The organism is Luteipulveratus flavus, assembly GCF_029439465.1.
GTDB lineage: Bacteria > Actinomycetota > Actinomycetes > Actinomycetales > Dermatophilaceae > Luteipulveratus > Luteipulveratus flavus.
In genome coordinates this window covers 1-55,820 of sequence record NZ_JAROAV010000055.1, presented here as the reverse complement: position 1 = coordinate 55,820, position 55,820 = coordinate 1, and the positions used below count along the sequence as shown (strand labels likewise).

Below are 55,820 nucleotides of genomic sequence, written 5' to 3'. Positions count from 1 at the left end.
GTACGCGTGGTCGCGGCCGTCGATGCCGAGAACGGACGCTCGTGGCCGGCGCTCGCCGAGGTCGACCCGTAGCTCGGCGCGTCCGCGGGGGACGACGTGGCCGCCGGTCACCTTCTCGATGGACGCGGCCGACGGGATGTCGGCGCCGGTCCCGTCCGTGGGCTGCGCGCGCTGGCCCGGGAAGAGCGCTGCCTTCGGGTCACCGGGCAGGTTGCCCGCGATGAACCCCGCGCCGTCCTGGATCATGCGCGAGCCCGAGCCGTCGAACCGCAGGAGCGCCTGCGAAGCGCCCATGTCGCGGGTGATGGTCTCGCGCGGCGACGCGTCCTGGGTGAACAGGATGGTCGCGCCGGCCGACACGACGAGGGTGGGCAGACCCACCAGCAGGGCGACCAGGAGTGTCCGGCCCCAGTGGCGGCGGGCGTCGCGGCGGGCGAGCCGGACCATCAGCCGCCAGCTGCTCCACCACGACATCCGACCGGTCGACGTGAGCTCCCCCGAGCTGTCCACGTCAGGCTCCTGCCGTCAGGAGGGACTCGGGCGAGGCCGGGTCACCGGTGGTGTCGACGACCTTGCCGTCGCGCAGGAACACCACCCGGTCGGCCCACGCGGCGTGCCGGGCCTCGTGGGTGACGAGCAGACCGGCGGCGCCGTCGTCGCAGCGCTCGCGCAGCACGCGCAGCACGGCCTCGCCGGTGGTCGAGTCGAGCGCGCCGGTCGGCTCGTCGGCCAGGACCAGGCGACGCTCGCCGACGAGCGCGCGGGCGATCGCCGCACGCTGCTGCTGACCGCCCGACATCTCCTCGGGGAAACGACTGGCAAGATCGCGAATTCCCACGGACTCCAACGCATCTGACGCCTGCCGACGCGCCGTACGAGCGGACACGCCGTCCAGCTCCAGCGGCAGGGCGACGTTCTCCACCGCCGTCAGCGACGGGATGAGGTTGAGGTCCTGGAAGACGAAACCGAGACGTCTGCGCCGCAGTGCCGCGAGCTCGCGCGGTGAGAGGGAGGCGAGGTCCTGACCCTCGACGAGGACCTGGCCCTGGTCCGGCAGGTCGAGCGCTCCGGCGACGTTGAGGAGTGTCGACTTGCCGGACCCGCTCGGTCCCATGACGGCGACGAGCTCGCCCGGTGCGACGCTCAGGCTGACGCCGTCGAGCGCGATCACCCGGGCCTCGCCCTCGCCGTGGACCCGGGTCACGTCGGCGAGCTGCAGCATGGGCGCGGTCATCGCGTGGCCTCCGCATCCGTCGTACGGCGGTGGCCGGCCGTGCTGCTGGCGTCCGGCCGGGTCGGTCGGACCCGTGCCAGGCGGGACTCGATGTGGTCCAGCCAGCGGATCTCGGCCTCGGCCTGGAAGACCAGGCTCTCCAGCACGAGGCTCCAGGCGAGGTCCTCGGTGGCGTCGACCTTCAGCCGGGTGAGGTCGCGCAGGTGCCGCATGGTCGCCGTGCGCTGGGTCTGGACGACGGACGGTACGTCGACGCCCGGCAGCGTGACCGCGAGCGCGAGCTTGATGGCGAGCTCGTCCCGCGGCGTCTGGCCGCGGTCGACTGGGGCCGACCACCAGCGCTGCACCTCCGCGCGCCCGGCGGTGGTGAGGCGGTACTCGATCCGACCCTCCTCGTCCGCCGCACCGGACGCCTCGACGAAGCCGTCGCGCTCCAGCCGGGACAGGGTCGTGTAGACCTGCCCGACGTTGAGCGGCCAGGTGCCGCCGGTGCGTGACTCGAACTCCTGGCGCAGCTGCGCGCCGTACATGGGGCTGCTCGCGAGTAGTGCGAGCAGCGAATGTTTGACAGACATGCGGACCCCCGTGGCCTGCGTGAATACTCGGTATGCCCGGACTGGGCAGGATATGTATACCGAGTATCACCCGGCCCGGTCAAGCACTCGCCCCTCCGGCAAAAGCTGGTCGACTGCACAGGTATGCCTGTGCCGGCGACCAGCTTTCGCCGGAGGATGCAGCGCAGCTCGCCCCCGTTGGCAAAGGGTGGTGGGTTACACACGCATGCGTGTGCTGGTGACCACCTTTTGCCGGGGGGTTGGCCGGGGTCAGAGGGTGAGCAGGACCTTGCCGATGTGGGAGGACCCCTGCAGCAGCCGGTGCGCGTCGGCGGCCTGCGCCAGCGGCATCCGGGCGTGGACGATCGGACGCACCCGCCCCGCCTCGATCAGCGGCCAGACGTGCTCGCGTACGGCGGCCACGATGGTCGCCTTCTCCGGGCGCGGCCGGGCGCGCAGTGACGTGGCGATCACGGCGGCACGCTTGCCGAGCAGGGCGGCGATGTCGAGCTCACCCTTCGTGCCGCCCTGCATGCCGATGATGACGAGCCGGCCGCTGGTGGCGAGGGCGTCGACGTTGCGGCCAAGGTACTTCGCCCCCATCACGTCGAGGATGACGTTCGCGCCGGATCCGTCTGTGGCAGAACGGATCTCGTCGACGAAGTCCTGCTCCTTGTAGTTGATCAGGATGTCGGCGCCGAGCTTCGCGCACGCGTCCAGCTTCTCCTGCGTACCGGCCGTCACCGCGACCCGTGCGCCGACGGCGTGAGCGAGCTGGATCGCCATCGTGCCGATGCCGCTGGAGCCGCCGTGCACGAGGAAGACCTCCTCGGGCTGGAGGTTCGCGGTGAGGAACACGTTGGACCACACGGTCGAGGTGACCTCCGGCAGCGCGGCGGCGTCCACCAGGTCGACGCCCTCGGGCACGGGCAGCAGCTGCCCGACGGGTACGGCGACCTGCTCGGCGTACCCGCCGCCGGCCAGCAGCGCGCACACCCGGTCGCCGACCGACCAGCCCTCGACGCCGTCACCGATCCGGCTGATCGTCCCGCTGACCTCCAGGCCCGGCAGCTCGGACTCGCCCTTCGGGGGCGGGTAGAACCCCTGGCGCTGCATCAGGTCGGCGCGGTTGACGCCGGCGGCGGCGACATCGACGAGCACCTCGCCCTCGCGCAGCTCGGGGGCGGGTACCTCGGCGAGGGTCAGTACGTCCTCGTCGCCGAACGTCGGAAGCGTGATCGCCTGCACCCGACCGACGCTAACGCTCCTCGTCGAGGGCAGCGAGGTCGGCCGGTTCGTCGACGTCGGCGGTGACGGCCGCGGGTAGGGCCAGCTCGGTCACGACGAGCGCGTCCAGCAGCCGGCGCATCGGGGCGTTCGCCGTGGGGCTGGGGAGTGCGACCCGTACGGCGTCGGTGCGGTACGCCGCGAGCAGCGGCTGGCGGCGTCCCGCCGGGTCAGCCGCGGCGACGGCTTCGACGGTCGGATTGCGGTCGAGAGTGGCGACGAGCTCCGAGACGGCCCGACCCGCGTACGGCATGTCCCCGGCGACGAGGGCGAAGGAGGCGGTGCCGATGAGGGGAAGTGCCGCCTCGACCGCGGCGAGAGGCCCTGCGAACAATGGCGATTCGCGTGTCCACGCGGCATCGCGGACCGTACGCCGCTGCTCGCCGACGGCGACCACTGGCCAGTCCGGAGGCAGGTCGGCGAGCAGATGGTCGAGCACGGTCGAACCCCGGAACGGCGCGCGCGTCTTGTCGCTGCCGAACCGACTCGATCGGCCCCCGCACAGCACGACCACGGTGACGTCCATGGGTTCCACGCTAGAGGAGTGGGCGGGCCTCGGCTCGGTGTGTCTTGCCGAGCGCTCCAGTGCTCGGTAAGACACACCGTCTCGCCTCAGCGGTCGCGGCGGTCGTCCACATCCGGGCGGTTCGGGGAGCGTCGTCCACAGGGTCGTTCGGGAGCACGACAGCCGCGCGGGGCGGTGCCACGTTCTACGCCATGACCACACAGCCGGTACCTCACCGCCGAGGACGGGAGACGCGGGCTCAGCGCGAGGTGGTCGTCGCGGGTTGGCGAGCCGCGCAGGGTGGAGTCGTGTCCCGGCGGCAGCTGCGAGAGAGCGGAGTCGACCGGTTCGGTGTCCGCAACGAGGGCGCTGCAGGTCGGTGGCCTCATCGGGCGACACACGGTGGCAGTCGGCGAGGTGACGGCCCGCGGTCGTCTGTGGACCGCCTTGATCGAGACCGGCAGTGCGAGCGTGCTCGACGGCGCCGCTTCGCTGGTCGCGGCCGGCCTCACAGGGTTCTCGCTGCGCACCATCGACGTCTCCGTCCCGCCGGGCCGGCGACCGCCTCGTCCGGTCGGTGTGACCGTCCATCAGCTGCGCGACGTCGGGTCCGTCGTCGACCGCGCGCCGCCCCGGTCATCCGTTGTCGTCGGGCTGGCCGACGGTCGGTCGGCCATCGTCGCCGGCGCCCGAGGACGGGTGCCCGGCACACCGGGTGGCCTGCTCCCGCGGGTGGAGACGGCACGAGCCGCCGTACGGGCAGCCCTGTGGGCGCGGAGCGACCGTGAGGCCGCGCTGGTCCTGGCGATGGTGGTGCAGCAACGACTGGTCGATCCGGCGGCGTTGTCGGCGCAGTGGGCGGTGCTCCGTCGCGGTCGTCGGTCCCGGCTGATCGATGTGGTCGTCCAGGACATCTGCAACGGTGCCCGGGCGCTGAGCGAGCTCGACTTCGCGGCGGAGTGCCGTCGGCGCGGCCTGCCGCGCCCCAGCCGGCAGAGCGTGCGCCGACTGCCGGGTCGGACGGCCTACCTGGACGTGGAGTTCGAGCAGTACGGCTTCGCGGTCGAGATCGACGGCGCGCACCACGGCGGGGCGGAGCGGACGACTTCGGACGCGTTGCGCCAGAACGACGTCGTCATCGCCGGCACCCAGGTGCTGCGCATCCCGGTCCTCGGCTACCGCTTGCGGCGTGATGAATTCATGGACCAGGTGGAGCAATGTCTCGTCGCGCGTGGTTGGCGGCGTTCGGTGTGTCTTACCGAGCGCTCCAGTGCTCGGTAAGCCATGCCGAAGGAGGCCCTGGGGCCGGCCGCCCGGCGCGGGACCTCAGCGGTGGCCGAGGCGGCGCGACAGGTCAGCTGCCGCGCGGCGTACGGCGTCGACGACCTCCTCCCGCTCGGCCGGCGCGACGCGCTCGTACGGGTAGGTCACGGCGATGCCTGCGGCCGGGAGCCCGTTGTGGTCGAGCGCCGCCGCTCCGACGGATGCCAGCCCGGGTGTCACGGAGTCCTGCTCGATCGCGTACCCGCGCGTGCGGACCTGGGACAGCTCCGAGCGCAGCGCCGTGAGCGACGTCGGGCCCCGGCCGTGCCGCTGGACGAAGTCGTCGCGCGAGGCGAAGAGCGCCCGTACCTGCTGCGGGGGTAGCACCGCGAGGATCGCTAGCCCGGACGCGGTGAGCTGCGCAGGCAGGCGTACGCCGACGTCGGTGACCAGCGACGGCCGGCCCTGGGCACGCTCCTCGATCACGTACAGGACATCTCGGCCGTGCAGCACGACGAGGTGGGCGTTGTGAGTGGTCCGGTCGACGAGCCGGGAGAGCACCGGCCGCGAGATCCGTTGCAGCGGAGCCTGCCGGGAGTACGCGGACCCGAGCTCGAACGCCGCGACCCCGAGGCCCCAGCGCTGGTCGTCGCCGAGATGGCTCACGAAGCCGGCGTCCCGCAGGACGTTCAGCAGGTGGTACGTCGAGGAGCGGGCCAGGCCGAGGTCGCGGGCGATCGCGGCCGCCGGCATCGGCTCGGCGTGCCGGGCGAGCAGCTGCAGGACGGCCAGCGCTTGCGCGGCGGCGGGTGCGTTGCTCATCGTGCGTTCTCCGCGGAGTCAGGGTCGAGACGATGGTGCCAGGCCACCACGTCCCATGATGACCTCCGACGGCCGCCGTGTCTCGCATCCGAGACAGGCGGATCGCTCCGGTGGTCGCGAGCGGATGCCGGTCGGCGGTGCAATGGGAGGCATGACCAGCCCCGTACCCGCCGAGGTCGCTGTCGGCACCGGCCCGCTCTCGTTCGAGGACGTCGTCGCCGTCGCCCGCCACGACGCCCCGGTGCGCCTGTCCGACGAGGCGCTGACCGCCGTACGTCGGTCGCGCGCCGTCATCGAGGACCTCGCCTCCGACCCGATCCCGCACTACGGCGTCTCGACCGGGTTCGGTGCGCTCGCGACCAAGCACATCCCGCTGGAGCTGCGCGCCCAGCTGCAGCGCAGCCTGGTCCGCTCACACGCCGCGGGCTCCGGCCCGGAGGTCGAGCGCGAGGTCGTGCGCGCGACCATGCTGCTGCGCCTGTCGACCCTGGCGACCGGCCACACCGGCGTCCGCGAGGAGACCGCCCAGGCGTACGCGCAGCTGCTCAACGCCGGCCTCACGCCGGTGGTGCACGAGTACGGCTCGCTCGGCTGCTCCGGTGACCTCGCCCCGCTGGCCCACTGCGCGCTCGCGGTGATGGGCGAGGGCCAGGTCCGCGACCGCGACGGCAAACTGCGTGATACCGCAGAGGCTTTGCAGGACAACGACATCCAGCCGGTCCAGCTGGCCGAGAAGGAGGGCCTTGCCCTCATCAACGGCACCGACGGGATGCTCGGCCAGCTCGTCCTCGCCATCACCGACCTCCGTCGGCTGCTCAAGACGGCCGACATCACGGCGGCCATGTCGGTCGAGGGCTTGCTCGGTACGGACGACGTCTTCGCGGCCGACCTGCACGAGATCCGTCCGCACCCGGGTCAGGCACTGAGTGCGGCCAACCTACGAAAGGTCATGGCGGACAGCCAGATTCGTGAGTCGCACCGCGACCCCGAGGCGTGCACCCGAGTCCAGGACGCGTACTCGCTGCGCTGCTCGCCGCAGGTGGCCGGCGGCGCGCGCGACACCGTCGAGCACGCCGCGCAGGTCGCCGGCCGTGAGCTGGCCGCCGCGATCGACAACCCGGTCGTGACCCGTGACGGTCGCGTCGAGTCGAACGGCAACTTCCACGGCGCGCCCGTCGCGTACGTGCTCGACTTCCTGGCGATCGTCGCGGCGGACGTGGCGAGCATCAGCGAGCGGCGAACGGACCGGTTCCTCGACGCGGCGCGCAACCACGGGCTGCACCCGTTCCTCGCCGACGACCCGGGCGTCGACTCCGGTCACATGATCGCGCAGTACACCCAGGCGGCCATCGTCTCGGAGATGAAGCGGCTCGCCGCCCCCGCCTCCGTGGACTCCATCCCCTCCAGCGCGATGCAGGAGGACCACGTCTCGATGGGCTGGTCGGCGGCCCGCAAGCTGCGGCGCTCGGTCGACGGCCTGACCCGCGTCCTCGCGGTCGAGCTGCTCACCGCCGCCCGGGCGCTGGACCTGCGCGCACCGCTCACGCCCGCCCCGGCGACGGCCGCCGTCGTCGCGGCGCTGCGGGAGACGACCGAGGGTCCGGGCACCGACCGGTTCCTCGCGCCCGAGATCGAGAACGCCGTGCAGCTCGTGGCCACCGGCGCCGCGCTCGCCGCGGCCGAGACCGTGACGGGTCCGCTGCAATGAGCACGCCGGGCCGGGTCCGCGTCGGCGTGTACGCCGTGTGCGTCCGCGACGACCGGCTGCTGCTGGTCCACCAGGTCTCGCCCGGGCCGGCGCAGGACCGGTGGACCCTGCCCGGCGGCGGGCTGGACTACGGGGAGAGCCCGGCAGACGGCGTACGCCGCGAGGTCCGCGAGGAGACCGGCTGCGAGGTCTCCGTCGGGCGGATCCTCGGTGTGGACGACGCCGTCCAGCCGGGCTGGGACGGCGTCGAGCGGCACGGTATCCGGCTGATGTTCCACGCCACCCTCGAAGGCGAGCCCGTCTCGCCGGACGACGGCGAGATCGACGAGGTCGGTTGGTTCCCGATCGACGCGCTGCCCGAGAACGCCACGGTCTGGGCCGCCCAGGTCCACGACCTTCTCGACACCACGACTGCGACCGCCTTGCGCGGCTGAGCACGGAGGAGACTGACATGGAAGGTGCACGGCCCGTACGGGCGAACCGCGGGACGCAGCTGACGGCACGGTCCTGGACCACCGAGGCCCCGCTGCGGATGCTGCAGAACAACCTCGACCCCGAGGTGGCCGAGCGGCCGGACGACCTGGTCGTGTACGGCGGCACCGGCCGGGCGGCGCGCGACTGGAAGTCGTTCGACGCGATGGTCCGCACGCTCACCACGCTCAAGCCGGACGAGACGATGCTGGTGCAGTCCGGCCGTCCCGTCGGCGTCATGCAGACGCACGAGTGGGCGCCGCGCGTCCTCATCGCGAACTCGAATCTTGTGGGTGACTGGGCGAACTGGCCGGAGTTCCGCCGCCTGGAGCAGCTCGGCCTGACGATGTACGGGCAGATGACCGCCGGCTCGTGGATCTACATCGGCACCCAGGGCATCGTCCAGGGCACGTACGAGACGTTCGCCGCGGTGGCCGAGAAGCGGTTCAACGGAACGCTCGCCGGGACACTGACCCTCACCGGCGGCTGCGGCGGCATGGGCGGTGCGCAGCCGCTGGCCGTCACGCTGAACGGCGGTGCCTGCCTCATCGTGGACGTCGACGAGTCCCGGCTGCGGCGTCGCGTCGAGCACCGCTACCTCGACGAGGTCGCCGACTCGCTCGACGACGCGATCGACAAGGCGGTCGCGGCCAAGAACGAGAAGCGCGGCTGGTCGGTCGGCGTCGTCGGCAACGCGGCCGAGATCTTCCCCGAGCTGCTGCGCCGCGGCGTCCCGATCGACATCGTCACCGACCAGACGTCCGCGCACGACCCGCTGTCGTACCTGCCCGAGGGCATCGAGCTCGGCGACTGGCACGAGTACGCCGACAAGAAGCCCGAGGAGTTCACCGACCGGGCGCGGGCGTCGATGGCCAAGCACGTGCAGGCGATGGTGGAGTTCCAGGACGCCGGCGCCGAGGTGTTCGACTACGGCAACTCGATCCGTGACGAGGCCCGCCAGGGTGGGTACGACCGGGCGTTCGCGTTCCCCGGGTTCGTGCCGGCGTACATCCGGCCGCTGTTCTGCGAGGGCAAGGGCCCGTTCCGCTGGGCGGCGCTCTCGGGCGACCCGAAGGACATCGCCGTCACCGACAAGGCGGTGCTCGACCTGTTCCCGGACAACGAGCGCCTGCACACCTGGATCAAGGGCGCCCAGGAGCGGATCGCGTTCCAGGGCCTGCCGGCGCGCATCTGCTGGCTCGGCCAGGGGGAGCGCGACAAGGCCGGTCTGGCGTTCAACGACCTCGTCCGGTCGGGCGAGATCTCGGCGCCGATCGTGATCGGCCGCGACCACCTGGACACCGGTTCGGTCGCCTCGCCGTACCGCGAGACCGAGGCGATGGCCGACGGCTCGGACGCGATCGCCGACTGGCCGCTGCTGAATGCGCTGGTCAACACCAGCTCCGGCGCGTCGTGGGTGTCGATCCACCACGGCGGCGGCGTCGGCATCGGCCGGTCCATCCACGCGGGCCAGGTGTCGCTGGCCGACGGTACGGACCTCGCCGCGGAGAAGCTCGCTCGCGTGCTGACCAACGACCCCGCGATGGGCGTGATCCGCCACGTCGACGCCGGGTACGACATCGCCGAGCAGACCGCCGAGGCCCAGGACATCCGCATCCCCATGCGCGAGGTCTGAGCCGAACCCTCCCTGGTTGAGCCGCGACTTCGCTGGTTGAGCCGCGACTTCGCTGGTTGAGCCGCGCCCTCGCTGGTTGGGCCGGGCCGGAGCGCTAGCGAAGGGCCGTGTCGAAACCTGGTGCCGTACGGGGAGACTCTCCCTGACGGTCGCGTGGTTTCGACACGAGCTCGGCTGGCGCCTCGCTCGGCTCAACCAGCGGTTGGCCCAGCCGGCGGTTGGCTCAGCCGGCGGGGTCGGTGACGTCGGCGACCCGGGCGTCCAGGACGCGTACGACGTCGTCGGCCTCCGCTGTCACGGCCACCCCGTGCGCGCCCGCGCCCAGCGAGACCGTCCGGCCGCTCATGGTCACGTCGGCGACCACCGGCCACGCGGTCGTCGAGCCGAAGGGCGTGATGGTGCCCCGCTCGTACCCGGTCGCCTCCCGCGCGGTGTCGGCGTCGGGCATCGACAGCCGGTTCACGCCGAGGACCGATCGCAGCTTGGGCCAGGAGATCTGCCGGTCGCCGGGCACGAGCACCAGCACGTACTCACCCTCCGCGCGGCGTACGACCAGCGTCTTGATGATGTCGCGCGGCTCGACGCCACGCGCTGCGGCCGCTTCCTCCAGCGACCCGACCCGCCCGTGCCGGGTGATCGTGTGCTCGATGCCCGACTCGCTCAGCGCGGCCGCGGCCCGTTCCTCGCCGGATGCCGTCATGCCCGTCAGCGTAGACCGGCGCCCCTGTCTCGGATCCGAGACGTCAGGACCGCAGGACGCCGCGATCCGCAGGCCGGATGCGGTGTGATGGACCGGTGAGTGCGCTGACCGAGTTCGACCGGATGTGGGCCGAGATCCTGCCCGTGGGACGTGACGGCGGGACGGGCGGCTACCGACGGTTCGCCTGGACCCGCGACGACCACACCCTGCGCGAGTGGTTCGCCGGCGAGTGCGCGCAGCGCGGTCTGGACCTCACCGAGGACCGCATGGGCAACCAGTGGGCCTGGTGGGGCGACCCCGACGCGGCGCCCGGTGTCGTCATCGGCTCGCACCTGGACTCGGTGCCCGACGGCGGGGCGTACGACGGCCCGCTCGGCGTCGTGAGCGCGCTCGCCGTGATCGACGCGTTGCGGGCCGACGGTTTCGCGCCCACCGTGCCGCTCGGGGTCGTCAACTTCGTCGACGAGGAGGGCGCCCGGTTCGGTGTCGCGTGTGCCGGTTCGCGGGTCATCACCGGCGCCATGACCGCCGACCGGGCGCTGGGTCTGAAGGACGCCGACGGCCGCACCATGGCAGAGGCGCTGGAGACCGCCGGACGACGTACCGACATCGGCCGCGACGACGAGACCCTGCGCCGCATCGGCACGTTCGTCGAGCTGCACGTCGAGCAGGGACGCGCGCTCGCCGACCTGGATCCCGCCACGTCGGCCGTCGCGGTCGGGACGGACATCTGGCCGCACGGGCGGTGGCGGATCGACTTCGCCGGTGAGGCCAACCACGCGGGCACCACTCGCCTCGAGGACCGCCACGACGCCATGCTCGGGTACGCGCAGACCGTCCTGGCCGCGAGAACCGTTGCGCAGCAGCGTGGTTGCGTCGCCACGATGGGCAAGGTCGTCGTCGACCCGAACGGCGTCAACGCGATCCCGTCCCGCGTGACCGGCTGGCTGGACGCGCGTGGTCCGGTCGACAACGACGTACGCCGGGCCGTGGCCGACGTGACCGAGGCGGCGGAGCAGCACGGCGGCACGGTCGCCGAGGAGTCGTGGACGGGCACGACGACCTTCGACCCGGCTCTCGCGCAACGGATGCGGGACCTACTGGGTGGCGGTGCGCCCATGCTCGGCACCGGAGCCGGCCACGACGCCGGCATCCTCGCCAACGCCGGCATCTCGACCGGGATGCTGTACGTCCGCAACCCCACCGGTGTGTCCCACTCGCCCGAGGAGTTCGCCGAGGCAGCCGACTGTCACGCGGGGGTGGAGGCGCTCGCGACCGTCGTCCGAGGGCTCGCGTCATGACGACGTACTGGGCCGAGAACGGCCTGCTGCCAACGGGCATCGCATCGTCGGTCCGTCTCGAGATCGAGGGCGGACGGTTCGCCGCGGTCACTCCGGAGCAGCCGCAGGGCGACGCGCAACGACTGCCCGGCGTCGTCGTCCCCGGCCTAGCCAACTGCCACAGCCACGCGTTCCACCGAGCCCTGCGCGGACGAACCCACCACGGCGGCGGCACGTTCTGGACCTGGCGCGAGGGCATGTACTCCGTTGCCGCACAGCTCGATCCGGACTCCTACCTCGCCCTCGCCCGCGCCACGTACGCCGAGATGGCTCTCGCGGGAGTCACATCGGTGGGGGAGTTCCACTACGTCCACCACCAGCCGGACGGGACGCCGTACGACGACCCCAACGCCATGGGTGAGGCGCTGCGGCAGGCCGCGCGCGAGGCCGGTGTCCGGCTGACGCTCCTCGACACGTGCTACCTCGCCGGCGGGCTCGGCGCCGGCGACCACGACCCCCTGAGCAGCCGGCAGCTCCGCTTCGGGGACGGCGACGCGGACGTCTGGGCGTCACGAGTCTCGGCCCTGACCGCTGACGCGAGCACCGTGATCGGCGCCGCGATCCACTCCGTGCGGGCCGTGCCACGCGATCAGATTCCCACCGTGGTGGAGGCGGCACGGGGCCGCCCGCTGCACGTGCACCTGTCCGAGCAGCCCGCCGAGAACGACGCCTGCCTGGTCACGTACGGCCGTACGCCCACCGCTCTGCTCGGCGCGGCGGGTGCCCTCGGCCCGATGACGACGGCCGTGCACGCGACGCACCTGACCGGTGACGACGTCGCGATGCTCGGCCGCACCGGTACGACCGCGTGCTTCTGCCCGACCACGGAACGGGACCTCGCCGACGGGATCGGTCCAGCCCGGCGCCTGGCCGACGCGGGCGCCCCACTCAGCCTCGGCTCGGACCAGCACGCGGTCATCGACCTCTTCGAGGAGGCGCGGGCACTGGAGATGCACGAGCGGCTCGTCACCCGGCAGCGAGGCAGGTTCACGCCGAACGAGCTGCTGCGGGCGGCGACCGGGCACGGCTCGATCGGGTGGGCGGACACGGGGGTGATCGAGGTCGGTGCACGGGCGGATCTCGTGGCGATCCGGCTGGACTCGGTACGGACGGCCGGATCCGCCGCGGACCAGGTGCTGCTGAGCGCGACCGCCGCCGACGTCGACACGGTCATCCGGGACGGCGAGGTCGTCGTCGAGGGCGGCCAGCACCGGCTCGGTGACGTCGGCCGCCTGCTCACCGACGCGATCGACCCCCTCTGGAGGAACGCATGACCGCCACACTCGTCACCGGGATCGGCGAGCTCGTCACCAACGACCCGGCCCACGACGGACCGCTCGGGCTGGTCCACGACGCCGCGCTCGTCGCCACCGACGGTCGCGTCAGCTGGGTCGGTCGGTCGCAGGACGCACCCGACGCCGACCGCCGCGTCGACCTCGAGGGCCGTGCTGTCGTCCCCGGGTTCGTCGACAGCCACTCGCACCTGGTCTTCGCGGGTGACCGGTCGGCCGAGTTCGCCGCGCGCATGACCGGTGAGCCGTACGACGGCGGCGGCATCGCGGTCTCCGTCGAGGCGACCAGGGCCGCGAGCGACGACGAGCTGCGGGTGCTCCTGGCGAGGCGGGTCGCCGAGATGCGCGCCCAGGGCACCACCACGATCGAGATCAAGAGCGGGTACGGCCTCGACGTCACCCACGAGGAACGCGCACTCCGGCTGGCGCGCGAGCTCACCGACGAGACCACGTTCCTCGGTGCGCACGTGGTGCCGCCGGAGGCCCGGGACGACCGGGCCGCGTACGTCGACCTCGTCGTCGGCGACATGCTCACCGCCTGCGCACCGCACGCCCGGTGGATCGACGTGTTCTGCGAGCCGCACAGCGCCCACGCGTTCACCGAGGAGGAGTCGCGGCGGGTGCTCCGGGCCGGCCTGGACGCGGGCCTGCTCGCCCGAGTCCACGGCAACCAGCTCGGCCCGGGGCCCGGCGTCGGACTCGCCGTCGAGCTCGGTGCCGCGTCCGTCGACCACTGCACGTACCTGTCGGACGACGACGTCGATGCGCTCTGCGGGAGCGACACCGTGGCGACGCTGCTGCCGGGCGTGGAGTTCTCGACGCGCTCGCCGTACCCCGACGCGCGCCGGCTGCTCGACGCCGGCGTCACCGTCGCGCTGGCCAGCGACTGCAACCCCGGCACGTGCTACTCCAGCTCGATCCCGCTCGCGATCGCGCTGGCGGTGCGCGAGATGGGGATGACGCCGGCCGAGGCGCTGCAGGCCGCGACGCTCGGCAGTGCCCGGTCCCTGCGCCGGGACGACGTCGGTCACCTGCGGGTGGGCGCCCGGGCCGACCTGACGGTCCTGGACGCGCCGTCGTACCTGCACATCCCGTACCGCGTCGGCGTCCCCCTCGCCCGCGCCCTGGACCTCTGAGAACCCGGCCGCCCGCCCTGCTCCCGGCAGAAGTTGACGGGTTGCACAGGCATGCGTGTGCCGGCCGCCAGCTTTTGCCGGTGGTGGTGGGGGCGGCGAGGGGACGTCAGACCGTGGGCTGACGCCGGGGCACGCGCCTCTGCCTACGCTGCTGGGGTGAACGTGGACAGCCGGTACGACGTGCTCCGGCGGCGCCCTCGGCTGCTGGACGGGATCATCGTCGGCGGCCTGCTGCTGACGACCTCGCTCGTCCTGGCCGTCTGGTCGTGGTGGCTCACCCTGCTCAGCGCGGCCATCGTCGTCCCGCTGTGGTGGCGCAGGACCCATCCGGTCGCCGCTGCCGGGGCGATGGCCGTCTTCTGCGTCCTTCAGCTCGCGACGCACGAGAGCGTCCTGCCGGCCGACATCGCCCCGCTGCTCGCCATCTACGCGACGGCGGCGTACGGCGTGACGCGACGGCGGCGTCTGATCGGACTGGCGCTCGGCGTCGCAGGCGCCCTGATCGGCGGGCTGCGCTGGGGCCTGCTGGGGTCGGTGGCGACCTGGGAGGACTACGCCCTGCGCGTCGTGATCTGCACGGTCGCCCTGGGCATGAGTGCGGTCGGCGCGTGGATCCTCGGCGACCTCCTGCGGTCCCGGCGGGCGGTGCTCAGCCGGCTCCAGGAGCAGAACGCCGCGCTCGAGCGCGACCAGGAGCAGCGGGCCGCGCTCGCCGCGCAGGACGAACGCTCACGGATCGCCCGCGAGATGCACGACGTCGTCGCGCACTCCCTGTCCGTGGTCGTCGTGCAGGCGGACGGGGGCGCGTACGCCGCACGGTCCGGCTCGCGCGAGGCGACGACCGCGCTGGAGGCCGCCACGACCACGCTGGAGACCATCGCGGCCACGGCGCGTGAGGCGCTCGCCGAGACGCGCCGGCTCGTCGGGGTGCTTCGAGCGCCGGACGCCGGGCTGGAGCTGGCGCCGCAGGCCGGGCTCGACGCGATCGCCGACGTCGTCGAGCGGACGACGGCGGCCGGCGTCCCCACCACGCTCGAGTCGACCGGCGAGCGGGCGCCGGTCCCGCGCGACGCCGAGCTGGCGGCGTACCGCGTGGTGCAGGAGTCGCTGACCAACGTCATGAAGCACGCCGGCCCGGGCGCAACCGCCCACGTGCGGCTCGACCACACCCCGGACGGCCTCATCGTCGCCGTGACCGACGACGGCCTCGGTGCGGCGGTGGCGCACGACGGTGCCGGCCACGGCATCCTGGGCATGCGCGAGCGCGTCACCGTGTACGGCGGCACCCTCCACGCAGGCCCACGCCGCGGGCCCGGGTTCGCTGTCACCGCAACCATTCCCGTGTCGTCGGACGTGCCGGCGCCCACCACCACAGGAGCAGCCTCATGACCGACGGCGACATCGGCGTCTTCCTCGTCGACGACCAGGCGCTCGTCCGCGCGGGCTTCCGGATGGTCCTCGAGGCGGAGCCCGGTACGGCCGTCCTCGGCGAGGCCGCGGACGGGCAGGCCGCGGTCGACAGCCTGACGCTGATGCGAGCCGACGTCGTGCTGATGGACGTCCGGATGCCGCGGCTGGACGGCGTCGAGGCGACCCGGCGGATCTGCGCGCGGCCGGACGCGCCCGCCGTCCTCGTCCTGACCACCTTCGACCTCGATGAGTACGCCTTCGCCGCGCTGAAGGCGGGTGCGGCCGGGTTCCTCCTGAAGGACGCGGGGCCGGCGGACCTGCTCGCGGCGATCCGGACGGTGCACGCGGGCGACGCCGTCGTCGCGCCGTCCACCACTCGGCGGCTGATCGACCAGTTCTCCGAGCACCTACCCGATGGCGAGGACGCTCCCGCCGGCGGCGATCGTCTGGCCGCGCTGACCGAGCGGGAGCGGGAGGTGCTCGTCGCCGTCGGACGCGGCCTGTCCAACTCCGAGATCGCGGCCGACCTGTTCGTCGCCGAGGCCACCGTCAAGACGCACATCGGCCGCATCCTGGCCAAGCTCGGCCTGCGCGACCGGGTGCAGATGGTCGTGCTGGCGTACGAGACCGGCCTGGTGCGCGTCCGCGGCTGAGCGGCGGGCCCGGCCTCGGCGGTGCGGGGCCGCCGAGGCCGGCGCGTTCGATCAGCAGTCCGGCAGCGGCTCGAAGCGGTAGCCCTTGCTGCTGAGTCGACGCAGCACCTGGTCCAGCGCCTGCACGGTCTGGGACCGGTCGCCGCCGCCGTCGTGCATCAGGATGACCGATCCCGGCTTCGTGTGCGAGATCACCTCGGCTGCAATGGCTTTCGCGCCGGGACGCGTCCAGTCGCGGGTGTCGACGTCCCAGAGGGCGACGCTCTCCCCACGGGACGTCACCGCCGTCCGCACGGTCCGGTCGACCGCTCCGAACGGTGGCCGGACACAGCGCGGCGCCTCACCGAGCGCGGCCGCCGTACGGTCGAGCTGGTCGGCCAGCTGGGGCGGCGTCAGGCGGGTGAGATCGCTGTGGTCCCAGCTGTGCCCGCCGATCCGGTGCCCCGCCGCGCGGACCTGACGCACCAGGTCCGGGTGCGCCGCGGCCTGGGTGCCGATCTCGAAGAAGGTCGCGTGCGCGTCGTACCGGGCGAGCAGACCCAGGACCTGCGGCGTCCAGCGCGGGTCCGGTCCGTCGTCGAAGGTGAGGTACGCGATCCGTCCGGGCGTCGTACGCCCTGCTCCACCGGCCGTGGGCGGCAGCGGTCGGACCTGCGGGCGCGTTGGCCGGTCGTCCGCGGCGGCAGCGGGCGACCGCGGCACGGGGTGGGCTGCAGGTCGAGCCGGCGTTGCCGACGCGTACGTCGAACGAGCTCGGCCGGCCGGACCACTCGACGTGGTCGGGCCCTCCGCGCCGTTCGCGGCGACGGCCGTCCAGACGGCCGAGGCGGTGACAAGGGTGGTGGCCGCGGCCAGCACGGCGGCTGCGGTCCTGCGTACGGACATGACTCACTCCCGATCGCGCCGCGTGCCCGGCCGCCCGAGTGGTCGGCCCCCGAGAGCAGCGGTGCGTCACCGCCACAGACGCCGCGGCCCGCAGGCGGGTTGGGTCACGTCTTGTGAGACCTCGCACACGCGCGAAGGGCGCCCTCCCCGTCGGGGAGAGCGCCCTTCGTCCGTGGCCCGCGGATCAGCCGGGCTCGAAGTTGTACTTCACCTTGTCGCCGTCGACGCCGGTGACCACGGCGTCGAACTTCTGCTTCGTGCCGTTGACCTCGATGTCGCAGTCGGCCTTCGCGCCCTTCTCGGCCTTGAGGTCGTCATGGCACTCGACCTTGCCGAACTTGGCGTTCGGGGCGCGTTGCTGCAAGACGGACTTCAGCTGCTTCTCGACCTGGCCGTTGTCGACCTCCTTGGAGCAGCCGGCCAGACCGAAGGTGAGGACCACTCCGGCCGCGGCCGCGGCGAGCGAGCGTCGTGCAGGGGACATGGGCTTCCTCCGTGTCGTCGGCACCTGTCCCGCATCGTACGCAGCGGCCTACAGGTCCGCGAGCATCACCACCGGACGCTCGACCGCGTCGGCGACGAACCGCAGGAATCCACCTGCCGCCCCGCCGTCGCACGCGCGGTGGTCGAAGGTGAGGCCCAGCTGGGTGATGCGGCGCAGCGCGACCTGTCCCTCGTGCGCCCACGGTCGCTCGATGATCCGCCCGACGCCGAGCATCCCCACCTCGGGGTGGTTGATGATCGGGGTGGACCCGTCGACACCGAAGACGCCGTAGTTGTTGAGCGTGAAGGTGCTGCCGGTGAGCTCGCCGGGGCTGAGCTCACCGGCTCGGGCCCGCGCGGTCAGGTCGCGCAACGCCGCGGCCAGCTCGGTGGTGGACAGCGTGTCGGCGTCCTTCACGACGGGGACCACGAGCCCGCGCGGCGACTGCGCCGCGAAGCCCAGGTGCACCGCACGGTGGCGGACGATCTCCTGCGCCTGGCCGTCGATCGTCGCGTTCAGCTCGGGGAAGCGCTGCAGCGCCGCGACCGTGATGCGGGCCATCAGCGGCAGGATGCCGATGCCGGCGTCCGGACGGGCCGCCTTGAGCGCGTCCTTGGCGGCGACGAGCTCGGTGGCGTCGGCGTCCACCCAGGTGGTCGCGTCCGGGATCTCCCGGCGGCTCTGCGAGACGCGGTCCGCGATCGTCCGCCGGATCCCCGTGATCGGGATCCGCTGCGGCGAACGTTCCGACGTCGCGGGCGCCGGGGTCGACGTGATGTCAGGGCGCTCGTCCGGGGTGATCGCCCCGTTGATCGCCTGCTCGACGTCGGCGCGGCGGACCACCTCGCCCTGCCGGGCCACGGGCAGCGCGGCCAGGTCGACGCCGTGCTCGCGAGCGAGCCGGCGCACGATCGGCGAGATGACCCGTACGGCGCCCACGCCACCGCGCGAATCTCGGCTGTCCGGCCCTGCATGGACGGCCGGGTAGTCATTCTTCGCGGGAGGGGTAGACGTGTTGCGGCCGGCGGGTCGGACGACGCGGCGGCGGCGCTTGGACGATCCTGCTCCCGTGCCGTACCCGATCAGGACGGCGCCGGAGCCTTCCTCGGGCGCGGCGTCCCCAGTCGGCAGCTTGGCGCCGGCGCGCTCCTCCTCCCGGTACTGACGAGCACCCGCGAGCACCGTTGCTGCCGAACCGGACTCGCCACCCACGGTCACCAGCGGTGAACCGACGGGGACCGTGTCGCCCACCTCGCCGTGCCGGGTGGTGACCGTCCCGGCGAACGGGCACGGGACGTCCACGGTCGCCTTGGCGGTCTCGACGGTGACGACGTGCTGGTCGACGACCACCTCGTCGCCCTCGGCCACGTGCCACTCGACGATCTCGGCCTCGGTCAGGCCCTCGCCCAGGTCGGGCAGGTTGAAGACGCTCATGCGGTGGCACCCGCGCCCGCGTGGTGCAGGTCCGGCACGTCGTCCCACTGCAGCCGGGCGATCGCGTCCAGGATGCGCTCGACCCCGGGCAGATAGGTGTGCTCGAGCTTCGGTGCGGGGTAAGGGATGTCGAGTCCGCTGACGCGCAGCACCGGAGCCTCGAGCGAGTGGAAGCACCGCTCGGTCACGCGGGCCGCGACCTCGCCGGCGACACCGCCGAAGCCCTGCGCCTCCGAGACGACCACGCAGCGACCGGTGCGACGGACCGACTCCACGACGGTCTCGTCGTCGAAGGGGACGATGGTGCGCAGGTCGATGACCTCGACGTTCCAGCCCTCCTCCTGTGCCGCCTCGGCCGCCTTGAGTGCGGTCGGGACCGACGGGCCGTACGTCACCAGGGTCACGTCGGTTCCGTTGCGGCGCACCGCAGCCCGGCCGAACGGCTCGGTCGTGGCGGGCAGCTCCAGGTCGGCCTTGGACCAGTAGAGGACCTTCGGCTCCATGAAGACGACCGGGTCCGGGTCGGCGATCGCCTCGCGCAGCAGGCTGTACGCGTCCGCCGGCGTCGAGGGGGTCACGACCTTCAGACCGGGCGTGTGGGCGTAGTAGCCCTCGCTGGAGTCGCAGTGGTGCTCGACGCCGCCGATGCCACCGGCGTACGGCACGCGGATGACCATCGGCAGCGTGACCTTGCCGGCGGTGCGGTTGCGCATCTTCGCCACGTGCGAGGCGATCTGCTCGAAGGCGGGGTAGGCGAACGCGTCGAACTGCATCTCCACGACCGGGCGGAACCCGGTGAGGCACATGCCGAGCGCGAACCCGACGATGCCGGCCTCGGCGAGCGGGGTGTCGAAGCAGCGGTCCTCGCCGAAGTCACGGGTCAGGCCGTCGGTGATGCGGAAGACGCCGCCGAGCGTGCCGACGTCCTCGCCGAAGACCAGGACGTTCTCGTCCTCGGCGATGGAGTCGCGCAGCGCCTGGTTCAGCGCATTCGCCATGGTGATGGTGCTCATGCCTGCTCCTCGCTCTCGGCGTGCAGCTCGGCCTGGACCATCGCCCGCTGCTCCTGCTGCTGCGGGGTGGGCTCGGCGAAGACGTGGTCGAACAACGACATCGGGTCGACCTGCGGCTCGGCGTTCATCCGGTCGCGCAGGTCGGCGGCGCGCTCCTCGGCCTCCTGCTCGGCGTCGCGGACGCCCGCGTCGTCGAGGTGACCGCCGGCCGTGAGGTAGGTCTGGAGCCGGCTGAGCGGGTCCTTCGCCAGCCACGCGGAGACCTCGTCCGCGGTGCGGTAGCGCGAGGCGTCGTCGGCGTTGGTGTGCGCGTCCATCCGGTAGGTGTGCGCCTCGATCAGGAACGGGCCGTTCCCGCCGCGCGCGTGCTCCACCGCCGCGTCCATGACCGCGAGCACCGCGGCCGGGTCGTTGCCGTCGATCTGCTCGGAGCGGATGCCGTACCCGATGCCCTTGTACGCCAGGGCCGGCGCCTTGGACTGCTTCGCCAGCGGCACCGAGATGGCGTACTTGTTGTTCTGGACGAAGAAGATCACCGGCGCGCTGAAGACGGCCGCGAAGTTGAGCGCCTCGTGGAAGTCGCCCTCGCTGGTGGCGCCGTCGCCGATGAACGCCAGCGCCACGGCGTCCGAGCCGCGGCGCTTCTCGCCGTGCGCCGCGCCCGCCGCATGGACGAGCTGGGTCGACAGGGGAGTGCACTGGGGCGCGGTCTTGTGCGCGATCGGGTCGTACCCGCAGTGGGCGTCGCCGCGCAGCAGCGTCAGGGCCTCGACCGGGTCGACGCCGCGGGTGAACAGCGCAACGGACTCGCGGTACGTCGGGAACATCCAGTCACGCTCGGTGATGGCCTGCACCGCGCCGACCTGGCAGGCCTCCTGGCCGCGCGAGCCCGGGTAGACCGCGAGCCGGCCCTGCTTGGTGAGCGCCGTGGACTGCACGTCCAGCCGGCGCCCGATCACCATGCCGCGCCACACGTGCAGCAGCCGCTCCGCGGAGGGCAGCTCGTAGTGGTGGGCGTCGGTGGGCTGCTCGGCGAGCGATCCGTCCGGATCGAGCAGCTGGACCGGACGGGGCGACGGCAGCAGATGAGCGGCCACACCCCCCGGTGCGAGTGTGGTCTCCATCACGGCATCGTCCCGCCTCCGGGCCAGTTGGCTCAAACGGATCGGGTAAACGGAGGCATACTGTCTCGTGTGGCCGGACAATCTGACCAGACGTCTCGCGGAGACCGACCGGAGGCAGGCTCGGCTGGACAGTCGGCGCCGACTCCTCGGGCGCCCGCCGAGCTGGGGGTGGCCCGTCCGCTCGACGAGGCCGATCGCCGCATCCTCGCCGAGCTCGTCGGCGACGCCCGGTTGTCGGTCCGGGCGCTCGCCGAGCGTCTGCACATCAGTCGGGCGAACGCGTACGCCCGCCTCGACCGCCTGCTCAGCAGCGGCGTGATCACCGGATTCACTGCACGGTTCGCCCCGGAGCGGGCCGGCCTGGCGACGACGGCGTACGTGTCGGTCAACATCGAGCAGAACACCTGGCGCGCGGTGTCCGCCGAGCTGGCCGAGCTGCCGTACGTCGAGTCGATCGCGCTGCTGGCCTCGGAGTTCGACGTGCTCGTCCTCGTCCACGCGCCGGACAACGCGACGCTGCGGTCCCTCGTGCTCGAACGCATTCAGGCGATTCCCGGCGTGCTGGCCACCCGCACCTGGCTGGCCTTCGAGGAGATCCGCGGCAAGGGCCCCTTCCCGACCTGACGATCGGTCCGACTGGGCCGTACGGGTTAGGAGGGCCTAACATTCCGCCATGACCTCGGACGCCCTCGACCCACGCCTGGTCGAGATCGCCCATGCCTGCTTCGACTTCGCCCGCCAGGGCGACGCCGAGCGGCTCGCTGCGTACATCGACCAGGGCGTGCCCGTAGACCTGACCGACGCCTCCGGCAACACCCTGCTGATGCTCGCGGCCTACCACGGCCAGCCGGCCGCCGTCACCGCCCTGCTGGAGCGCGGCGCCGACGTGAACCGGCTCAACGACCGCGGGCAGTCACCGCTCGCGGGTGCTGTCTTCAAGGGCGAGGACACCATCGTGTTCCTGCTGATGGACGCCGGCGCGGACGTCGACGCCGGCTCTCCCTCGGCGAAGCAGACCGCCGAGATGTTCGGCCGCGGCGACCTCACCAGCCGCTGACCCCCCCCGGCTCTCCCACCCGGCAGAAGGTGGCGCCGGGCACAGCCATGCATGTGCAAACACCCAGCTTTCGCCGGTGGGGCCGGCAGAAGGTGGCGCCGGGCACAGCCATGCGTGTGCAAACGGCCAGCTTTTGCCGGGGAGGGGAGGGGAGGGGAGAGGGGCGCGGTCAGGCGGAGGCGTTCTTGTGGTCGGGCTGCAGCGGGCCGGGCAGGTGGCCGGTGCTCCTCACCCACACCTTGGCGGCCTGCTTGTGCGCGGCGGTGCGGGCGATGCCCATGATCGCGCCGGACACCAGCGCGAACGCGGCGGCTTCCTTCCAGCCCGTGTCCGGGTCGGCGGGGTTCTGCGGCGGCGGGCCGCCGGTGGCCGCCTTCCAGGTGCCGTCGGTCGCGGCCTTCGCCGCTCGCGCGGCGACCAGTCCGGAACCGATCGCGACGATCTTCCACAGCGCATTGCCCATCGGGCGACACCTTCCTCCAGGTCAGCGGGTCGTACGTCCTTGAGTACCCGGTCGCCGGCCCGCGGAACCTCATCGACCGTCCTCGGGTCGAGCCTGCCACGGGGCGGCGTGTAGCGTCGACCTACGAGACGACAGGGGAGCGCGGATGCGCTGAGAGTGCGGCCCCCGCCGCAGACCCTCGAACCTGATCCGGTTAGTACCGGTGGAGGAAGTCGAGCTTCTCCCTCCTCGCCCGAACATGGGGCGCGGAGATCCCCTCCTTGCGAAGGGAGGACGTCCCATGCGTCGTACGACGCACCTCGCGGCCGCCACGGCGGTCGCCATCGCCCTGGCCGGCTGCTCGCTGAGCAGCGGCGAGACCACCCAGCAGAGCACCGCCGCCACCGCCAGCGGTCCGGCGGGCTCCAGCGCGAGACCGGTCAAGCAGGTCGTGCTGGTCACCCACGACTCGTTCGCCGCCCCGAAGGAACTGCTCGCGCAGTTCACCAAGGACACCGGGTACACCGTGAAGGTCACCCCGAGTGGCGACGCCGGCCAGGTCGCCAACAAGCTTGTCCTCACCAAGGGCTCGCCCATCGGGGACGCGGTGTACGGCATCGACAACACCTTCGCCTCCCGCGTCGTGGACGCCGGCGTGCTCGACCCGTACACGCCGAAGGCGCCCGCCCAGGGTTCCCAGGCGTACGCGCTCAAGGCGGGCGGCGACCGGCTGACCCCGGTCGACTACGGCCACACCTGCGTCAACGTCGACACCACCTGGTTCGCGAAGAAGAAGCTCGCGCCGCCGCGGACGTTCGAGGACCTCACCAAGCCGGCGTACAAGAACCTGATGGTCGCCCCCGGCGCACCGACGTCGTCGCCCGGCCTGGCGATGCTGCTGGCCACGATCGGCCGCTACGGCGAGGGCGGCGTGACGGGCGGCTGGTCGGTGTACTGGCACAAGCTGGTCGCCAACGGCCTGAAGATCACCAGCGGCTGGGAGGACGCGTACAACGTCGACTTCACCCAGGGGGAGGGCAAGGGCGACCGCCCGATCGTGTGGTCCTACGACACATCGCCCGCCTTCACGGTCAAGGGCGGGACGTCGACCACCGCGGCCCTGCTCAACACCTGCTTCCGCCAGGTCGAGTACGCCGGCGTCATCAAGGGCGCGAAGAACCCCGAGGGCGCCAAGGCGCTGGTCGACTGGATGCAGGGCCGGGCGTTCCAGCAGGCGCTGCCGCCGAACATGTACGTGTTCCCGGTCGCCCAGGACGCACCGCTGCCGGCCGACTGGCAGAAGTTCGCCAAGCGCCCGACCAAGCCGTACGACGTCGCCCCGGCGACCATCGCGGCGAAGCGGCAGCAGTGGCTCACCCAGTGGCAGGACATCACCTCGAAGTGAGCTCCGCCGGCCCGGCCCCACTCCCCGCGGACGTGACCGACGTCAGGCCCGCGGCCCGTCGTGCCCTGTCGCGACGGGTGAGTGGGGGCTGGGTGCTCGCCGGGCTCGCAGTGGTGCCGCTGGCGTTCCTCGCGATCTTCTTCGTGCTGCCCGTCGGCGGCATGGTGGGCCGCGGCCTGCACCCCGACGGTCACTGGGCGATCGCGGAGTCCCTCGACGTGCTGGGGCGTTCGCGCATCCGCCGCGTCCTGTGGTTCACGGTCTGGATCGCCGCGCTCGCCACCGCGATCACCGTCCTGCTCGGGGTGCCGGCGGCGTACGCCCTGCACCGGTTGCGGTTCCGTGGCCAGCGGCTGCTGCGGGCGCTGGTGGTGATGCCGTTCGTGCTGCCGACCGTGGTCGTCGGCGTCGCGTTCCGGACGCTGCTGTCGCGGTCGGGACCGTTGGGGTTCCTCGGGATCGACGGCTCCTGGGTGGCCATCCTGCTGGCCCTGGTCTTCTTCAACCTCGCCGTCGTCGTTCGTACGGTCGGCGGCCTGTGGGAGAGCCTCGACAGTCGTGCGGAGGAGTCGGCGGCCGCGCTGGGAGCAGGCCCGGTCATGGTGTTCCGTACGGTCACGCTGCCCGCGCTCATGCCGGCGATCGTGTCGGCCGCGACCGTCGTGTTCCTTTTCTGCTCAACGGCTTTCGGCGTCGTGCTCACCCTCGGCGGCTTGCGGTACAGCACTGTCGAGACCGAGATCTACCTGCTCACCACCAACTTCCTCGACCTGCAGGCGGCGGCCGTGCTCAGCCTCCTCCAGCTGGCCGCCGTACTGGTGCTGCTCGTCCTGACCGAGGTGAGCCGCACCCGCCGCGAGCGTGCCGTCGCCCGCAGCGCGGTGCCGCACCCGCGGCGCCCGGCCCGGGGCGACGCCGTACCGCTGGCGCTCACCGCCCTGGTCGTCGCGTTCGTGGTCACCCCGATCGCCACCCTCGTGGTCCGGTCGCTGCGGGTGGACGGCCGCTGGAGCCTCGCGAGCTACCGCCGGCTGGGCGCGCCGAGCAGCACCGACGCGGTCCTCGTACCCGTCACCGAGGCGATCGCGAACTCCTGGCGCACCGCCGTCGACGCGACCCTGCTGGCGATGGTCCTCGGTGTCATCGTCGCCACGGTGGTCTCCCGCCGGCCGGCGACCCGGCGGGGTCGTCGCGGCCTGGCGGTCCTCGACGGTGTCTTCATGCTTCCGCTGGGGATCTCCGCAGTGACCGTCGGCTTCGGGTTCCTCATCACGCTCGACCGGCCGCCGCTGGACCTGCGCTCCTCGCCCGTCCTCGTCCCGATCGCGCAGGCCATGGTCGCGCTGCCCCTCGTGGTCCGTACGCTCGCGCCGGTGCTGCGCTCCATCGACCCCCGGCAGCGCGAGGCGGCGGCCGCGCTCGGCGCCGGTCCGGTCCGCGCCTGGCTCAGCGTCGAGCTGCCCGTGGTGTGGCGGCCGCTGCTGGCCGCGACGGGGTTCGCGATGGCGGTCTCGCTCGGCGAGTTCGGCGCCACCAGCTTCCTCGCCCGGCCGGAGCGCCCGACGCTGCCGGTCGTGATCTACCAGCTGATCGCGCGACCCACGGGCGAGAGCTTCGGGACCGCGCTCGCCGCGTCCGTGGTGCTCGCGGTGCTGACGGTCGTCATCATGGGTCTCGTGGAACGCCTGCGCGTCGGCTCCTGGGGCACGTTCTGATGGCCGCCGAGCCGGTGGCGGCCAGCGGTGGGGGGCTGGACGTCGAGCACGTCAGCGTCGCCTTCGACGGGACACCGGCGGTGGACGACGTGAGCCTGGCCCTGCCCGCCGGCGAGGTGCTCGCCGTCCTCGGACCCTCCGGCTGCGGCAAGTCCACCCTGCTGCGCGTCGTCGCCGGTCTGCAGCGACCCGACGGCGGCACGGTGACGTTCGACGGCCAGGACCTCACCGGCGTACCCACCCACCGGCGCGGGTTCGCGCTGATGTTCCAGGACGGGCAGCTGTTCCAGCACCTCAGCGTCGCGGGCAACGTGGAGTACGCCCTCCGCCGCCGGCGCGTCCCCCGGGCGCAGGCGCGGGACCGGGTCGCCGAGCTGCTCGGCCTGGTCGGGCTGCCGGGCCTGCAGGACCGGCGGCCGGCGACGCTGTCCGGTGGGCAGCAGCAGCGGGTCGCCCTGGCCCGGGCGCTCGCCGGACGCCCCCGGCTGCTCCTGCTCGACGAACCGTTGTCCTCCCTGGACCGGGCCTTGCGCGACCGCCTCGGCGCGGACCTGCGCCGCATCATCACGGCGTCCGGGACGACCGCGCTGCTGGTGACGCACGACCACGAAGAAGCGTTCACCGTCGCCGACCGGATGGCGGTCATGCGGGCCGGCCGGATCGTCCAGCAGGGCGTCACGGCCGACGTGTGGCGCCGCCCCCACGACGCGGAGACCGCCGAGTTCCTCGGCTACACCACGGTGCTCGAGGGGGAGGCCGCGTCGGCCGTCGTCCCCGGGGCGCGTCGGGTGGCGCTGCGCCCGCTCGCCTGGCGCGTCCAGCCCGACGGCGGCCACACCGGGACGGTCACCGCGGCCGCGCAGGGTGCGGACGTCGTACGGCTGCGCGTCGACATCGCCGGGATCGGCACGGTCGACGCGGTCGGCTCACTGCGCGAGTTCCCGGACGCCGGCGACCGGGTCCCGCTCGCGCTGGACCCGGTCGGCGTGGCCGTGCTGGACGGTGACGATCAGCTCGACGACGACGCCTGACGCTGCATGACGGCGTCGAAGAAGATCTTCTTGATGTCCTGCGGGTCCTTGGCCAGGTAGGCCTTGCTGGTCCCGCCGGCGGCCTTCGCGATCTGGCTCATCGCCGCCTGGTCGGTGGACGGTCCGACGCCGATGAGCACGACCGAGATCGGCCGGTGCGGGTCGCGCGAGCGGTTGAGGGTCGCGACCAGCGCCTCGAGGCTGATGCCGCCCTTCGGGTCGTCGTTCGCGCCGTCGGTGACCAGCGTGACGGAGTTGACCCGGTTCGGGTTGTAGGACTCCATCGCCGAGCGGTACGCGGCCAGCACCGTGTCGTACAGGCCGGTGTCGCCGGTGGTCTGGCCGGGGAGAGCCTTGAGCGCCTTGGTGAGCAGGCCGTACTGGTCGGTGGCGCCCACCTTGGCGTCCAGCCTGCGGATCGGCTCCATCTCCTTGTAGTCGTTCGCGCCGTTCTGGTTGGTCGAGAACCGCCACAGGCCGATCTCGGACGTCTTCGGCAGGCCGGCGAGCCCGGTGAGTCCGGCGTCGCGAGCGAGCTTGATCCGGGTGGTGCTGCCGGCGGCGAGGTCCATCGAGCCGGACACGTCGATGACGACGAGCTGACGGCTGTCCTGGGAGGCCTTGTTCCACAGGTCCAGCAGCCGGACGACCTCGGCGTCGGTGGGGTCGGTGGCGGTCTTGGGCAGGGTCGCGGGCTTGCCGGGCACGGACGGACCGGGGTCGGACTCCTCGATGCGGAAGCCGTTGCTGCGCAGCGCCACCTGGGCATCGTCGCCGGTGAGCAGCTTCTTGAGACCGTCGACGCCGGTCTGCGTCGCGCCCGCCGCGCCCTTCACCTGGATGAACGGGTACCGCAGCATCGAGACGCCCTCGGTGGGGACGAGCGCCGAGAGCTTGGACTGCGGGTTGTCCTGGTTGTACGTGGCGATGGCCTGCTCGCTGGACGGGAAGGCCTTGGCGGACGTACGCGGTCCGGACGCCTGGTCCAGCAGCGCGCCGCCGGCGGTGTCGACGTGGCTCATCTGCAGGATCGAGCCGGCGAACGCCGACTGCGCTGCCGGGTCGTTGCTCAGCACGCGACTGGCCGAGGTGACGGACAGCAGGGTCGCCGACGAGGACTGCGGGCGGTCCATCAGGAACGGCACCGTCGACGTGATCTGCTTCCACGGGTGGATACCGGTCGTCGCCGGGCCGGCCAGGCTCGCCGGCACCGCGATCATGCTGGGCGACGTCGCGATCGTCGGGCCGACCTGGAGGTCGGTCAGGCCCTTGTCCTGGGTCCACACCGGGGTGTCCGGGATCCACACCGCCGGGCGCTGCGGGTCCCTGGACCGGATGGCGTGCGCCACCTCCACCGGGCTGTTGACGGTGACGACGTACTGCGCACAGCCGTTCTCACCGATGGTGTCCTTGGTGAGGTCGTTGATGACCGGCGCGAGCTCCGCGGTCGTCGCCACGCGCAGCGGCTCCTGGAGGCAGCCCTCCGCGGACGCGGTCGTCCTCTTCTCCGCGGAGGTGTCGCCGCGGCCCTTCAGGAACCACCAGCCGCCGCCGGCGAGCAGCGCCACGACGGCCAGTGTGAGGATGCTCGCGAAGGCCCGGCTGGTGCGTCCGGAGGAGCTACGGTCGCGCGACGCCGGCGCGGCTGAGTGTCGTCCCACGGGGGGCCACTCTAAACGGCGCCGCGCAGCTCGCTGGACTCGTTCACGTCTTCCGCAGCCATTCTGTGATACGGATCACGCAGCGCGGTCGTTGACGTGGGCCCCTGGACCAGTGTCGGGCCTGCGAGCGTCGCCTGCGCGAGGTCGGGACGGTCGGTGATGATCGCGTCGACCCCGTCCCGGGCCAGCCGGCGCTGGTGGTCCGGGTCGTTGATCGTCCAGGCGCGGACGAGCAGCCCGTGGTCGTGGGCCAGCGCCACCAGCCGGGAGGCCACCCGACGGTCGGCGAGCCACGGCATCCCGCCGAGTCGCCACGGCACGTGCGCGGCGACGGCGCCGGCGCGTAACGGTCGCAACGGACGGGTGCCGAGCCGCGCACCCCCCATGAGCCCCGACAGCGACTTCCAGCCGAGCGCCGACCGGGTGCCCGGGCTGCGGTCGACGACGGCCTGCAGCCAGGAGTCCCACGCGCCGGCGACGCACACCCGAGCGCCTGAACCCGTGCGGCGCAGCGTGGCCGCGAGAGGTTCGACCGCCGCCTCGTCCTTCACGTCGACGAGCAGCTCCGCGTCGGGGAAGGACTCCAGCAGGTCCTCCAGCCGCAGGACGCCCGGCTCCGCCCGCAGCCGGTGCCAGGGCTCGGCGCGGACCGGCCCGGTGCGGCTCGTCGTCCGGTCCAGGGTCGCGTCGTGGAACGCCAGCACCACCCCGTCGGCGGTCACCCGGGCGTCGGTCTCCAGGACCCGCACACCCAGCGCCCAGGACGCCGCGAAGGCGGCGAGGGTGTTCTCGGCGGCGAGGCCGGCGCCGCCCCGGTGGGCGACGACGACCGGGCCGGCGGCGGGCGCGCTGGGCTCGGAGGCGAACACGTCACCCACTGTCCCGGCGCTGCCTCCCGACGGCCAGGGGCGCGGCGTCCTCTGCGCGCAACGTTCACGTCCGCTTCACGGCCGGGGCGCTCTCACCACCGCACGACCTTCGCTGCTTGCTCGGTGTACACAGATATGTTGCCTAGAGTTCACCCATGGCGATCGCGAGTGAACGGCTGCAGGCCCCGGTCGAGCAGCCGTCCGTCCCCTCGGACATCGCCTTCGGCCGCGTCACCTGGACCCTGCTGCGCCGGGCGGCGCTCGTCGTGTTCGCGGCGACCCTCGCGGTCTCCGTCCGGCTCGACGGCATCCCGCTCGACCGCGTCCGGATGACCCTGTGGATCCTCGTCGGTCTGTCGCTGACCGTGATCGGCAAGGGCTGGCGCGACTGGCTGCGCGTGATGGGGGACTGGCTGCCGTTCCAGGGCGTCCTGCTCGCGTACGACTACAGCTACGGCATCGCCGGCCGGTACGACTCCGTCGGCTTCCCTCGTGAGGGGGACACCAACGTCATCGGAGTGCCGCTGCACGTGACGTTCCCGGTGGACGCCGACCGCTTCCTGTTCGGGGGCACGCTGCCGAACCAGTGGGTCCAGGAGCACTTCGTCCCGGCCTCGGGCATCCCCTGGTACGCCGCCGTGGTGACGCTGGTCTACTGCAGCCACTTCATCGTGCCGCTGGTGACCGCCGCCGTCCTGTGGGTCCGCGACCGTGACCTCTTCCGGGCGTGGCGCGGCCTGGTCCTCGGCCTCGCGGTGGCCGGCCTGCTGACCTACTTCCTCTTCCCGATGTCGCCGCCGTGGCTGGCCTCGCAGCAGGCGGAGATCGCCGGAGCACCAGTCGACCGGATCACCGGCCGCGGGTGGAGCCTCCTCGGGCTGCACAGCGCCGGGCAGCTCCTGAACGACGGGCAGGCCCGCTCGAACCCGGTCGGTGCGATGCCCTCGCTGCACATGGCGTACGCCGTGCTGGCCGCGGTCTTCTTCATGATCCTGACGCGGCGCCGCTGGGTGCGCCGGCTGCTGCCGATCTACCCCGCCGCGATGGCCTTCTCGCTGGTGTACTCCGGTGAGCACTACGTCATCGACGAGATCGCCGGACTGGTGTACGCGCTGGTCGTCATCGGCATCTGGCGGCTGTGGGTGCGCCGCCGCCGCGAGGTCGGGTCCTCAGGACGGGAAGTGCCGGACGGTGAGGCTCTGCTCGGCACGGCCGACCGGCCCGAGGACGTCGTTGAGGGTGGTCGACGTCAGGCCGATCCCGCCCTCCCCGAACGACACTGAGGTGTCCAGCCCGATCCAGGCCGGATCGGGCGCGCGCAGCAGGTGGATCGTCAGGTCGACGTTCGGGTACATCATCTGCGTCGGCCGGACCCGGGTCGCGATGCCGTTGGCGAGGTCGACGAGCGTGACGTACGCGGCCGTCGGACCCACGTCGACGCCGCCCACCAGCGCCACCGGCGTCCGCGCCCAGACCTGCCGCCGGCCGTCGCGCCCGCCGGGGGCGGCGCGGTACTCCAGCGTGGTGAGGAAGCGGCCCTGCCACTCGGCGGCGGCGTCGGTCGGCTCGCAGCTCTCGGGGTCGGGCATCCCGGGCAGCTCGAGGCCCGCGACCTCGGCCGTGTCCTGACGCTGCAACCGCCAGGCCCGCGCGCGGATGATGACGCGGCCGCCGATCGTGGCGGTCGCCTCGAGCAGCTCGATGGTGCGACCGGGGCGCACGGTGGCCACCTGGACGTCGGTCTCCTCCAGCGGGATCTGCCCGAGGATCTCGAACGCCACCCGGCTGAGCACCATGTCCGGGCGCGGGTCGTGCCGCTCCAGCTCGTGGGTGATCAGCCCGGCGACGACGGACATGTGCTGCTCGTCCTCTCGCCAGGCGCCCTGCACCAGCGGTGTCGGGGCGTACCGGCCGGGGCCGAGCGGGAGGTAGTAGGCGTCGGTCGGTGCGGTCACCGCGTCAGGCTAGGACGAGCGCTCGGCGGCGCGCGCCCCGGCGTCCACGCCGTACCCGTGCGCGAGCGGCGGCAGCGCCACGCTCACCGGCGCGCTCCACTCGGGAGCCGGCGCCAGCGTGAGGTGGTACGCCGGCGCGGGCCGGTCGGGATCCGGCGGCAGGTCGGTGACGAGCACCGGGGCGTCGTGGGATGCGGTGACCATCCCGGGCACCAGCAGCTGGCCGAGCGGGTCGTCGGGCGGGACGGACGCGGCGAGCAGCCACCACACGCCCGGCGGCACCCCGACGAGTGAGAACGGGCCCGGCTCCATCAGCAGCGCACCGGCCGACGGTGCGCCGCGCGCGGCCGGGCGGTCGAACAGCCCGACGTACACGTGCGGGCGGGTCCCGACGTACGCCACGCCCGAGGCGTCGAGCGACACCGTGCCCTGGACCCGGCCCGTACCGGGTCCGCCCACCGCGATCGCCCGGAATGCGCCGGCGGCGAGCACGTCGGGCATCCGCCGGAAGCCGCTGGGGCTGAGCCCCACGTGCTCCACGAACCGGCGGGTGAACGTGCCGACCGAGCTGAACCCGACCGCCATGCACACGTCGACCACCGGGTCGTCGTCGGCCAGCAGCAGCGCCTTGGCCCGCTGGAAGCGCTGGGCGGCGAGGTACTGGACGGGGGAGATGCCGAGGGTGCGGGTGAACAGGCGCGACAGGTGGAACGGGGAGTAGGCGACGTGGTCGGCCGCGTCCTGGACGGTGATCGGCTCGGTCAGATGGGCGCGCAGGAAGCGCGCCGCCTCGATCGCCGGGTCGTGCACCGGACCAGCGTAGGCAGTGCCCCCGACAGGCGCGGTGCGACGGACACGAAGCCGTGGCGGACCCGTGACATTCGGCCCTGCCGGCCGGCTGCCGACCCTCGCTACGTTGTGGCGACGGTCGGCGTACGGGGCGGCGGCCAGCAACGGGGAGAGAGGCATGACGGACACCATCGAGGTCCAGGGCCTGGTGAAGCGGTACGCGGGGAAGGCCGTCGTCGACGACGTGTCCTTCACCGTCCGCGAGGGCGAGTTCTTCGGACTGCTCGGCCCGAACGGGGCCGGCAAGACCACCACGCTGGAGATGATCGAGGGCCTGCGCCGGCCCGACGCCGGGTCGGTCGTCCTGCTCGGCGAGGCGCCGTGGCCGCGCAACCCGCGGCTGCTGCCGCGCATCGGCGTGCAGCTGCAGGCGACGGCCTTCTTCGACCGGCTGACCGCGCGAGAGCAGCTGAGCACGTTCGGATCGCTGTACGACGCGCCGGCCGGGCGCGTCGACGAGATGTTGGAGCTGGTCGGGCTCGCCGACAAGGCGGGCACCCAGGCCGAGAAGCTGTCCGGCGGGCAGTCGCAGCGGCTGTCCATCGCGTGCGCGCTCGTCCACGACCCGGACGTCGTGTTCCTGGACGAGCCGACCGCGGCGCTGGACCCGCAGGCCCGCCGCAACCTGTGGGACCTGCTGCGCGAGATCAACGGGCGCGGCAAGACGGTCGTGCTCACCACCCACTACATGGACGAGGCCGAGATCCTCTGCGACCGGGTCGCGATCATCGACGAGGGGCGGATCCTGCGGATGGGGCCGCCGGCCGATCTCGTGCGCGGTCTGAGCGCGCCCACGCGCATCTCGGTGGAGCGAGCGGCGCTCGGGCTGGACGATGCTCGCAGCCTGCCGGGTGCCGAGAGCGCCGAGCAGGACGCCACGTCCACCGTCATCACCAGCCGGACGCCGGCACCCGTCCTGGCGGCACTCGCCGAGCGGGATGCGTTGGCCGGCCTGCAGGTTCGAGGTGCCACGCTCGAGGACGTCTTCCTCGAGCTGACCGGAAGGGCGTACCGCGCATGAGCTCCGTCATCGGCTCCGAGACGAGCCCGACCGACACCGGGGACGTACCGGTCACGGCGACGCCCGAGGGACGTCGTCCCCGTTTCAGCAGCAACGCTTTCCGCAGCCTGGCGGTCGCGATGTGGAAGGGCTTCGTCCGCGACCGTGCCGCCGTGTTCTTCACCTTGTTCTTCCCGCTGTTCTTCATCATCATCTTCGGCACCGTCTTCACCGACGGTGGCACCGCGAAGGGCAAGATCGCGCTCGTCGGCGACGTCAGCGTCATCCAGCAGCTCCCGCCCGACGCGAAGGCCGCCATCGACAAGACGCTGGAGCTGAAGACCGGGCTCACCCGGGACGAGGCGCTGCACGAGCTGCGCAAGGACGACCTGGACGGCGTGCTCGAGCAGCACGGCAACCGGCTGGAGCTGAAGGTCTCCAACGGCGACCAGGTGGGCGCCGCGACCGTGCAAGGCGTTCTCGGCTCGGTGGTCGACAGCACCAACATCGCCGTCACCGGGCAGCAGCCCCGCTACACGTTGAGCTCGTCCTCGGTCCAGGACGAGTCGCTCAAGGCGATCCAGTACGTCACCCCGGGCATGATCGGGTACGGCATCGCGGTCGGAGCGACGTTCGGCGCGGCGACCACGCTCGTCGAGTGGCGCAAGCGCAAGGTGCTGCGGCGGCTGCGCCTCGCGCCGGTGCCGACGTCCTCCATCGTCACCTCCCGGGTCGCCGTGTCGCTCGCGATCGCGCTCTTCCAGCTGGCCGTCTTCGTCGGCGTCGGCATGGTGCTCGGGCTGCGGCTCACCGGCTCCTGGTACATGGCAGTCCCACTCACGCTGTGCGGCACCCTCGCGTTCCTGTCGATCGGGCTGTTCTGCGGATCGGTCGCCACGTCGTCCGAGGCAGCGGTCGGGATGGCCAACCTCATCACCCTGCCGATGGGCTTCCTGTCCGGCGCGTTCATCCCGCTCGAGGCAGCGCCGGGCTGGATCCAGGCGATCGCGAAGGTCCTGCCGATGGGCTGGCTGGTCCAGGGTCTGAAGGACACGATGGTGCGCGGGGAGGGACCGGCCGCCGCGATCCTGCCGATGCTGCTGACGCTCGGGTTCGCCGCCGTCGTGACCCTGATCGCCACCCGGTTCTTCTCCTGGGAGGACAGCTGAGCCGGGCCCGCTGAGCCGGACTGGCCGGCCGTCACGCCCGCCGAGGTGTGGCGGCCGGTGGGCCGACTCGGCCCCACGGCGCGGCTCCGGCCGGCGTCGTGGGGCCGACTCATACCTGGTTCACAGGTTCAGCGACGCGAACCACAGGTTCCCGTACGACGCTGGGCGGACCTGGCGGGTGATGGAACCCGCTACCGACGAGAGGTCTCATCCATGTCCCGACGCACGAAGCTGACCGCCGCAGCCGCCGGGCTCGGTGTCGTGGCTGCCGGAGCCGTCGCGGTTCCGGCGCTCGCCGCGAGTGGCTCCGCGACCCCGAGCGTCTCGGCGTCGTCGTCCCCGACCGCCGGCACCGGCTCGTCCGGGTCCGGCTCCGACTCCACCGCCCGCGACCACGGGCCGCGTGGCGGCATGAGTCTGTTCGGCTCGACTGCCGCACAGGTCGCCACGGCTGCAGGCGCGACGGAGACTCAGCTGCGACAGGGTCTGCGCGACGGCACGTCGCTCGCCGAGATCGCGTCGTCCCACGGCGTCGCCAAGAGCACGCTCGTGAGCCGGCTCGGCGCGCTGGTCGACCAGCAGGCGGGCACGATCGTCGACCGCAAGCACGGTGGTCAGCCGGACGCGGGCCGGCAGGACTCCGGTCGCAGCAACCCCCTCGACGACGCGCTCGCCGGCCTGGTCAAGAAGGGCACGATCACCCAGGCGCAGGCCGACGCCATCACCAAGGCCGTGCAGCAGCAGCGGCGCACCGACGGTCCGGCCGGCAAGCAGGACCGTCCCGGCCCGATGAAGGACCACGCGTCCGACCTCGCGAGCCTGCTGAAGCTGTCCGAGGCCCAGCTGCGGACCCAGCTGCAGTCGGGCAAGTCGCTCGCCGACGTGGCCAAGGCCCAGGGCGTCTCTCGCGACACCGTCGTCGCGAAGCTCGCCTCGCTGCTGAAGGCCGATCTCCCGACGATCGTGGACCAGAAGAACGCCTTCGGTCCGCAGATGCCCGGCGGACACGGTGGCCCCGGCGGACCGGGTATGGGCATGGGCCAGCAGCCCGGCTCCGGCTCCGGCTCGGGGTCGAACGGATCCAGCGGCTCGGGCACTGGCGGGGGTACGACCGGCGCGGTCGAGGTCCCGTCGGCCACCTGACCACACGCTGGTTGAGCCGGTCGATCCCCTCAGGGCGAGACCGTGTCGAACCCGGTGCGGCGTGGGGAGACTCTCCCTGCGCGGCACCGGGTTTCGACACGCGCCTCGGCCAGCGCCTCGGCCCGGCTCAACCAGCGGAGGGCCGGCTCGACCGGCGAGGGGCCGGGACTCGAGTGGCAGTGGCGGTGTCGTGTGAGGGTGAACCCATGACCATCACGCCCGCGACCGCGCCGCTCCTGCCCGCCCGCGTCAGGGACACGACCGACGCGGCACTCGCCCGTGTCGACGCAGCGCTCGAGGGTACGGGCGCGCGCCTGGTCGGGCTGTACCTGCACGGATCCCTGTGCTGGGGCGAGTTCTTCGCCGGCAGCGACGTCGACTTCGTCGGAGTGCTCGACCGGCGCGCCGATACGGACGTCATCGAGGCGTTGCGCCATGCGCACGAGGCGATCGCCGCCGAGCCGGCCCGACCCGCGTACGACGGGTTCTACGTGACGGAGGCGGACCTGGCGCGGCCTCCCGCCGACCTCGCCGACCACCCCGGCGTCCTGGCGGGCACGTTCGCCGTGGGGCGGACGGGCGACGCCAACCTCGTCACCTGGCACGAGCTCGCCGAGCGTGGCATCACCGTACGAGGTCGGGACGCGGCCGAGCTCGACGTCTGGACGAGCATGCCCGCGCTGCAGGCGTACTCGCGCGCGAACCTGGAGGCGTACTGGCTGGGGCAGGTGTCCGGGCTGGAGGCGGACAAACCCGTCCTGGCGTCCGACAGCGAGTGGTGCGTGCTCGGCATCGCCCGTCTGCACCATGCGCTGCAGACCGGTGCGATCACGTCGAAGTCAGGCGCGGGCCGGTGGGCGCTGGAGGTGCTCGACGAACGGCACCACCCGGTCGTCCACGAGGCGCTCGCGCACCGCGAGTCGGGCGCGTCCGACGCCGCGTACGACGCGGATCCGGAGGTGCGTCGGCGAGCGGTCGTCGCGGTGATGCGCGAGGTGCTGGGAGAGTATGGGCTGTGATCAAGGTGAGCATCATGTACCCGACCACGCCCGAGGCGCGGTTCGACCACGACTACTACCGCGACCGGCACATGCCGCTGGTGGGTGAGCTGCTCGGTCCGGCGTGCCTGCGCTGGACGATCGACAAGGGCGTGAGCGGCCGCCAGCCGGACATCGACCCGCCGTACGTCGCGATGTGTCACATCTACAGCGAGTCGGTCGAGTCGTTCCAGGAGGGCTTCGGCCCGAACGTCAAGCAGATCATGAACGACGTCGGCAACTACACCGACATCAGCCCGGTCATGCAGATCAGCGAGGTCGTCGTCGACTGAGGGCTCGCGCTCCACTGGCTGTGGACAACCTACGGCCGTCGGTCGGGGATGTGGATGACGAATCTCCTTGCGGGGCAGTGATATTCGGGCCTTTGGGGGCTTGCCCCGATCGTTCGAACGTGCGTACGATCGAGGCATGGAGTCGGTGTCCGCGAGTGCTGTGGAGTCGCTGCTGACCCGGGTGCCGCCCGGGCCGGCAGCGGACGCGGTGCGCGCGCTGGGCCGGGCTGTCGGAGCCCTCGCGGCGCTGCCGGACGCGCTGCACCAGGTCGGCTCCGACGACCTCGGCGCGCTCGTCGGGCTGCTGGGCGAGACCGCTGCGCGGGCACAGGCCTCGATCGTGATGGCCACTGCGGAGGCGCAGACGCGGGGGGTCGTCCGGGAGTCGCGCGCTGCGAGCACGGCGCAGTGGGTCTCCACGGCCGCCGGCGGCCTCGATGCAGGCGACGCCTCGCGGATCGCCGTGGTGTCCACGGCCGTCACCGACCCCGAGAACGCTCTGCTGCGCGAGGCGGTGGCATCGGCGCAGTGCAGCCCGCGGGCGGCGCAGGTGACGCTGCGCGAGCTGGAGCAGGTCATGCCGTCGCTACCCGACTTCACGCGCACCGAGTGCATGGCGTACTTCATGCCGGTGGCCGCGTCGGGCACGGCCAAGGACCTGCGTCACCTGGCGCGGTGGCTGGTGGCGACGTACGCGGACGACCGGCTCGAGCGCGACGACGCCCGGCTCGAAGAGGTCGAGAGCCTGACGTGGTCGGAGCTGCCCGGCGGCCTGCGCCGCTTCGTCCTCGACCTCGCGCCGGCGCACGCGGCTCGACTGGCGTCCGCGGTGCAGGCCGGCGCCGGGCCGCAGCCGGTGGTCGATCCCGAGACCGGCGTGCAGGCGCCCGACCTCCGTTCACCGGCCAAGCGGCGAGCGGATGCGTTGATGGAGCTCGTGGCACTGGTCCAGTCCGCCGACACGAGCGTGTCGCACGGGTCGACGACGAAGCTCGTGCTGACCATGAACCTCGAGCACCTGCGGCGTGACCTTCGCGCGGCGTCCGAACCACGGGACCTGGGGAGCGTCGCTCCGGCGGCGGACCTCGCGCCACGATCTCCGGTACGCACGGGTGGCCTCGCCGTCAGCAGCATCGGTGACACCGTGGACGCCGGCACGGTTCGGCGGCTGGCGTGCGACGCGGACGTCATCCCGCTGGTCCTCGGTTCGCGGTCGGAGCCGCTGGACGTCGGTCGCGAGCAACGCCTGGTGAAGGACGGGTTGCGTACGGCGGTGGTCGCCCGGGACGGGTGCTGCACCTTCCCGGGGTGCGACCGGCCGCCGGGCTTCTGCGAGGTGCACCACGTCGTGGCGTGGTACCGCGGCGGCGACACGTCGCTGCTCAACTCCGCCCTGCTCTGCCGCCGACATCACACGATCGTGCATCGCGACGGGCTGGTCGCCGACGTCACGCCGTACGACGTCCGGTGGGCGGGCGGCCATGCACGCAGCGCGTGACCCGTCGCAGCGCCGGGGGAGCGCAGACGACGGGCCGCACGTGATCAGGCGGAGGTGCGACGACGGGCCGAGCAGTCTCCGATGCGGAGTCCGCTCGGCCCGTGATCGGCCGGTCATCGGCCCGTCAGAGATCGAGTGAACGTGTCTCGTGGTCGACGGTGTAACCGAGCTGGTCGTACAACGCGCGGGCACCCTCGTTGTAGCCGAAAACGTTGAGCCCCAACGCGACCGAGCCGTGCTCCTGGCACCAGCGAGCACCCGCGGTCATGATCGAGCGGCCGTACCCGCGACGACGCTGCAGCGGGTCCACCACGACGTTGTAGACGAACGCCCGGGGCTGGGAGTCGTCGATCCACAGCGAACCGATCGGGGTGCCCTCCGCGTAGGCGGTCCAGAACCGCTGGCCGGGGCTGTCCAGCCCGTCCGGGACGAGCTGGGCGATCTGGGTGCGGGCGACCTCGCGGGCGCGCTCCGGTGTCTCGCCCGCCGTCTGGCGCGACTCGGCGTACGACGCCTCCTCGTCGGACATGAATGCCTCGTGCTGCTCCGGCGTCATCGGTCGCAGCTCGACGCTGCCGTCGTCCTCGACGGGCGGACCGTCGAGCAGCAGGGTCATGTTGGTCGCGCGGACCGTGAGTCCCGGGCGGTCGGCGAGGGCCTCGGACGAGGCATCGCCGGGCCGCACGGTCATCCAGAGCTGTGCTGCGCCCTCCGCGCGGGCGGCGTCGGCGATCAGCTCGCGGACCTGTGCGCCGTGCCCCGGGTCGGCGAGCAGGACGTCGACGAGCTGAGCCTGCGAGCCGTCGGGCGTGCGCCGCCAGAAGACCCAGCCGGCGTGCTCGTGGCCGACGACCGTGATGGTCGAGTCCGGATCGGTCGTCTCGGCGTCGACCCACTGCACGTGCGCCCGCGGGGTGTCCACCCCGTCCGGGAGCATCTTCCGCAGCTCCTCCGCGGCCCGTTCCTGCGCGCGGTCCATCGCCTCGGTCTCCAGCACGAAGTGCACCGCGCCCAGCCGCTCGACCTCCCGGACGAACCAGGCCTCGTAGTCACCGGCCGCGACCGGGTTCAGACGGACGGCCACGGCTCAGGCCTCGGCGGGGGTGTAGCCGATGACGGCCTTGGTCTCCAGGAAGTCGGCGAACGCCGTCTGGCCCCACTCGCGCCCGTTGCCGCTCTGCTTGTACCCGCCGAACGGCGCGTTCAGGTCGACCGCCGCGCCGTTGAGGTTGACCTGGCCGGCGCGCAGCCGGGAGGCGACCTTGCGCACGGTGTCCTGGTCGGAGCCGGAGACGTACGCGGCCAGGCCGTACGGGGTGTCGTTGCCGATCTCGATGGCCTGGTCGACCGACTCGTACGGCAGGATCACCAGGACCGGGCCGAAGATCTCTTCGCGCGCGACGGTCATGTCGTTGCTGACGTTGGCGAAGACGGTCGGCTTGACGTAGTAGCCGGTGTCGAGACCGTCCGGGCGGCCGGTGCCGCCGGCCACCAGGGATGCGCCCTCGTCGACGCCCTGCTGGATCAGGCCCTGGATCTTGTCGTACTGCGCCTTCGAGACGACCGGACCCATCTTGACCTCGCCGGTCGGGTCGCCGACGGTGACCTTCTCCGCGGAGGCCTTGGCGATCGCGGCGGCCTCGTCCATCCGGGCGGCCGGGACGAGCATGCGGGTCGGCGCGTTGCAGGACTGGCCCGAGTTCGCCCAGACGCCCGCGGCGCCGATCTTGACGCCCTTCTCGAACGCGTCGTCGTCGAGGATGATGTTCGGGCTCTTGCCGCCGAGCTCCTGGTGGACCCGCTTGACCGTCGGGGCCGCCGCCTTGGCCACCTCGACGCCGGCGCGGGTGGAGCCGGTGATCGAGATCATGTCGACCTGCGGGTGGGCGGCCAGCGCCGCGCCGACGGTCGGGCCGTCGCCGTTGACGAGGTTGAAGACGCCCGCCGGCACACCGGCGGCGTCCATGATCTCGGCGAGGAGATACGCGGAGAACGGCGCCTCCTCCGACGGCTTGAGCACCATGGTGCAGCCGGTCGCCAGCGCCGGCGCGACCTTGCAGGTGATCTGGTTCAGCGGCCAGTTCCACGGCGTGATGAACGCGCAGACGCCGACCGGCTCCCGGACGATGCGGGTGGTGCCGCGGTCCTCCTCGAACGGGTAGTCCGCCAGGACCTTGGACGCGGTGACGAGGTGGCCGAGACCCATCCCGACCTGCGCGGTCGTCGCGAGCTTGGCCGGTGCGCCCATCTCCTCGGTGACGGCGGCGGCGAGGTCCTCGGCGCGCTTCTTGTACTCCTCGATGACGCGCGACAGCAGCTCGCCGCGGTCGGCGGGACTCGTCTGCGAGAACGTCTCGAACGCGGCGCGAGCCGCCTCGACGGCCCGGTCGACGTCGGAGGTGCCGCCGAGGGCGATGCGCCCGGCGACCTGCTCGGTCGCGGGGTTCACCACGTCGTCCGGCTGCGGCTGAGCCGGGTCGACCCACTGGCCGCCGATGTAGAACTGTCCGTACTCGCGCATGCTCAGGTCGCTCCTCGGTCGTCGTTGACACTCCCGGCCGAGCATAGGCAGGGTCGCCGGCGGCGGCAGCCCGAGGGGCGGGGCGGCTACGCCTGGGGCCAGCCGGCCGGCGAGTCCTCCCAGCCCTCCTGACGGCCGTACGGCAGCAGGTCCAGGACGTTCGCCTCGAACATCACCCGGTCCACACCCCGCTGCGTCGTGGAGTACGTGCGGTAGACGTCGTCGCCGTCGCGCAGGAACGCGCTGAGCAGGAAGCCCTCGCCCGCTCCGCAGTCGGCCGAGAACGTCGTCCCGTGGGACGACGCGTACGGCACCGTCCAGCCGCGCTCCTGCCAGTACGCCGTCATCTGCTCCAGCGGCATGTCGGAGACGGTCCGCCACGCGACGCCGTTCTCGGCGAGGGTGTCGAGCGCGACCACCTGGTCGGTGAAGTTGGTGCAACCGGGGCAGAAGCGGTCGGGGCCGAGGTTCATGAACTGGTAGAGCGCCAGCTGGTGCTTCTCGCCGAACAGCTCCAGCAACGTCACCGGACCCTCCGGCGAGGCGAAGGTGTACTCCTGCTCGACGCGGACCATCGGCATCCGGCGGCGTCGGGCCGCGAGGGCGTCGAGCGCGTGGGTGAGGTCCTTCTCGGCGGTGAGCAGCTCGGCGCGGGCCGACTGCCACTCCTGCTCGGAGACGACGGTCGGAAGGGCGGGAGCAGGCGTACGGCTGGGCATGGGAAGGCACCTCTCGATCGGGAAGGGGTCCGTGCGTGGCTACGTCGGAGCCGGGCCGTCGATCTCGACATCGCCCGTCCGGGCAGGGGCGATCACGCGTACACCGCGTCCCAGAACGCGTCGAACTCGCGCGAGCCGGTCGGTCCGCCCATCGCCCTCGTGCCGAGGTAGACCCCGGCGACGTCGGACGCCGGGTCGGCACCGGCGACGCAGCCGGTGCCTCCCGACCAGCCGAACGTCCCGGCCCGGCCGTGGGCCGGGGTGTCCTCGACGTTGACCGACACCTGCCACCCGTAGCTCGTCCAGGGGTCGATCACCGGGGCCGCGGCGCGACGCTGCTCCTCGCTGATCTGCGGGCTGCGGATGGCCCGTGCCGACTCGGGCCGCAGGATGGTGGGTCGCTCCGAGGCGACCTCCTCCAGCACCCGGAGATAGTCGGCGGGCCGGGTGACCAGGCCGTTGCCGAACGAGCGGAACCCGGGTGCGCCGGCCTGGCCGCGGACGAGGCCGTCCGGGCCGGACTCGTACCAGGTAGCGACCTCGCCGGCGTCCTCGAACGAGAGCAGCCCGAGCCCGAGCGGCTGGACGACGCCCTGCTGCACGAGGTCGTCGTTCGAGGAGCCTGTCAATCGCTCGAGCAGGATGGAGAGGACGTCGCTGGAGGTGTGGTAGCGCCAGACCTCGCCCGGCTGAGCGGCGAGCGGAACCTCCGCGAGGCGTGAGAGGTAGGTCTCCGGCGCGATGGGTGGCGCCGACGCACCCGGCGCGATCCCGCGCTCCGCCAGTGCCTCGGCCTGCCGGTCCTCGCCGCCGTAGAGGACACCCCAGCCGGAGGTCATGGTGAGCAGGTGGCGGATCGTGATCGCGACCCGTGCCGGCTGACCGTCCGGGCCGATCGGGTGCGCGAGCTCGGGCAGCCAGCGGCCGATCGGGTCGTCCAGCGCGAGCCGCCCGGCGTCGACCTGCTGCAGGGTCACGACCGCGCCGACGAGCTTCGACAGGGACGCGATGCGGAACGCGGTCGACGCCGTCACCGGAGCACCGGACTCCAGGTCGACGACACCGCCGCGTCCCTCGTGCAGGACGCCGCGCTCGCGGACCGCGAACGCGTACCCGGGCAGGTGGCCCTGCTGGACGAGGGGATCGAGGGCATCGGTGATGCGCCGGGACCGCTGCATGGGCCCTTTCTAGCAACGGGGTCCGACAGCGAGCCGGTCCTCGCCGAGGAAAACGTCCGCGCGCCGCGGCGGTGCCGGTCGGCATGATGAGTGCGTGCCGACCTACACGTCGTACGACGACGCCGTCCTCGCCTACCGCCAGTGGGGGAGCGGCGAACCCGTTCTCTTCGTCCCGGGAGGACCAGGGCGCGATCCGGAGTACCTCGGCGATCTGGCCGACCTCGCTGCTGCGACCGGTCGGACGATCGTCGTCGGTGACCCGCGCGGGACGGGCGCGCCGGCCGACCCCGCCGCGTACACCGCGGAGCGGCTCGCGGACGACCTGGACGCCCTCCGGGGGCATCTTGGGCTCGCGTCGGTCGACCTGATCGCCCACTCGGCGGGGTGCGCGGTCGCGCTCCTGTACGCCGCTGCCCGGCCCGAGCGGGTGCGCCGCCTGGTGCTCCTCACCCCGGGCACCCGGGTGCTGGGGCTGGAGGACACCGACGAGGAGTACGAGGCGCAGCTGGACCGGCGTCGGCGCGAGCCGTGGTTCGACGAGGCGAGCCGGGCGATGGACCGGATCGAGTCCGAGGGGTTCACCGCCGAGCTGCGTCAGGCGATGTCGCCGTTCCTGTACGGCCCGTGGACCACCGAGGCGCAGGAGCACGCGGCGTCCGATGCACGCCAGCGGAACCTGGACGCGTCGGCCGGCTTCTGGGGCGGGTCGAGCGACCCGAAGGCCACCCGCGCCGCGCTCGCCGACCTGAGCGCCCCCGTACGCATCGTGATCGGCGAGCTGGACCTCGCACCCGGGCCGGTGCTCGCGGGCGAGCTGGCGGCGGTGTTCGAGGACGCGTCGGTGTCCGTGCAGGAGGGTGCCGGACACTTTCCGTGGGTCGACGACCGGGTGGCGTTCACGAGGCTCGTGACCGAGGCGCTCGGCCGCTGACCACACCCGCACCGGGAGCGTGGCCCCGCCCGCACCGGGTGGGGCGGCGAGCCCGAACTAGCCTGACCGCGTGACCCTCCACGACATCCCCCTGAAGACGCTCGACGGCCGCTCCACCTCCCTCGGCGAGTACGCCGGCCGCGCGGTGCTCGTCGTCAACGTCGCCTCCAAGTGCGGGCTCACGCCGCAGTACACGGGCCTCGAGGCGCTGCAGCAGCAGTACGCCGACCGCGGGCTGACCGTCGTCGGCTTCCCGTGCAACCAGTTCGGTGGGCAGGAGCCGGGCAGCGCGCAGGAGATCGAGACGTTCTGCTCCGCTACGTACGGCGTGACCTTCCCGATGATGGAGAAGGTCGAGGTCAACGGCGAGGCGAAGCACCCCGTGTACGCCGAGCTCACCCGGCACGCGGACGCCGAGGGCGAGGCCGGCGACGTCCAGTGGAACTTCGAGAAGTTCCTGATCGCGCCGAGCGGGGAGGTCGTCGCCCGGTTCCGTCCCACGACCGAGCCGCAGGACGCCCGGATCACCGACGCCATCGAGGCCAACCTCCCCCAGGCCTGACCGGCAGATCATGGCGGTCGGCACACGCATGCGTGTGCCGGCGACCAATTTTTGCCGGACGGGAGCATGGCCTGACCGGCGAAAGTTGATGGCTGGCACAGGTACGCGTGTGCCGGCGACCAGCTTCTGCCGGAGGGAGCGGGTCGCTACGGCTGGTCGGGCAGCAGCGCGAAGTCGGCGAAGTCGAAGCCGGGCGCCACGACGCAGCCGACGAGCACCGGCTCGTCGCCCGCGGGGCGTGCCGCCTGCCAGTGGCCGCCGGGTACGAGTGCCTGCGCGACCTCGCCGCCCGGGTAGTCCGACCCGAGCCGCACGGTCCGGACGCCGTCACCGCCCGCGGGGGCATCGCCGTTCCCGCCGAGGTCGAGGGACAGCGGACCGCCGCGGTGGTGCAGCCACAGCTCGTCGGAGGTGACGCGGTGCCACCTCGACTCCTCGCCCGGCAGCAGCAGGAACAGGATGCTCGTCGCGTACGCCCGCGCACCGTCGTACCCCTGCGGCCGGAAGGTCGACGCGTGCCGGTACGTCTCCGCGAACCAGCCGCCCTCGGGGTGCGGCTGCAGCCCGAGCCCGCGGGCCCAGGAGGGGAGCTCGGCCGGGTCGCGCTGGGACGTCGGCGCCGCGCTCATCCGACCGCTCCGCCGACGAGGTTGCCGATCCCGAACGTGATGACCATGGCCAGCGCGCCGCCGATGACGTTGCGTACGACGGCCGGACCCGGTCGAGCGCTGCCGAGCCGCGCGCTCACGTGGCCGGTGATGGCGAGCGCGATGAGCACCGCGACGAAGGTGACGGGCACCCGCCAGGACGGCCCCGGCAGCAGCACCGCGACGAGCGGGAGCAGCGCGCCGACGGTGAACGCGACGAACGACGCGAACGCCGCGTGCCACGGGTTGGTGAGGTCCTCCGGGTCGATGCCGAGCTCGGCGTCGGCGTGGGCGGCGAGCGCGTCCTTCTCGGTGAGAGCGACCGCCACCTGACGTGCGAGGTCGGGCTCCAGACCCTTGCCCTCGTAGATCTGGGTGAGCTCGTCGAGCTCCTCGCGGGGCATCTCGCGCAGCTCGCGCCGCTCCAGCGCGAGCATCGCCTTCTCGCTGTCGAGCTGGGTGCTGACCGACACGTACTCACCGACGGCCATGCTCATCGCACCGGCGGACAGGCCCGCGATGCCGGCGACCAGGATCGCCGTCCGGTCCGTGGACGCGCCGGCGACGCCGACCACGATGCCCGCGGTCGAGACGATGCCGTCGTTGGCGCCGAGGACGCCGGCACGCAGCCAGTTGAGGCGGCCGGACAGGCCCGCGTCATGGGGTTCGTTCTCGTGGCTCACCCTGCCGATCCTGGCAGACCGGGCGACGCGTATCTGTGATCCGCGGGCCTCAGGCGCGCGCGCCGCGGTCGACGGGTCGGCGTGGCGCGAGGTCGGGGGCGTCCAGCCCGAACCGGTCGCTCAGCGCCAGCCGCGCGGCGTACCAGCCGGCCAGGCCGTGCACCGACGGCCCGGGAGTGGTCGCGGAGGAGGCGAGGTAGACGCCCTCCAGCGGGGTGCGCCACGGCCGCGGTGAGAGCACCGGGCGCCGCACCATCTGCCGCATCGTGACCGCCCCGGTCGCGAAGTCGCCGCCCGCGAAGTTCGGGCTCACCGTGTCCAGGCGCGACGCGGGGGTCGCGGTCGAGGCGACGATCAGGTCGCGGAACCCGGGTGCGTACCGCTCCACCGCCGCCGTGATCGCCTCGGTCATGTCCACCGGGCTGCCGTACGGCACGTGCGAGTACGCCCACAGCACGGCGCCGCCCTCGGGCGCACGCGTCGGGTCGATGACGGACGGCTGGGTCACCAGGACGTACGGGTTCGCAGGGAAGCGACCGTGGGCGACGGACCGCTCGGAGGCGGCGATCTGGGCGCGGGTGCCGCCGAGGTGGATCGTCGGCGCCTGGCGCAGCTCGGCGCTGGTCCACGGCACCGGTCCGGACAGGGCGAAGTCGACCTTCGAGGCGCCGTTGCCGTGGCGGAACCCCCGCAGCGCGGTCCGATAACGCTGCGGCAGGCGCTCACCGTAGATGCCGTCGAACGTGCGGACGGACACGTCGAGCAGCACCGTCCCGTAACCGGCCAGATCGTCGGGCGACGTGACCTCCTGGCCCAGGAGGACGCGTCCGTCGTGGGCGGTGAGGTCGTCGACGAGCGCGTCCGTGATGGCCTGCGAGCCGCCGCGCGGGACCGGCCAGCCCTGACCGTGGGCGTTGATGGTCAGCGCGAGCCCGCCACCGGCGATCGACAGCCGTGGGTGGCGCCCGATGACGTGCCCGGCCGTACCGGTGATGAGCGCGGGCGCGACCTCGTCGCGGAAGCGGATGTTCCAGGCCGGCGTGCCCTGCTCGAGCGCTCGGACCCCGTAGAGCAGCGCGGCCCACGGGTGCCGGGGTACGCCGAGCAGCGAGGCGGTCGTGAAGGCGTTGATCGCGTCGAGGTGGCGCAGCAGCGGGGCGAGCAGGCGCCGGTACGCGGGACCGTCGGCTCCTAGTCCGTCGGCCGTACGGTCCAGGTCGCGCCAGCCGAGGCCGACCCGGCCGTCCGGCAGCGGGTGCCCGAAGGACAGCTCGGGGACCAGCAGGTCGATGCGCTCGTCCAGCCGGAACTCCCGGAAGAAGCTCGACGCCAGCGCCATCGGGTGCACGGCCGAGGCGAGGTCGTGGCGGTACCCGGGGACCGTGATCTCGCGGGTGCTGGCCCCGCCGCCGGCCCACGCGTTGCGCTCCAGGACGTCCACCCGCAGACCGGCGCGCGCGAGGGTGACGGCGGCGGCCAGGCCGTTCGGTCCGGCACCGACCACCGCCACGTCCGCGGTGGTGCTGCTGCGCCCGTCGTCCGGCATCGGGGACCTCGTGATCGTCGTCGGCAAGGAGTCCTCGCCAGCCTACGGGCGGCCGGTCGACCGTCCAGACGTGCGCGCCGATCCCGACCGGCCCGGGCCGACCTCGTGAGGCCGGACTCGACATCGCCGGGCCGAGTTGACCTTCGAGTGGCCCGAGGGTCGAGAGTGAGGTCGTGACCGACCCGGAACCGCTGCTCACCATCAGCTCGTTCGCGCGACTGGTCGGGCTGAGCCCGAGTGCCCTGCGCTTCTACGACGACTGCGACCTCCTGCGACCCGTCGAGGTCGACGCGCGCTCGGGGTACCGCTACTACGCCGCGGCGCAGGAGCACCGCGCGGTCCTCATCCGGCGGCTGCGCGAGATCGACGTGCCGCTGCCGCAGGTCAGGCTGGTGCTCGACGGGCAGCGCGAGGAGGCGCACCGCGCGCTCGAGGCGCACGTCGCAGCGACGCAGGGCCGCGCCCGACGAGCCGGCGAGGTCGTCGCCGACCTCGTCGCGGCCCTCACGGTCGAGGGTGACGGCGCGGGCGGGGTCGCCGACGGCGACCGCGGTGCGGCCGGCGGCCCGACCACGGTCAGCGTCGGCGGTCCCGAGCTGGCCAGCGCGATTCGGCAGGTGGCACCGGCCGCCGCGCAGGTCCCCGACGTCCCCGCCCTGACGGGCGTGCTGCTGGACATCACCGGGGCGGAGCTGGTCGTGATCGCGACCGATCGCTACTGGCTGGCCATGCGCACCCTCCCGACGCACGCCGTGGACGGCCCCGACCGTCGCGTGCTGGTGCCCGTCGATGAGCTCTCCGCGCTCGCGGCCTGGGTCGCCCGGTACGACCGAGTGGTCCTGCGCGCCACCTCGGCCGGCCTCACCGTCGCGCCGGCCGACGGCGCCGCCGACGTCCGCGACGTACCGCTGCTCGTCGACGAGTTCCCCTCGTACCGCGTCATCTTCGAGCGGGTCGACACCCCGCGACAACGGGTCATCGTCGACCGCGTGGCCCTGCAACGGACCGTGCTCGCGACCGGCGCGACCGGCGCGACCGGCGCGACCGGCGCGACCGGCGCGGACGGCCCGGTCGTGCTCGCCGCCGACGGTGCCGCCCTGACCGTGCGGGCCGAGGGCGACGACGAGGGCGTGCGGCTCAACGCGGTGTGCACCGGCTCGCCGGAGCCGATCGCGTTCCGCCCGTCCCTGCTCGCCGCCGCCCTGGAGACGAGCGTCGGCCCCGACGTGCTGCTGGAGGTGATCGCGTCCGACCGGCCGGTCGTCGTCCGGTCGGCCGACCAGGGCACGTTCACGACCCTCGTCATGCCCGTACGGGTGACCGCGCCGGCGCCCGGGTAAGGTCACCCTCACCTGTCGAGCGTTGGAGGTCCCGTGGAGTCCGTGCCCGTGCCACAGCAGCCGGACCTCACGGTCAGCCGGCCGTCGTACGAGGTGATCCGCGACGCGTACGGCATCCCGCACCTGCGCGCCGCGTCCGTGCCCGACCTCGCGTTCGCGCAAGGGTACGAGACGGTCCGGGACCGCGCCTGGCAGCTGGAGATCGAGCGGCTCCGCGGCGAGGGCCGGGTGGCTGCGCTGGTCGGTGCGTCCGGTGTCGAGTGGGACGTGTTCGCCCTCCGCAGCCGCCTCGACGAGACCGCCCGCCGCGCGTACGACGCTCTCTCCGAGCAGACCCGGGGCTGGGTCGCGGCGTACGTCGCGGGCGTCGATGCCGCCTACGCCGACGGACTGAGCGCGCCGGAGCTGTGGGAGCGCCGCGCGGCGGTCCGGCCGTGGTCACCCTGGACCCCGCTGTCGATCTTCCTGGTGCAGCACATCCTGTTCGGCTCCTACCCGAGCAAGCTGTGGCGCCGCATGGTCCACGACGCGCTCGGCGACGAGGGGCTGACGCTGCTGCGCACCGAGGCCGGCGCGGACTCGGGCTCGAACGCGTTCGGCGTCGGCGGCGCTCGCACCGTCGGCGGCGCACCGATCGTCGCCGGCGACCCGCACCGCGTCTTCGAGGCCCCGAACGTCTACGCGCAGGTCCACCTGGCCTGCCCGTCGTTCGACGTGGCGGGATACGCCTTCCCCGGCGTCCCGGGGGTGCAGCACTTCGCGCACGCCGGCGAGGTCGCCTGGGCGGTCACGAACGCCTCGGCCGACTACCAGGACCTGTACGACGAACGGCTGGAGCGCCGCGGCGAGGAGGTGTGGGCGAGCGGACCCGACGGCGAGGAGCCCGTGCGGCGCTCGGTCGAGCGGGTGGACGTCCGCGACGGCCAGCCGGTCGACGTCGAGGTGCTGGTCACCGAGCGCGGCCCGGTGATCCTCGGCGGTCCGGACGAGGACACCGCGATCAGCCTGTGCACCCCGACGTTCGTCGACGGCGACCTGGGGTTCGAGGCGCTCCTGCCACTGCTGCACGCCCGCTCCGTCACCGACGTCGAGGCGGCGCTCGAGCACTGGGTCGAGCCGGTCAACAACGTGGTCGTCGCCGACCGAGCCGGCACGCTGGTCCATCGCGTCGCCGGACGGGTGCCCGACCGCTCCGTCGCCAACCGAGTCATGCCCGTACCCGCTGATGAGCCCGAGAACCGCTGGCACGGAACGGTTTCCGATCTGCCACGCTTCACAGCAGCCTCGGACGGCCGGCTGGTCACCGCCAACGACCGCATCGACGACTCCTACGACCGGATCAGCTCCGACTTCGCCGCGCCGTACCGCGCGGACCGGCTCGGCGCGCTCGTCCAGGGCACCGACCGGCTGGACGCGCCCGGTGCCGTGGCCGCGCTGATGGATGTGCAGCAGACGCAGGGCACCCAGCTGCTCACTCTCATCGAGGAGCAGGACGACCTCGACGAGGCGCCCGCGTGGGTCCGCGAGCGGCTGCTGGCGTGGGATCGTCGGATGAGCGGCGACAGCGTGGACGCCGGGCTGTTCGTGGCGGTCCGCCAGCAGGTGGTCGACCGGATCTGCGCCGCTCCCGCCCTCGCGCCGCTGCTGGACCCGCTGCGGTTCGGCGCCCTGTACGCCCCGTGGTGCTCGCTGCCGGCTCGCGTCGCCTCCGCGCTGCCTCGGCTCCTCGCGGCCGAGCGGCCGTTCGGCATCGACGTCGTCGCCGTCGTGCGGGACGCGCTCGCGGCGGTGGCGGCCGACTCGCCGCTGCCCCGCACGTGGGGCGACCGGCACCGGTTCCGGCCGTGGCACGCGCTGGAGACCTTCGGGCTGCCCCACGAGCTCGGCGGGCCGGCCGGCGAGCCGCTCGGGGGCGACTCCGACTGCGTCCGGTGCACCGGCTGGTGGCCCGGGACCGAGACCGCGACCCGAGGCTCCGTCGCCCGCTACGCGTGGGACCTCGCGGACCGGGACGCGAGCCTGTGGGTCGTCCCGCTCGGTGCGCACGGCGACCTCGACCACGCCAACGGCGCGGACCAGTTCGACGCCTGGACCACCGGCGCCGTACCGCTCACGACCGACTGGGCGACCCTGGAACGCGAGCAGCAGCGATGAGCGACCTGACGACCGACCCGACCCTCGAGCTCGCCGTCGCACCGGTCGACCCGGACCGCGACGCGGCGCTCATCCACTCCTGGACCTCGCAGGAGCGCGCGGTGTTCTGGGGTCTGCTCGACAAGGACGTCGACGACATCCGCGACATCTACCGGTGGATCGACGAGCAGCCGCACCTGGCCGCGTACCTCGTGCGGCACGCGGGAGCCCCGGTCGCGCTGTTCCAGACGTACGACCCGTACGTGGACGAGATCGGCGACCACTACGACCGGCAGCCGGGGGACGTGGGCGTCCACCTGATGCTCGCGCCCGGACGACGACCGCGCGGAGTGACTGCCGCGGCCATCGAGGCCGTGGTCGAGCACGTCTGGTCCGACGCCGCGCACCACCGCGTGGTGCTCGAGCCGGACGCGGACAACCACCGGAGCGTCGCCCTGCTGCGCCGCGTCGGGGCCGAGCTCGGTCCGGTGGTGCAGATGCCGCACAAGCGGGCCCAGTTCGCCTTCCTCGACCGCGCCGGCTGGGAGCGGGCGCGGTCCGGCCGGGGCTGAGGTCAGTCGGCCTTCCAGAAGAAGACCGCCGTCATCCGCCGCTGGAACGGGTGCGTCCCGCAGTACGCCGTCGCGCTGTGCACGAGGTTGGCGCGGTAGAGCAGCAGCCGGTTGAACCGGTTGTCCACCCGCACGTCCTCGACGAACGAGCCGGGCGCGACGTACCTGGTGCCGAGGGCGTCCACGAGGTTGTCGTGCGGCTCGACGACGATGTTGCCGCCCTCCTCGCCGCCCGGCAGCTGCTGCCGGTAGAAGCCGGTGCCGCACCCGGCCGGCGCACCGGGGGTGAGGAACAGCACCGCCGCGTACGTGCACAGGCTGCGCGCGTCGGTGTGCGGCTTGACGTGACCCTCGTTCTCCCCGACGAGCTGGACGCAGTTGTGGTTGAGCCGTCCGCCGTTCGGCGTCTCCTGCACCCACAACCGCGACGCGCCGGTGAGTTCGCGGACCCGGCCCTCGACGACCTCGAGCTCGGCCGGCTCCAGACACGGGATCGCCCGCATGCCCGGCCAGACCTGGTCGGTGTACGGCGCGCCGCGCTGCCACGTCTTCTTCGCGACGCACCGCTCCCGGACGGCCATCGGGTGCGGCAGCACGTCGTCCACCACCCAGTAGTTCTCGCCCAGCACGGGCTCGTCGTACGGCAGCGGCCGCATCGCGGCAGCAGTGGGCTGAGTGGTCATCGGCGCTCCCGGTCGCAGGGTGGACGCCGGTGAACGTACGGTCGCTGCGACCGCCGCACCCATGACACCTGTCACGGACGCGCTCATCCGCCGATCACCCGGAGAACCGCGCGCCCGCGCAGGCAACTGCGTCAGACAGATCTGACGCACTCGCAAGCCGGTCGAGCTCCAGTGACGCAGTGGCCTGCAGGGGGCGCTCGGCCGGTGCGGGAGGCGGGAGGGGGCTACTCGTCCGAGAGCGTCATCGTCGAGAGCCGTCGGGCGGCCAGCAGCACGCCCGCGACGAGCGCCACGGGCGCGGCGAGGAGGGCGTACCAGACCGGGACGTCGGGCTTGCCGGCCGACACGGTGGAGACCGACTCCAGCACCGCCGAGCCCCACGACCGGGCGGAGAGCCAGCGCGCCGGACCGAGGAGCGACGCCAGCGTCGACTCCAGCACCAGCCAGTACAGCAACGCGGCGATGACGCTGCGCTGCAGCACGGTCATCAGTGCGGTGAAGATGCCGGTGTACGCCACGCCGGCCACCGCGCCGCCCGCGAGACCGGCGAGCGCGACGTGGTCCGCGGTGCCGACCATGACGTACCCGGCGACGCCCAGCGGCAGGGCGCCACAGGTGAGCACGGCGAGCAGGACGACCACGACCTTGCTGGCCACGATGGACACGCGCGACAGCGGCTTGGTCAGCAGGTACAGGATCGAGCCGTCGTCCAGCTCGGAGTTGATCAGCGTCGTGGTCGCGAGCAGCGCAACCACCGGGACGACGATGCCGAGGCCGTAGATGAACAGCAGCGACTCGGCGCGGTCGGGGCTCTCGTCGCCGCCGAGCGAGCGCACCAGCAGCGCCAGCACGACCAGCAGCACCGGCAGGGCGTAGAGCAGCAGCGCGCGGGTGCGCCCGAACATCGAGTGCATCGCGAGGCGGACGACCGGGGTGCTCATGCGCCCACCAGGTAGGCGAAGACGCTCTCCAGCGAGTCGTCGGTCGGGGTGACCTCCAGGATGCGGATGTCGTGCTCGCGGGCCGCGCGTGGCAGCACGTGTCCGAACCGGCCGAGGTCGTCCGTCTCGACCTCCAGCGCCTGCTGGCCGCGCAGCCGCACGCCACGGACGGAGGTGTCGGCGAGCAGCAGCGTCGCGAGCCGGCGGTTGTCGGAGGACCGGACGAGGTACTGGTTCGGGCGGTCGGTCATCATCCGGCGGATCTGGGCGAAGTCGCCCGACGCGGCGTGCCGCCCGGAGACGACGACCTCGACCTGGCGGGCGATCTGCTCGACCTCCTCCAGGATGTGCGAGCTGAACACGATGGTGCGGCCCTCGCGGGCGAGGCGGGTGAGCATGTCCATCATCTGCCGGCGGCGGATCGGGTCCATGCCGTTGAACGGCTCGTCCAGCAGCAGCACCTGAGGGTCGTGCACGAGCGCGGAGGCGACCTTGATTCGCTGCCGCATGCCCTTGGAGTACGTGCTGATCCGGCGGTCGGCGGCGTCGATCATCTCGACCAGCGCGACGGCGCGCTCGGTCGCGGCCCGCGGGTCGGGGACGCGCTGCAGGTCGGCGTTGAGCCGGACGAACTGCGTACCCGTGAGGTAGTCGTACAGCTGCTCCTGCACCGGCACGAGCCCGATGTTCCGGTACGCGGAGACGTCGCCGCGGACCGGATGGCCGTCGATGGTGACGGTGCCGGCGGACGGTGGCAGCAGGCCGGCCATCATCGACAGCAGCGTGGACTTGCCGGCGCCGTTCGGGCCGAGCAGCCCGGTGATGCCGGGGCCGATCTGCATCGACACGTCGTTGACGGCGACGACGTTGCCGTACCACCGCGACACCGCCTGCAGCTCCAGGACGCTGCCGACCGGTCGCGGGTCCAGCGCCTGCGGGGGTCGTGGCTCCACCGTGCCCGTGTCGTTCACAGCGACGCCGCCTTCCGGGTCCGGGCGAGCAGGATCAGCGTCGGGACGACCACCCAGGCCAGGCAGACGGCGACGAAGAACAGGTTCCACCCCACGCCCACCGGTCTGGTCATCTCGTCGGACGGCAGCGGTTGATGGAACAGGCCGCTCACCAGACCCGCGACGGCGCTGAACGGGTTCGCCGCGGCGGCGACGTGCCCGACCGCGTCCCGTCCCTGGTCGTGCGCGATGCCCTGGATCGAGGTGACCACCCCGGAGGAGATCATCAGCACGATGATCACGCCGGTGGCCGACAGGCCGGTCCGGGTCGTGAACGTCGACACCATGCCGGTCAGGGCGGACAGCGTGAGGGCCAGCACCAGCGAACCGACCAGCGCGGCGAGGTACGCCTTGGTGTGCTGCCCGCGGGGCAGGTCGGAGCTGATCGCGACGGCGTACCAGATGGTCAGCGGCACGGCGATGATCGCGAACACCGCGGTGGTCAGCGCGGCCAGCCGGACGAGCACGAGCGTCGTCCGCGACAGCGGCCGGGCGTAGTACAGGACGATCGTGCGGTAGCGCAGGTCGCGCGCGAACAGCACCGGTGCCTGGCCGGCGACGAAGATCGTGAGCAGCAGCTGGGTCCAGTACGGGTAGCCGAAGTAGGTGGACAGCGGCCCGAAGAGGTCGGCCTGGCTCTGCAGCGACATCTTCTTGAGCTGGATGATGATGCCGGCCAGCACCAGCGCGGGCACCAGCATCAGCGCCGAGATGAGCCACGGCAGCACCTTGGACTTGCCGGCCCGGCCGAGGCCGAAGCAGTGCCGCAGCGCCGTGCCGTACAGCGACACCGCGGTCTGCGCGGGGGTACGGCGACGTCCGGTGAACGGGCGGTAGCCGAGGTCGTGGATGACGCCGCGGGCCGGAGTAGCGGTCATCGGACGGCCTCCTGGGTGAAGACCTCTTCGAGGGTGTGGCGGACCTCCTGGATGCGGACCAGCCCGAGGTCGAGGTCGACCACCGCGTCGCGGATCGCGTCGAGCTGGGACGGGTCGGTGACCCGGACCGCGACCTTGTCGCCCTGCGGCCAGACCGTCATGCCCTGGTCCAGCAGCGCCTGCCCGAGCCGCTGGTCGGCGCCCGCCGGGCCGAGCACCTCCACGAGCACGTCGCCCGTGACGTCGGTGAGGTCGCTGGTCGCGGACGCGCGCAGCAGGCGTCCGGAGTCGATGACGACGACGTGGTCGGCGATGCGCTCCAGCTCGCCGAGCAGGTGGCTCGTCACGGCCACGGAGATCCCGAACGAGTGGCCGATCGTGTCGACCAGCTCGAGCATCTCGTCGCGGGCGCGCGGGTCGAGGCCGTTCGTCGGCTCGTCCAGCAGCACCAGGCGCGGGTCGTGCACGATCGCCTGCGCGAGCTTGGCCCGCTGCCGCATGCCGGTGGAGTAGCCGCCCATCGGCCGGTGCCGCTCCTCGGCGAGACCGACGTGGCGCAGCACGTCCGAGGTGCGTTCGCGCGCGGCGGCGTGCGGCAGCCCGGACATGACCGCCATGTGCATGACGAACTCCGCGGCGTTGACGTCCGCGGGAAGGCAGTCGTGCTCGGGCATGTAACCGACGAGCTCGCGGATCCGGGGCCCGTCGGTCGCGGGGTTCATGCCGAGCACCTCGACGCTGCCGCTGGTGGGTCGCAGCAGACCGAGCAGCACCTTGATCAGCGTCGACTTACCGGCGCCGTTGACCCCGACGACGCCGGTGACGCCCTCGGGGATGTCGACGGTGAGCGAGTCCAGCGCACGTACGCGCGGGTACTCCACCGTCAGATCCCGTGTACCGACGACCCCCATGGCGGACACCCTAGAGCGATCCTCGGCGCGGCGCCCCGAGGACACCGACATGAGGTCCGGAACGAGGTCGATCGGGGGTCTTCCGGCCCTGCGCGCAGCCGGTCGCAGACCCTTCTCATCACTTTGGGGCTGTCGTACCGTCGACGTATGGGCAGTGTCACCGTCGGTACCGTCGAGACCCCGGCCGACCAGCGGCAGGCCCATCGCCCACGGGCGACCCAGCGCGTGGTCAGCTGGATCACCTCGACCGACCACAAGGTGATCGGCAACCTCTACTTCGTCACGACCTTCGCGTTCTTCCTGCTCGGTGGTGTGCTGGCGCTGCTGATCAGAGCCGAGCTGTTCGACCCCGGTCTGCAGATCGTGGACAGCAAGGAGCAGTTCAACCAGCTGTTCACGATGCACGGCACGATCATGCTGCTGCTGTTCGCGACGCCCCTGTTCTCCGGAGTGGCGAACGCGATCATGCCGCTGCAGATCGGTGCGCCGG

General features: G+C 72.6%; 56 protein-coding genes and 1 riboswitch (1 of these 57 running past the window's edge). Of the genes, 27 read left to right on the top strand and 29 right to left on the bottom strand.

What is annotated here, in order from left to right; all coding sequences use genetic code 11:
• The 5 genes from P4R38_RS19405 to mobA all read right to left on the bottom strand — a co-directional run.
• Window positions 1–510 carry the 5' end (the start) of an FtsX-like permease family protein gene (locus P4R38_RS19405; protein WP_277193621.1) on the bottom strand. It extends 2,307 nt beyond the left edge of the window, so the window shows 510 of its 2,817 coding nt (coding positions 1–510); it begins with the start codon at window positions 508–510; its stop codon lies off the left edge, out of view.
• A 1-nt stretch (window position 511) separates the two neighbouring features.
• On the bottom strand, window positions 512–1,234 hold the full coding sequence (locus P4R38_RS19400; protein WP_277193620.1) for an ABC transporter ATP-binding protein: 723 nt from the start codon (window positions 1,232–1,234) through the stop codon (window positions 512–514).
• The gene (locus P4R38_RS19395) at window positions 1,231–1,809 is read right to left on the bottom strand and encodes a PadR family transcriptional regulator (RefSeq protein WP_277193619.1); all 579 of its coding nucleotides are present in this window, start codon (window positions 1,807–1,809) and stop codon (window positions 1,231–1,233) included. Before P4R38_RS19395 ends, P4R38_RS19400 begins: the two co-directional genes overlap by 4 nt.
• A 249-nt stretch (window positions 1,810–2,058) precedes the next feature.
• On the bottom strand, window positions 2,059–3,036 hold the full coding sequence (locus P4R38_RS19390; RefSeq protein ID WP_277193618.1) for an NAD(P)H-quinone oxidoreductase: 978 nt from the start codon (window positions 3,034–3,036) through the stop codon (window positions 2,059–2,061).
• A gap of 10 nt (window positions 3,037–3,046) precedes the next feature.
• Window positions 3,047–3,601 carry a molybdenum cofactor guanylyltransferase gene (gene mobA, locus P4R38_RS19385; RefSeq protein WP_277193616.1) on the bottom strand — a complete coding sequence of 185 codons (555 nt, stop codon included), beginning with the start codon at window positions 3,599–3,601 and terminating at the stop codon, window positions 3,047–3,049.
• 381 nt (window positions 3,602–3,982) lie between these two features.
• Between mobA and P4R38_RS19380 the strand changes: the two genes are divergently transcribed.
• Window positions 3,983–4,861 (top strand): hypothetical protein, encoded by an 879-nt coding sequence (locus tag P4R38_RS19380; RefSeq protein WP_277193615.1) that lies wholly within the window; start codon window positions 3,983–3,985, stop codon window positions 4,859–4,861.
• A gap of 45 nt (window positions 4,862–4,906) precedes the next feature.
• Here P4R38_RS19380 and P4R38_RS19375 read toward each other — a convergent pair whose 3' ends face one another.
• Window positions 4,907–5,665 (bottom strand): IclR family transcriptional regulator, encoded by a 759-nt coding sequence (locus tag P4R38_RS19375; protein WP_277193614.1) that lies wholly within the window; start codon window positions 5,663–5,665, stop codon window positions 4,907–4,909.
• Window positions 5,666–5,816: 151 nt separating this feature from the next.
• Between P4R38_RS19375 and hutH the strand changes: the two genes are divergently transcribed.
• From hutH to hutU, 3 genes are read left to right on the top strand one after another with little or no spacing between them, the layout of a single operon-like run.
• Entirely contained in the window at window positions 5,817–7,373 is a 1,557-nt protein-coding gene (gene hutH / locus P4R38_RS19370; RefSeq protein WP_275237355.1) for a histidine ammonia-lyase, read from the top strand.
• A complete protein-coding gene (locus tag P4R38_RS19365; protein WP_277193613.1) occupies window positions 7,370–7,807 on the top strand; it encodes an NUDIX hydrolase in 438 nt (145 codons plus the stop codon). The genes hutH and P4R38_RS19365 overlap by 4 nt, the downstream gene beginning before the upstream one ends.
• Before the next feature lie 17 nt (window positions 7,808–7,824).
• Window positions 7,825–9,480, top strand: a complete 1,656-nt coding sequence (gene hutU / locus P4R38_RS19360) for a urocanate hydratase (RefSeq protein WP_277193612.1) — start codon at window positions 7,825–7,827, stop codon at window positions 9,478–9,480.
• Between the two features lie 223 nt (window positions 9,481–9,703).
• On the opposite strand, the gene P4R38_RS19355 is transcribed toward hutU, so the two are convergent.
• Window positions 9,704–10,180 carry an aminoacyl-tRNA deacylase gene (locus P4R38_RS19355; protein WP_277193611.1) on the bottom strand — a complete coding sequence of 159 codons (477 nt, stop codon included), beginning with the start codon at window positions 10,178–10,180 and terminating at the stop codon, window positions 9,704–9,706.
• Window positions 10,181–10,284: 104 nt separating this feature from the next.
• Between P4R38_RS19355 and P4R38_RS19350 the strand changes: the two genes are divergently transcribed.
• The 5 genes from P4R38_RS19350 (at window position 10,285) to P4R38_RS19330 (ending at window position 16,011) form a co-directional block, all read left to right on the top strand.
• Window positions 10,285–11,481: an allantoate amidohydrolase gene (locus P4R38_RS19350; RefSeq protein WP_277193640.1), complete on the top strand. Its 1,197-nt coding sequence runs from the start codon at window positions 10,285–10,287 to the stop codon at window positions 11,479–11,481.
• Complete coding sequence (locus P4R38_RS19345; RefSeq protein WP_277193609.1) at window positions 11,478–12,794, top strand: formimidoylglutamate deiminase; 1,317 nt, start codon at window positions 11,478–11,480, stop codon at window positions 12,792–12,794. The genes P4R38_RS19350 and P4R38_RS19345 overlap by 4 nt, the downstream gene beginning before the upstream one ends.
• A complete protein-coding gene (gene hutI / locus P4R38_RS19340; RefSeq protein ID WP_277193608.1) occupies window positions 12,791–13,948 on the top strand; it encodes an imidazolonepropionase in 1,158 nt (385 codons plus the stop codon). The genes P4R38_RS19345 and hutI overlap by 4 nt, the downstream gene beginning before the upstream one ends.
• Window positions 13,949–14,104: 156 nt before the next feature.
• Complete coding sequence (locus tag P4R38_RS19335; protein ID WP_277193607.1) at window positions 14,105–15,337, top strand: sensor histidine kinase; 1,233 nt, start codon at window positions 14,105–14,107, stop codon at window positions 15,335–15,337.
• Entirely contained in the window at window positions 15,334–16,011 is a 678-nt protein-coding gene (locus P4R38_RS19330; RefSeq protein ID WP_277193606.1) for a response regulator transcription factor, read from the top strand. Before P4R38_RS19335 ends, P4R38_RS19330 begins: the two co-directional genes overlap by 4 nt.
• A gap of 51 nt (window positions 16,012–16,062) precedes the next feature.
• On the opposite strand, the gene P4R38_RS19325 is transcribed toward P4R38_RS19330, so the two are convergent.
• The 5 genes from P4R38_RS19325 to pdhA form a co-directional block, all read right to left on the bottom strand.
• Window positions 16,063–16,896, bottom strand: coding sequence for a polysaccharide deacetylase family protein (locus P4R38_RS19325; RefSeq protein WP_277193605.1), 834 nt, complete (start codon window positions 16,894–16,896; stop codon window positions 16,063–16,065).
• A gap of 184 nt (window positions 16,897–17,080) precedes the next feature.
• Window positions 17,081–17,380: a DUF4333 domain-containing protein gene (locus tag P4R38_RS19320; RefSeq protein ID WP_277193604.1), complete on the bottom strand. Its 300-nt coding sequence runs from the start codon at window positions 17,378–17,380 to the stop codon at window positions 17,081–17,083.
• Between the two features lie 48 nt (window positions 17,381–17,428).
• Window positions 17,429–18,814: a dihydrolipoamide acetyltransferase family protein gene (locus P4R38_RS19315; RefSeq protein WP_277193603.1), complete on the bottom strand. Its 1,386-nt coding sequence runs from the start codon at window positions 18,812–18,814 to the stop codon at window positions 17,429–17,431.
• The gene (locus P4R38_RS19310) at window positions 18,811–19,827 is read right to left on the bottom strand and encodes an alpha-ketoacid dehydrogenase subunit beta (RefSeq protein WP_275237366.1); all 1,017 of its coding nucleotides are present in this window, start codon (window positions 19,825–19,827) and stop codon (window positions 18,811–18,813) included. Before P4R38_RS19310 ends, P4R38_RS19315 begins: the two co-directional genes overlap by 4 nt.
• Entirely contained in the window at window positions 19,824–20,951 is a 1,128-nt protein-coding gene (gene pdhA / locus P4R38_RS19305) for a pyruvate dehydrogenase (acetyl-transferring) E1 component subunit alpha (RefSeq protein WP_277193601.1), read from the bottom strand. Before pdhA ends, P4R38_RS19310 begins: the two co-directional genes overlap by 4 nt.
• 168 nt (window positions 20,952–21,119) lie before the next feature.
• Between pdhA and P4R38_RS19300 the strand changes: the two genes are divergently transcribed.
• Window positions 21,120–21,575, top strand: coding sequence for an Lrp/AsnC family transcriptional regulator (locus tag P4R38_RS19300; RefSeq protein WP_277193599.1), 456 nt, complete (start codon window positions 21,120–21,122; stop codon window positions 21,573–21,575).
• A 49-nt stretch (window positions 21,576–21,624) separates the two neighbouring features.
• Window positions 21,625–22,008 carry an ankyrin repeat domain-containing protein gene (locus P4R38_RS19295; RefSeq protein WP_275237368.1) on the top strand — a complete coding sequence of 128 codons (384 nt, stop codon included), beginning with the start codon at window positions 21,625–21,627 and terminating at the stop codon, window positions 22,006–22,008.
• 169 nt (window positions 22,009–22,177) lie between these two features.
• Here the strand turns inward: P4R38_RS19295 and P4R38_RS19290 are convergent, their stop codons facing one another.
• A complete protein-coding gene (locus P4R38_RS19290; protein ID WP_275237369.1) occupies window positions 22,178–22,471 on the bottom strand; it encodes a DUF4235 domain-containing protein in 294 nt (97 codons plus the stop codon).
• A 123-nt stretch (window positions 22,472–22,594) separates the two neighbouring features.
• Window positions 22,595–22,699, top strand: a riboswitch (TPP riboswitch).
• Between the two features lie 52 nt (window positions 22,700–22,751).
• On the opposite strand from P4R38_RS19290, the gene P4R38_RS19285 reads away from it, so the two are divergent.
• The 3 genes from P4R38_RS19285 to P4R38_RS19275 are packed head-to-tail and all read left to right on the top strand — an operon-like array spanning window position 22,752 to window position 26,601.
• Entirely contained in the window at window positions 22,752–23,855 is a 1,104-nt protein-coding gene (locus P4R38_RS19285; protein ID WP_277193598.1) for a thiamine ABC transporter substrate-binding protein, read from the top strand.
• Window positions 23,856–23,887: 32 nt separating this feature from the next.
• On the top strand, window positions 23,888–25,570 hold the full coding sequence (locus P4R38_RS19280) for an ABC transporter permease (RefSeq protein ID WP_409201288.1): 1,683 nt from the start codon (window positions 23,888–23,890) through the stop codon (window positions 25,568–25,570).
• Window positions 25,570–26,601 carry an ABC transporter ATP-binding protein gene (locus P4R38_RS19275; RefSeq protein ID WP_277193597.1) on the top strand — a complete coding sequence of 344 codons (1,032 nt, stop codon included), beginning with the start codon at window positions 25,570–25,572 and terminating at the stop codon, window positions 26,599–26,601. Before P4R38_RS19280 ends, P4R38_RS19275 begins: the two co-directional genes overlap by 1 nt.
• Here P4R38_RS19275 and P4R38_RS19270 read toward each other — a convergent pair.
• Entirely contained in the window at window positions 26,580–28,262 is a 1,683-nt protein-coding gene (locus tag P4R38_RS19270) for a substrate-binding domain-containing protein (protein ID WP_275237372.1), read from the bottom strand. The genes P4R38_RS19275 and P4R38_RS19270 overlap by 22 nt on opposite strands.
• A gap of 11 nt (window positions 28,263–28,273) precedes the next feature.
• On the bottom strand, window positions 28,274–29,131 hold the full coding sequence (locus P4R38_RS19265; protein WP_277193595.1) for a glycerophosphodiester phosphodiesterase family protein: 858 nt from the start codon (window positions 29,129–29,131) through the stop codon (window positions 28,274–28,276).
• A gap of 155 nt (window positions 29,132–29,286) precedes the next feature.
• Between P4R38_RS19265 and P4R38_RS19260 the strand changes: the two genes are divergently transcribed.
• Window positions 29,287–30,414 carry a phosphatase PAP2 family protein gene (locus P4R38_RS19260; protein WP_277193593.1) on the top strand — a complete coding sequence of 376 codons (1,128 nt, stop codon included), beginning with the start codon at window positions 29,287–29,289 and terminating at the stop codon, window positions 30,412–30,414.
• On the opposite strand, the gene P4R38_RS19255 is transcribed toward P4R38_RS19260, so the two are convergent.
• Window positions 30,301–31,086 (bottom strand): thioesterase family protein, encoded by a 786-nt coding sequence (locus P4R38_RS19255; RefSeq protein ID WP_277193592.1) that lies wholly within the window; start codon window positions 31,084–31,086, stop codon window positions 30,301–30,303. The genes P4R38_RS19260 and P4R38_RS19255 overlap by 114 nt on opposite strands.
• Window positions 31,087–31,095: 9 nt before the next feature.
• Window positions 31,096–31,896: a helix-turn-helix transcriptional regulator gene (locus tag P4R38_RS19250; protein ID WP_277193590.1), complete on the bottom strand. Its 801-nt coding sequence runs from the start codon at window positions 31,894–31,896 to the stop codon at window positions 31,096–31,098.
• A 157-nt stretch (window positions 31,897–32,053) separates the two neighbouring features.
• Here P4R38_RS19250 and P4R38_RS19245 point away from each other — a divergent pair, with 157 nt between their 5' ends.
• The 6 genes from P4R38_RS19245 (at window position 32,054) to P4R38_RS19220 (ending at window position 38,075) form a co-directional block, all read left to right on the top strand.
• Entirely contained in the window at window positions 32,054–32,956 is a 903-nt protein-coding gene (locus P4R38_RS19245; protein WP_277193588.1) for an ABC transporter ATP-binding protein, read from the top strand.
• Window positions 32,953–34,104, top strand: a complete 1,152-nt coding sequence (locus P4R38_RS19240; protein ID WP_277193587.1) for an ABC transporter permease — start codon at window positions 32,953–32,955, stop codon at window positions 34,102–34,104. The genes P4R38_RS19245 and P4R38_RS19240 overlap by 4 nt, the downstream gene beginning before the upstream one ends.
• A 213-nt stretch (window positions 34,105–34,317) precedes the next feature.
• Window positions 34,318–35,247 carry a hypothetical protein gene (locus P4R38_RS19235; RefSeq protein WP_277193586.1) on the top strand — a complete coding sequence of 310 codons (930 nt, stop codon included), beginning with the start codon at window positions 34,318–34,320 and terminating at the stop codon, window positions 35,245–35,247.
• Window positions 35,248–35,453: 206 nt separating this feature from the next.
• Window positions 35,454–36,266: a nucleotidyltransferase domain-containing protein gene (locus tag P4R38_RS19230; protein ID WP_277193584.1), complete on the top strand. Its 813-nt coding sequence runs from the start codon at window positions 35,454–35,456 to the stop codon at window positions 36,264–36,266.
• A complete protein-coding gene (locus P4R38_RS19225) occupies window positions 36,263–36,577 on the top strand; it encodes an EthD family reductase (RefSeq protein ID WP_277193583.1) in 315 nt (104 codons plus the stop codon). Before P4R38_RS19230 ends, P4R38_RS19225 begins: the two co-directional genes overlap by 4 nt.
• A gap of 136 nt (window positions 36,578–36,713) precedes the next feature.
• Window positions 36,714–38,075: an HNH endonuclease signature motif containing protein gene (locus P4R38_RS19220; RefSeq protein WP_277193581.1), complete on the top strand. Its 1,362-nt coding sequence runs from the start codon at window positions 36,714–36,716 to the stop codon at window positions 38,073–38,075.
• Between the two features lie 124 nt (window positions 38,076–38,199).
• Here P4R38_RS19220 and P4R38_RS19215 read toward each other — a convergent pair whose 3' ends face one another.
• From P4R38_RS19215 to P4R38_RS19200, 4 genes are all read right to left on the bottom strand, one after another.
• Window positions 38,200–39,159: a GNAT family N-acetyltransferase gene (locus tag P4R38_RS19215; protein ID WP_277193580.1), complete on the bottom strand. Its 960-nt coding sequence runs from the start codon at window positions 39,157–39,159 to the stop codon at window positions 38,200–38,202.
• Between the two features lie 3 nt (window positions 39,160–39,162).
• Window positions 39,163–40,596 (bottom strand): aldehyde dehydrogenase family protein, encoded by a 1,434-nt coding sequence (locus tag P4R38_RS19210; RefSeq protein WP_277193579.1) that lies wholly within the window; start codon window positions 40,594–40,596, stop codon window positions 39,163–39,165.
• An 86-nt stretch (window positions 40,597–40,682) separates the two neighbouring features.
• On the bottom strand, window positions 40,683–41,315 hold the full coding sequence (locus P4R38_RS19205) for a DUF899 family protein (RefSeq protein WP_277193577.1): 633 nt from the start codon (window positions 41,313–41,315) through the stop codon (window positions 40,683–40,685).
• A 92-nt stretch (window positions 41,316–41,407) separates the two neighbouring features.
• Window positions 41,408–42,493 carry a serine hydrolase domain-containing protein gene (locus tag P4R38_RS19200; protein ID WP_277193576.1) on the bottom strand — a complete coding sequence of 362 codons (1,086 nt, stop codon included), beginning with the start codon at window positions 42,491–42,493 and terminating at the stop codon, window positions 41,408–41,410.
• Window positions 42,494–42,587: 94 nt separating this feature from the next.
• On the opposite strand from P4R38_RS19200, the gene P4R38_RS19195 reads away from it, so the two are divergent.
• Together P4R38_RS19195 and P4R38_RS19190 are read left to right on the top strand one after the other, a co-directional pair.
• Window positions 42,588–43,424 (top strand): alpha/beta fold hydrolase, encoded by an 837-nt coding sequence (locus P4R38_RS19195; protein ID WP_277193575.1) that lies wholly within the window; start codon window positions 42,588–42,590, stop codon window positions 43,422–43,424.
• A 70-nt stretch (window positions 43,425–43,494) separates the two neighbouring features.
• Window positions 43,495–43,986, top strand: coding sequence for a glutathione peroxidase (locus P4R38_RS19190; protein ID WP_275237388.1), 492 nt, complete (start codon window positions 43,495–43,497; stop codon window positions 43,984–43,986).
• Between the two features lie 146 nt (window positions 43,987–44,132).
• Here P4R38_RS19190 and P4R38_RS19185 read toward each other — a convergent pair whose 3' ends face one another.
• From P4R38_RS19185 to P4R38_RS19175, 3 genes are read right to left on the bottom strand one after another with little or no spacing between them, the layout of a single operon-like run.
• The gene (locus P4R38_RS19185; protein ID WP_275237389.1) at window positions 44,133–44,615 is read right to left on the bottom strand and encodes a cupin domain-containing protein; all 483 of its coding nucleotides are present in this window, start codon (window positions 44,613–44,615) and stop codon (window positions 44,133–44,135) included.
• Window positions 44,612–45,316 (bottom strand): VIT1/CCC1 transporter family protein, encoded by a 705-nt coding sequence (locus P4R38_RS19180; RefSeq protein WP_275237390.1) that lies wholly within the window; start codon window positions 45,314–45,316, stop codon window positions 44,612–44,614. Before P4R38_RS19180 ends, P4R38_RS19185 begins: the two co-directional genes overlap by 4 nt.
• Before the next feature lie 49 nt (window positions 45,317–45,365).
• Entirely contained in the window at window positions 45,366–46,862 is a 1,497-nt protein-coding gene (locus tag P4R38_RS19175; protein ID WP_277193574.1) for a phytoene desaturase family protein, read from the bottom strand.
• Between the two features lie 173 nt (window positions 46,863–47,035).
• On the opposite strand from P4R38_RS19175, the gene P4R38_RS19170 reads away from it, so the two are divergent.
• The 3 genes from P4R38_RS19170 to P4R38_RS19160 are packed head-to-tail and all read left to right on the top strand — an operon-like array spanning window position 47,036 to window position 50,907.
• On the top strand, window positions 47,036–48,202 hold the full coding sequence (locus tag P4R38_RS19170; protein ID WP_277193573.1) for a DNA polymerase III subunit beta family protein: 1,167 nt from the start codon (window positions 47,036–47,038) through the stop codon (window positions 48,200–48,202).
• 42 nt (window positions 48,203–48,244) lie between these two features.
• Entirely contained in the window at window positions 48,245–50,356 is a 2,112-nt protein-coding gene (locus tag P4R38_RS19165; protein WP_277193571.1) for a penicillin acylase family protein, read from the top strand.
• Entirely contained in the window at window positions 50,353–50,907 is a 555-nt protein-coding gene (locus P4R38_RS19160) for a GNAT family N-acetyltransferase (protein WP_277193570.1), read from the top strand. The genes P4R38_RS19165 and P4R38_RS19160 overlap by 4 nt, the downstream gene beginning before the upstream one ends.
• Before the next feature lie 2 nt (window positions 50,908–50,909).
• Here P4R38_RS19160 and P4R38_RS19155 read toward each other — a convergent pair whose 3' ends face one another.
• The 5 genes from P4R38_RS19155 to P4R38_RS19135 form a co-directional block, all read right to left on the bottom strand.
• Window positions 50,910–51,590 (bottom strand): DUF6445 family protein, encoded by a 681-nt coding sequence (locus tag P4R38_RS19155; protein ID WP_275237395.1) that lies wholly within the window; start codon window positions 51,588–51,590, stop codon window positions 50,910–50,912.
• Window positions 51,591–51,814: 224 nt separating this feature from the next.
• A complete protein-coding gene (locus tag P4R38_RS19150; RefSeq protein ID WP_275237396.1) occupies window positions 51,815–52,531 on the bottom strand; it encodes an ABC transporter permease subunit in 717 nt (238 codons plus the stop codon).
• Window positions 52,528–53,484, bottom strand: a complete 957-nt coding sequence (locus tag P4R38_RS19145) for an ABC transporter ATP-binding protein (RefSeq protein ID WP_277193568.1) — start codon at window positions 53,482–53,484, stop codon at window positions 52,528–52,530. The genes P4R38_RS19150 and P4R38_RS19145 overlap by 4 nt, the downstream gene beginning before the upstream one ends.
• A 14-nt stretch (window positions 53,485–53,498) precedes the next feature.
• Complete coding sequence (locus P4R38_RS19140; protein ID WP_277193566.1) at window positions 53,499–54,419, bottom strand: ABC transporter permease; 921 nt, start codon at window positions 54,417–54,419, stop codon at window positions 53,499–53,501.
• Entirely contained in the window at window positions 54,416–55,330 is a 915-nt protein-coding gene (locus P4R38_RS19135) for an ABC transporter ATP-binding protein (RefSeq protein ID WP_277193565.1), read from the bottom strand. Before P4R38_RS19135 ends, P4R38_RS19140 begins: the two co-directional genes overlap by 4 nt.
• A 147-nt stretch (window positions 55,331–55,477) precedes the next feature.
• Between P4R38_RS19135 and P4R38_RS19130 the strand changes: the two genes are divergently transcribed.
• Window positions 55,478–55,820 (top strand): cbb3-type cytochrome c oxidase subunit I (locus P4R38_RS19130; RefSeq protein ID WP_277193563.1); only part of this gene is annotated, 343 nt, incomplete at its 3' end.

Excerpts from the sequence above, each read along its gene's own strand:
- mobA (WP_277193616.1), bottom strand. The coding sequence starts at position 3,601 with ATGGACGTCACCGTGGTCGTGCTGTGCGGGGGCCGATCGAGTCGGTTC.
- P4R38_RS19355 (WP_277193611.1), bottom strand. The coding sequence starts at position 10,180 with ATGACGGCATCCGGCGAGGAACGGGCCGCGGCCGCGCTGAGCGAGTCG.
- P4R38_RS19400 (WP_277193620.1), bottom strand. The coding sequence starts at position 1,234 with ATGACCGCGCCCATGCTGCAGCTCGCCGACGTGACCCGGGTCCACGGC.
- P4R38_RS19175 (WP_277193574.1), bottom strand. The coding sequence starts at position 46,862 with ATGCCGGACGACGGGCGCAGCAGCACCACCGCGGACGTGGCGGTGGTC.
- P4R38_RS19365 (WP_277193613.1), top strand. The coding sequence starts at position 7,370 with ATGAGCACGCCGGGCCGGGTCCGCGTCGGCGTGTACGCCGTGTGCGTC.
- P4R38_RS19310 (WP_275237366.1), bottom strand. The coding sequence starts at position 19,827 with ATGAGCACCATCACCATGGCGAATGCGCTGAACCAGGCGCTGCGCGAC.
- P4R38_RS19220 (WP_277193581.1), top strand. The coding sequence starts at position 36,714 with ATGGAGTCGGTGTCCGCGAGTGCTGTGGAGTCGCTGCTGACCCGGGTG.
- P4R38_RS19375 (WP_277193614.1), bottom strand. The coding sequence starts at position 5,665 with ATGAGCAACGCACCCGCCGCCGCGCAAGCGCTGGCCGTCCTGCAGCTG.
- P4R38_RS19395 (WP_277193619.1), bottom strand. The coding sequence starts at position 1,809 with ATGTCTGTCAAACATTCGCTGCTCGCACTACTCGCGAGCAGCCCCATG.
- hutU (WP_277193612.1), top strand. The coding sequence starts at position 7,825 with ATGGAAGGTGCACGGCCCGTACGGGCGAACCGCGGGACGCAGCTGACG.
- P4R38_RS19330 (WP_277193606.1), top strand. The coding sequence starts at position 15,334 with ATGACCGACGGCGACATCGGCGTCTTCCTCGTCGACGACCAGGCGCTC.
- P4R38_RS19210 (WP_277193579.1), bottom strand. The coding sequence starts at position 40,596 with ATGCGCGAGTACGGACAGTTCTACATCGGCGGCCAGTGGGTCGACCCG.
- P4R38_RS19275 (WP_277193597.1), top strand. The coding sequence starts at position 25,570 with ATGGCCGCCGAGCCGGTGGCGGCCAGCGGTGGGGGGCTGGACGTCGAG.
- P4R38_RS19235 (WP_277193586.1), top strand. The coding sequence starts at position 34,318 with ATGTCCCGACGCACGAAGCTGACCGCCGCAGCCGCCGGGCTCGGTGTC.
- P4R38_RS19205 (WP_277193577.1), bottom strand. The coding sequence starts at position 41,315 with ATGCCCAGCCGTACGCCTGCTCCCGCCCTTCCGACCGTCGTCTCCGAG.
- P4R38_RS19320 (WP_277193604.1), bottom strand. The coding sequence starts at position 17,380 with ATGTCCCCTGCACGACGCTCGCTCGCCGCGGCCGCGGCCGGAGTGGTC.
- P4R38_RS19260 (WP_277193593.1), top strand. The coding sequence starts at position 29,287 with ATGGCGATCGCGAGTGAACGGCTGCAGGCCCCGGTCGAGCAGCCGTCC.
- P4R38_RS19135 (WP_277193565.1), bottom strand. The coding sequence starts at position 55,330 with ATGGGGGTCGTCGGTACACGGGATCTGACGGTGGAGTACCCGCGCGTA.
- P4R38_RS19315 (WP_277193603.1), bottom strand. The coding sequence starts at position 18,814 with ATGAGCGTCTTCAACCTGCCCGACCTGGGCGAGGGCCTGACCGAGGCC.
- P4R38_RS19155 (WP_275237395.1), bottom strand. The coding sequence starts at position 51,590 with ATGACCACTCAGCCCACTGCTGCCGCGATGCGGCCGCTGCCGTACGAC.
- P4R38_RS19285 (WP_277193598.1), top strand. The coding sequence starts at position 22,752 with ATGCGTCGTACGACGCACCTCGCGGCCGCCACGGCGGTCGCCATCGCC.
- P4R38_RS19295 (WP_275237368.1), top strand. The coding sequence starts at position 21,625 with ATGACCTCGGACGCCCTCGACCCACGCCTGGTCGAGATCGCCCATGCC.
- P4R38_RS19185 (WP_275237389.1), bottom strand. The coding sequence starts at position 44,615 with ATGAGCGCGGCGCCGACGTCCCAGCGCGACCCGGCCGAGCTCCCCTCC.
- hutH (WP_275237355.1), top strand. The coding sequence starts at position 5,817 with ATGACCAGCCCCGTACCCGCCGAGGTCGCTGTCGGCACCGGCCCGCTC.
- pdhA (WP_277193601.1), bottom strand. The coding sequence starts at position 20,951 with ATGGAGACCACACTCGCACCGGGGGGTGTGGCCGCTCATCTGCTGCCG.
- hutI (WP_277193608.1), top strand. The coding sequence starts at position 12,791 with ATGACCGCCACACTCGTCACCGGGATCGGCGAGCTCGTCACCAACGAC.
- P4R38_RS19150 (WP_275237396.1), bottom strand. The coding sequence starts at position 52,531 with ATGAGCACCCCGGTCGTCCGCCTCGCGATGCACTCGATGTTCGGGCGC.
- P4R38_RS19245 (WP_277193588.1), top strand. The coding sequence starts at position 32,054 with ATGACGGACACCATCGAGGTCCAGGGCCTGGTGAAGCGGTACGCGGGG.
- P4R38_RS19160 (WP_277193570.1), top strand. The coding sequence starts at position 50,353 with ATGAGCGACCTGACGACCGACCCGACCCTCGAGCTCGCCGTCGCACCG.
- P4R38_RS19200 (WP_277193576.1), bottom strand. The coding sequence starts at position 42,493 with ATGCAGCGGTCCCGGCGCATCACCGATGCCCTCGATCCCCTCGTCCAG.
- P4R38_RS19240 (WP_277193587.1), top strand. The coding sequence starts at position 32,953 with ATGAGCTCCGTCATCGGCTCCGAGACGAGCCCGACCGACACCGGGGAC.
- P4R38_RS19140 (WP_277193566.1), bottom strand. The coding sequence starts at position 54,419 with ATGACCGCTACTCCGGCCCGCGGCGTCATCCACGACCTCGGCTACCGC.
- P4R38_RS19290 (WP_275237369.1), bottom strand. The coding sequence starts at position 22,471 with ATGGGCAATGCGCTGTGGAAGATCGTCGCGATCGGTTCCGGACTGGTC.
- P4R38_RS19325 (WP_277193605.1), bottom strand. The coding sequence starts at position 16,896 with ATGTCCGTACGCAGGACCGCAGCCGCCGTGCTGGCCGCGGCCACCACC.
- P4R38_RS19230 (WP_277193584.1), top strand. The coding sequence starts at position 35,454 with ATGACCATCACGCCCGCGACCGCGCCGCTCCTGCCCGCCCGCGTCAGG.
- P4R38_RS19345 (WP_277193609.1), top strand. The coding sequence starts at position 11,478 with ATGACGACGTACTGGGCCGAGAACGGCCTGCTGCCAACGGGCATCGCA.